The following is a 55,252-nucleotide window of genomic DNA, read 5'->3' on the forward strand; positions in this document are numbered from 1 at the left end:
GCACTGAATCAGAAGAGGTGTTCCAAGGATTGGCCGCCCCGGGACCGTCCACACAGAACGCGTGTCCGGTGCTCCCTGCCGAGCGACTAGAGAACACTACGCCCGTCCCGGGCATAAGGCAAACGCCGGGGCCCGCTCCGGGAAAACCGTTCGCTCGTTCGGCCCCACCGGTCGCATCCTGCTCGCCATGGACGAGCCGAAGCACCGCATCCGCGCCCTGCACACCGAGGAGACCGTCACCGTCTACCAGGCCTACCGCCCGGAGATCGGGCTGCCGGCTGCCCGGGACGGCCGCTTCCCCGCGGCCTGGAGCCGTACCCGGATGACCTGGATCAAGCCGTCCTTCCTCTGGATGATGTACCGCTGCGGCTGGGGGCGGAAGGAGGGACAGGAGACGGTGCTCGCCGTCGAGATCTCCCGGGACGGCTTCGAGTGGGCGTTGCGGCACGCCTACCTCTCCCACTACGAACGCGGCCTCCACTCCGACCGCGCCTCCTGGCAGCGGGAGCTCAAGCGGGCCCCGGCCCGGGTGCAGTGGGACCCGGAGCGGGACCTGCACCTCCGACCGCTGCCGTACCGCTCCCTCCAGCTCGGCCTGGCCGGGGAGGCGGCTCAGCGGTTCGCCGACGAGTGGACGGTGTCGATCTCGGATGTGACACCGCTCGCGCACCAGGTGCACGCGCTGGTCCGCGCCGGGGAGCTGGAGGCCGCGGCCGAGTTGCTGCCCCGGGAGCGGCCGTATCCGTCGCACCCCGAGCTGCTGGCGCACCTCGGGGCGTGACGGACGGTCAGCAGGGGCGCGTATGTGCCCGCTCCTGCTGGGCCTGCTCCGGGTCGAGTGCCCCGACCGGGATCTGCGGCGCAGGCACGCCAGGTGACCGCAGACCGGCTGGGGCCGCGCCGCAGGCGCCGCCCCAGCACGATCACTGCTCGATTCGCATGTTCCAGAGCACGGCCTCGGGCGCCTCGACGCTGACGTTGATGTCCTTGGGCGAGCTGAGGCGAAAGTTGTTCGTGGTGGGTGTGACGGCGTCTGCGGCACAGACGATGGTCGTGGTGGAGACGGGGTCCATCCGAAGGATCAGCGTCCCGCCGGTGCACAGGATCGTGACGAACAGGTCGCCTGGCCGCGCGGAGAACGACGCCACGCTGGTGCCACCGGAGCGGAGCGGTACCGACGTGAGTGTGGTGGCCCCCGGCTCGGCCGGCGGCAGGGCGGGGATGGAGACACTGGCCGACGGCGACGGCGGCGACGAGGGGACCGAATCGGCGGTCTGGGAGGTCGCCGGCGGGCTCATGGCAGGAGGTGCGGCGGAGCCGCTGGTGGACGTGCACCCGCCGGCGAGGACGCTGAGAGCCGCCAGTGCCGAAAGTGCATGGCGCGGTCGGACTGGCTTGATGGTCAACTGTGATCCGTCCCTGTGCTGGGTGGGTGCCCTGGGTCCGATGGCGCCGGACGCCGTCGGTGGCATGCGCGGTCTGCCCGGGGGCGGCGGTGGCGGTGGTGGAGCTGCCCAACAAGGCGGTCATGGAAACGGCCGGGCCGACCCCGACCGTCGCGCCGGCCTCCGCCGCGAGAGCGTCGATCTCGCCGGTGGAGCTGCTGCCGCAGGTAGCGGTGACGGTGCCGCTGATCCGGGCCGCACAGGTGGGCACCGGCCTCGCGCCGCGAGCCGTTCCGGCGGGCTGACCGGCCGTCAGGCGGTGACCAGGGCCAGGACGAAGCCGTCGTAGCCCTTGCTGCCGACGGTCTGGAGTGCGGTGGCGGTCAGCCGGGGGTGGGCGGCGATCAGTTCGGTGAAGGTGCGGACGCCCTGGACCCGGGGGTCGTCGGAGGCGGCGTCGGTGACGGCGCCGTCGCGGACCACGTTGTCGCCGATGATCAGACTGCCGGGGCGGGTGAGGCGCAGCGCCCACTCCAGGTACGCCGGGTTGGCGGGCTTGTCGGCGTCGATGAAGACCAGGTCGAAGGGGCCGTGGCCGTCGGCGGCGAGCGTCGGGAGGGTGTCGAGGGCGGGGCCCTCGCGCAGGTCGACCCGGTCGGCGATGCCGGCCCGGGTGAGGTTGGCGGTGGCGACCTCGGCGCAGCGGGGGTCGGCTTCCAGGGTGACCAGGCGGCCGTCGGCGGGGAGGGCCCGGGCCAGCCAGATGGTGCTGTAGCCACCGAGGGTGCCGATCTCCAGGATGCGCCGAGCCCCGCTGATGGTGGCCAGCAGGTGGAGGAGCTTGCCCTGGTTGGGGGCGACCTGGTGGGCGGGCAGGTCGGCTGCCTCGGTGGCGGCGACGGCGGCGCGCAGGGCCTCGTCCTCCTCCACCAGGAGGCCGTCGAAGTAGTCGTCGACGGCGGTCCAGGTCTGCTGAGCCGTCTGCTGCCAGGACTGAGTCATAGTGAGTTCCTTTTCGATACTTACTGTGTGCCCAGCCGGAATCTACTACACCCGGCCCCGCCCCGACAGGCCGGTCTACCCTGGGCGGCATGGCTGATCCCGTGACCTCGGCTCCCCCCTCCGCCGACCTCCGGCCCCTGGCCCGGCTGGTGGCCGGGCGGGGCGTGGTGGTGCTGAGCGGAGCGGGGCTGTCGACCGAGTCCGGCATCCCGGACTACCGGGGCGAGACCGGCAGCCGGCGGCGCGGTGCGCCGATGACCTACCAGGAGTTCACCGGCAGCGAGGCGGCCCGCCGCCGCTACTGGGCGCGCAGCCACGCCGGTTGGCGGACCATCGCCCGGGCCGAGCCGAACGCCGGGCACCGCGCGGTGGAGCGGCTGCGTCGCTCCGGCCACGTCTCCGCCGTCATCACCCAGAACGTGGACGGCCTGCACCGGGCGGCCGGCACCCGGGACGCGGTCGAGCTGCACGGCGGGCTGGACCGGGTGATCTGCCTGACCTGCCGTCACCTGAGCTCCCGGGCCGAGCTGGACCGGCGGCTGACCGAGCTGAACGGGGCATCCGCCGCCCCGGGTGCGGACAGCCAGGCCGACGGCGACGCCGTGCTCCCCGACGAGGCGGTGGCGGGCTTCCGGGTCGCGCCCTGCCTGGAGTGCGGCGGGGTGCTCAAGCCGGACGTGGTGTTCTTCGGCGAGAGCGTGCCGATGCCCCGGGTCGAGCGCTGCTTCGACCTGGTGGCGGCCGGACAGCTGCTGCTGGTCCTCGGTTCCTCCCTGACCGTCATGTCCGGGCTGCGGTTCGTCCGCCGGGCGGCCAAGGACGGCACCCCCGTGGTGATCGTCAATCAGGGGCCCACCCGGGGGGACGAGCTGGCCGCCGCCAGGATCGGGCTCCCGCTGGGCCCCGCACTCACCGAACTCGCCGATCTGGTGGGCGAGTCGGCGCCCCCGGCCTGACCGTCCGGTCCGGCCGTGGGGGGCCCCGGGGGGCCCCCCCCCCGGGGGGGCCGCGGCAGACCGGTACCGCGGGGGCCCCCCCCCGCCGCGCGGGGGCACCCCCCCCCCCCCCCCGCCGGCGGGCGGGGGGGGGGGGGCGGGCCGCCCGGCGCGCGCGGGGGGGGGGGGGGGGGGGCCCCCCCCCCCCCCCCCCACGGCCGGTCGGCCGATTCCTTCCGTTACCTGCGTCCTCCGCGCCACGTCGAGATGGGCAACACCGCCACCCGGCGGTCTGCATGGCCGGCATGCGACGACGATGACCACGGAAGGACCGACGGAGATGAACGACCTCCCGTCCGACAAGGCCCGTACCGAACTGCCGATGCTCGACCTCACCCCGCCCGTCACCGGTGCCGGCCCGACGGGCCGCTCCCGCCGGGCCGCACTGGTCGGCGGCGTGGTGTCCGGCACACTCGCGGTGGCCGCCCTCGCGGCGCTGCTCGGCGGCCGGCTCCAGCCGGCCGAGGCCACGACTGCCGCGGCCGAACCGGCGCAGCTCGCCCCGGCCGCCGCACCCAAGCCCAGCCCGAGCCCGAGCACCGATCCCGACGCCGGTCCGGTGAAGGTGACCGGCCGGGCGCTGCTCGGCCAGCTGCTGGACGCGCTGCCGCCCGGGACCCGCACCAGCGGCTACGCGGCCCAGACGGCGAACGTCGACCCGGGGGTCACGGAGACCGTCGCCCAGGTCTACGTGACCACGCCGAAGGGCACCGGGATGTTCCGGGTCTTCATCGGCTCGGCCAGCCCGGACAAGGTCTGCAACGAGCAGACCGCCTGCCGGGTCGACGAGCGGGGCAACAAGATCTCGGTGCGGCACCCCGCGGACAACTGCATCCAGGCGTCCGCGATCTTCGTGGTCCGGCCCGACGGCACCAGCGTCAACATCAACCTGGCCGACTGCCTGGCCTGGGACGGCACCGGCAACAAGCAGGGCGTGCTGCCGATGACCGAGGAGGAGGCGATCCGGCTGGCCGGTGACCCCGGCATCCGCCGGATGATCACCCCCGCCGCCCGGGACGCCGCGCAGGCCCGCTTCCCGGAGGTGCCGGTGCTCACCAGCTGACGGCGAGGGCGGGACGCCGCCGACGGCCGGCCGGGGTCACGGGCCCTGGCCGACCGTCGGTGCGCGGCTGCCGTCGGTGCGCGGCGGCTGTCAGTACGCAGCGGCTGTCAGTACGCGGCGACCCCCGGTACGCGGGCCGGCCGGGGGCACGGGCCGACGAGCCGTCAGCCCAGGAAGGCAGTCACCTGGCCGACGGTGCCACCGACCCCACCGGCCGGCGGCCGGTCCAGGTGGGCGATCCGCTGGTACCGGTCCGGCTCCTGGCGGTGCGCCTCCGGGTAGTCGTACTGACGGTCCCGCCGACGGCCCGTGACGAGCCGTCGGACACCGCCGGCCGCCGCGTGGAGAAGTCGCCTCACCGTGCACCCCCGTACACAACTGGCGGGGCCCGACCGGTTCGGGCCCCGCCACCACGGTACGGTCCCCGGCCCCGCTGCGGGCAGCCGTCGGGGGCGGAACTCTCCGGCGCACCGAACGACACCTGTGGCAGGCGGAGTTCAGCGAGTTCAGTGCCGGGCGGGGCCACCCGGGGCTGCCCACGGAGTGGAATGCGGCTGACCGATCGGGCCGCACTTGGCACACTGCTCAGCGACCCCCACACCACCCCCTCGCTGGAGCCTCCATGGCACTGCCCCAGGGCGCACTAGGCCACCGCTACCAGGGTGAGCACCCCCTCCGGACCCTGCTCTTCCTGATCCACCCCGACCGCGCCCGGGCCGCCCTGGCCGTGCTGGTCTTCCTCGCCAAGCACTCGCCGATCTGGCTGCTGCCGCTGGTCACCGCGAACGTCCTGGACGTGGTGGTGGACCACCGCCCGCTGTCCGAACTCTGGTGGAACACCGGCCTGTTGCTGGTGATCCTGGCACTCAACCTCCCCCTCCACCTGCTCTACGTGCACTGGATGCACGGCACCATCCGGCGGATGGGCACCCGGCTGCGCAGCGCGCTCTGCCACCGGATGCAGCAGCTGTCGATCGGCTTCCACGCCCGGGTCACCGCCGGGGCCCTCCAGTCCAAGGTGATCCGGGACGTGGAGAACATCGAGAACGCCGCCCAGCAGACCGCCGACAACGGGCTGGCCGCCTTCGCCACCCTGGTCGGCGCGCTCGCGGTGATCGGCTGGAAGGCACCGGCCTTCCTGCCGGTCTTCCTGGTGCTGGTGCCCGCCGCCGCCTACCTGGTGACCCGGCTGCGCACCCGGCTGCACGACCAGAACGAGTCCTTCCGCCGCGAGGTCGAGCAACTCGCGGGCCGGGTCGGCGAGATGACCACCCTGATCCCGGTCACCCGGGCACACGGGCTGGAGCGCACCGCGCTGCGCCGGATGGACCGCACGCTGGACCGGGTGCTGCACGCGGGCCTGCGCCTGGACCTGCTGAACGGCCGCTTCGGCGCGCTCTCCTGGATCCTGCTGAACGCGATCGGCGTCGGCTGCCTGGCCGGTGCGGCAGTGGCCGCGTACCAGGGCTGGTGGGGCGTCACGCCCGGCGCCGTGGTGATGCTCAGCGCCTACTTCTCCTCCCTCACCGGCTCGGTCACCAGCCTGCTGGCGCTGGCTCCGCAGCTCGGCAAGGGCTTCGCCTCGGTCCGCTCGGTCGGTGAGCTGCTGCAGGCTCCCGACCTGGAGGAGAACGCGGGCAAGGCCGAGGTGACGGCCGTCCGGGGCCGGATCGACTTCCAGGGCGTGACGCTGCGTCACCCGGGCGCGGACCGGCCGGCGGTGGAGGGCCTGGACCTGACCGTACGGGCCGGCGAGACCATCGCCCTGGTCGGCGGCTCCGGCGCGGGCAAGTCCACCGTCCTCAACCTGGTGATCGGCTTCCTCCGGCCGACCGAGGGCCGGATCCTGCTGGACGGCACCGACATGGAGGGCCTGGACCTGCGCAGCTACCGCCGCTTCCTCTCGGTGGTGCCGCAGGAGCCGGTGCTGTTCGACGGCACCATCCGGGAGAACGTCGCCTACGGCCTGCGGGACGTGCCCGAGGCGGTGCTCGACGCGGCGCTGCGGGACGCCAACGCGCAGGAGTTCGTCGACCGGCTGGCGCACGGCAAGGACACCCTGCTCGGCGAGCGCGGCATCCGGCTCTCCGGCGGGCAGAAGCAGCGCCTCGCGATCGCCCGGGCGCTGGTCCGCGACCCCCGGGTGCTGATCCTGGACGAGGCGACCTCGGCGCTGGATCCGCGCTCGGAGGCGCTGGTGCAGCAGGCGATGGCCGAGCTGGTGAAGGGCCGCACGGTCTTCGTGGTGGCCCACCGGCTCTCCACCATCCGGGCGGCCGACCGGATAGCGGTGCTGGAGCACGGCCGGCTGGTGGAGCTCGGCAGCCACGCCGAGCTGATCGCGGGCGGCGGCGCCTACGGGGCGCTGCACGAGGCCGCCGCGTCCTGACCGGGCGGCCCGCGCGGCCGACCCGGGCGGCGTCCCTCGGATCGTGGCCGCCGTGGGGACGGGACAGGGGCGGGAGCGGGGCCGGAACGGGGGGTGGGGTCACGGATTCCGCATCCGGTCCCGAGCCGGCTGCCGGGGACCTTCCCACCCACCCCCGTGGCCGCGAGTCGCCTGCGATCTCCGTCCGGCCCCGGGCGACAGACCCCAGCCCCGGCCACCGACAGCGTGGCCGTCGGCGTGGCGAGCACCCGCCGTCGGGACGGTGACGGCCCGTCAGCCCCGCCCGGACGGCCGCTCCGCCGAGCCGCGCGCGATCAGCCGGGTGGGGACCACGATGCGGCCGGGCGGGGTGGTGTCCCCGGCCAGGCGGGCGAAGAGGGTGCGGGCGGCGGCGGTGCCGAGGGCGGCCGGGTCCTGGGCCACCACCGAGAGGCCCGGGGTGAGCAGGGCGGCCAGCTCCAGATCGTCGAAGCCGAGCAGGGCCGGGGCCTCGGACGGGGCGGCCGGAAGGTGGTGCAGGGCGGCCAGGGTGATCCGGTTGTTGGCGGTGAACAGCGCGGTGACCGGCTCCGGCCCGGTGGTGAGCCGGGTGACGGCGGCGGCCACCCGGGCCGGGTCGCTCGGGCCGCTGTCGATCCAGCGCTGATCGACCGTCAGTCCGGCGGCGGCCATCGCCTCCCGGTAGCCGCGCAGCCGTTCGGCGGCGGTGTGCAGGTGGGGCTGGTCGCCGACGAAGCCGATCCGCCGGTGCCCGTGCCGGATCAGGTGCGCCACACCGTCCCGGGCGCCGCCCGCGTTGTCGCTGAGCACGGCGTCCGCGTCGATCCCGGCGGCGGGACGGTCCAGGAAGACCACCGGGGTGCCGGATTCGGTCTCGGGCAGCAGGTACCGGTGGTCGTCCCCGGCCGGGACCACGATCAGGCCGTCCACCCGGCGGGCGCAGAAGGCCAGCGCCAACTCCCGCTCCCGGGCCGGGTCCTCGCCGCTGGAGCCGGTGAACAGCAGGCAGCCCTCCGCCCAGACCACCTCCTCGACGGCCCGGGTCAGGGCCGAGGAGAACGGGTCCTTGATGTCCTCCAGCAGCAGGGCGACGGAGGCCGTCCGGCCGGTGCGCAGCAGGCGGGCGCTGTCGTTGCGGCGGAAGCCGAGCGCGGCGATCGCCTCCCGCACCCGGGCGGCGGTCTGCTCGGTCACGCCGCCCTCACCATTGACGACCCGTGAGACGGTCTTCAGCCCGACCCCGGCGGCGGCGGCCACGTCCTTCATGGTGGGCCGGGCGGTGACGGGGCGGCTGGTCATACCGGGGAGCATACGACCCCGCGTCGGACCGCCCCGGGGCAGTCGGCGCGGGAGCGTACGGCTCCGGACGCAGGCTCAACCGAGCACCAGAGCGGTCCAGGCGTCGGCCAGCAGGCGGTGCCCGAGCGGCGTGGGGTGGATGCCGTCGGCCGCGATCGCGCCGGGGTCGCCGGCCGTGCGGGCGGCCTGGTTGAGCAGCCCGTCGGCGGCCAGCAGCAGGGCGCCGTACTCCTCGGCGAGGCGGCGGACCACCTGGATCCTGGCGTCCAGGTCCGGGCGCCACTCCCACTGGGCGGGGGCGACCGGGAGCAGGAAGGGCTCCACCAGCACCAGGCGGGCGGCGGGGTGACGGTCCAGCAGTCCGTCCAGCAGGGCGCGGTAATGGCCCTCCCAGGGGTCGATCGGGGACTCGATGCCGCCCTCCTGCCACCGCCAGGTGTCATTCACCCCGATCAGCAGGGAGAGCAGGTCGGGGCGGTGGGCCAGGGCGTCGTCCGCCCAGCGCGCGCGGAGGTCGGCGACGCCGTCGCCGGATACGCCCCGGTTGAGCACGGTGGCGCCGGGGTGGGCCGCGCGCAGCGCCGGGGCGGCCAGCGCGGGGTAGCCGTGGCCGAGGTCGGAGGGGGCGGCGAGGTGGCGGCCGGCCCGGGTGATGCTGTCGCCCTGGAAGAGCACGGTCGGGTGTGGTGGCAGGTCGATCGGCATGCGGGCGGGCCCTCCTGACGGTCGGTCGGACGGGGCCAGCCTAGGAGACCGGGCGGCAGCGACGGGGCCGGCCCGGACGAGCGGGCGGCGGCAGGGACGGGGCCGGATCTGGACAACGTTGTCAGAGCGGGGCGAGAATCACGGGACCCCGCCCGCCGACCCGTCACGCTGGAGCGCCCCCGCCATGAACCACCGTCCCTCCGGCTCGCTGCTCGGCGCCATCGACCTCGGCGGCACGAAGATCGCCGGCGGGCTGGTGGACTCCACCGGCACGCTGCTCCACCGGGTGCAGCTGCCGACCCCGGCCACCGGCACCGCCGCCGAGATGGCCGGCGCCGTCGGCGCAGTCCTCGACCTGCTGGCCGCCGACCCCCGCTGGAGCGCGGTGCGGGCGGTCGGGATCGGCAGCGCGGGCCCGGTCGACATCGAGGCGGGCACCGTCAGCCCCGTCAACATCCCCTGCTGGCGCGCCTTCCCGCTGCGCGCCGAGGTCGCCGCCCACCCGGCGGTGGCCGGACTGCCGGTGGTGCTCGGCGGCGACGCGGTGGCGATGACCGCCGCCGAGCACTGGCGCGGCGCGGCCCGCCCGTACCGGGACGTGCTCTGCCTGGTGGTGTCCACCGGGGTCGGGGCCGGGCTGGTGATCGGCGGCCGGCTGCACACCGGGCGGACCGGCAACGCGGGCCACCTCGGTCACATCACCGTCGACGTCGACGGCCGCCCCTGCCCCTGCGGCTCCCGGGGCTGCCTGGAGGGCCTGGCCAGCGGTACCGCGATCGCCCGCACCGCCACCGAGGCCGGCTGGCGCCCGCCCACCGGCGACACCTCCGCCACCGCCGTCGCCACCGCCGCCCGGGCCGGCGACCCGTTCGCCCTGGCCGCCTTCGACTCCGCCGCCCGCGCCCTGGCCGCCGGCATCGCCGCCACCGCCACCCTGGTCGACCTGGACGCCGCCGTCATCGGCGGCGGGGTCGCCCAGGCGGGCGAGCTGCTCTTCACCCCGCTCCGCCGGCACTTCGCCGCCTACGCCGCCCTCCCCTTCGCGGCCCGCACGGTGCTGCTCCCCGCCGAGCTCGGCACCGACGCGGGCCTGATCGGCGCGGCGGCCCTGGCCCGCACCGAGCACTGAGGCCGGGCCGGGGGCGGGGCCCACGCCCTGGGAGCGCAGCAGCGGCGGTCGGCTGACGGCGGCTCAGCCGAGGACTTCGACCAGGAAGTCCGGAGCGGCGCCCCGGACCCCGGGCGCGGCCTCCCACTCCGTCGCGGGGCGACGACGGCACCTCCGGCGGCCTCTCCGAGCGCCCCTCACGCTGTCCCGGGAGCGGACCGGCGTCGGGAGTTCGCCCGCCGTTCGTGTCCGGTACCGGGACGGGCACGATGATGGCCGCCGGCCGTATGCGTCGCAGGACCGATCCGCAGGAGAGCCGAGCATGACCGTCCCGTCGCCGGACCCCTTCTACAAGGTCGCCGAGGTCTACTCCCCCTCGGAAGACGCCTGGCAGCTCGAACTCCGGGGCCCGCAGAACCAGTTGCTCATGGTGGCACTGATCCCCGACGAGGACCCGTCGGAAGAGCCCACGCTGCACTACGCATCGCCCGGTCCGCACACGGTGGTGCCGTACGACGTCGTGCGGTGGTACGTGGACCGGGTGGACGAGGCGATCCGGGAGATCCGGGCCTGGATGCGGCTGCGGCCCGAGCTGGTCGCCACCGTGCACCGGCTCCAACAGGAGCACTACGGGGGGTGGATCGACGACGCCGGGTTCCCCGCCCTGCTCGCCGGGCTCCGCACCGCCGTTCCCGAGGCCGACCTCGCGGTCGTGCTGGCGGCCGGGCTCGGCCGCGCCCCCGACGGGACCGAGCTGAGCCCCGCCGAGGTGCTCGCCCTGGTCCTCGCCGTCACCGGGGACTGACGGCGAACGCCCCCGGTGCCAGGACGGCACGGCGGGGGCGTTCGGCGGCGGGGTGAGGGCGCGTCAGGCGCGGGCCATCTCCTCGGCGATGGCGGCGGCGAAGGCGTCGATGTCGGCCTCGGTGGTGTCGAAGGCGGCCATCCAGCGGACCTCGCCGGTGTGCTCGTCCCAGAAGTAGAAGCGGTAGCGCTTCTGCAGGCGCTCGCTGACCTCGCGCGGGAGGATGGCGAAGACCGCGTTGGCCTGGACCGGGCGGACCAGGGTGACGCCGTCGATGCCGGCCACCGCCGCCTCCAGGCGCTTGGCCATGGCGTTGGCGTGCGAGGCGTTGCGCAGCCAGAGGTCACCGCTCAGCAGGGCCTCGAACTGCACCGAGACGAAGCGCATCTTCGAGGCGAGCTGCATCGACATCTTGCGCAGGTACTTGAGGTTCTGCACCCGCTCCGGGTTGAGCACCACCACGGCCTCGCCGAGCAGCAGGCCGTTCTTGGTGCCGCCGAAGGAGAGCACGTCGACGCCGGCGTCCGTCGTGAAGGCCCGCAGCGGCAGGCCGAGCGCGGCGGCGGCGTTGGCGATCCGGGAGCCGTCCAGGTGCACCAGCATGCCGTGCTGGTGGGCGTGGTCGCAGATCGCCCTGATCTCCTCGGCGGTGTACAGGGTGCCGAGTTCGGTGCTCTGGGTAATCGAGACCGCGAGCGGCTGCGCGCGGTGCTCGTCGCCCCAGCCCCAGGCCTGACGGTCGATCAGCTCGGGGGTGAGCTTGCCGTCGGGGGTGGGGACGGTGAGCAGCTTGATGCCCGCGATCTTCTCGGGGGCGCCGCACTCGTCCACGTTGATGTGGGCGGACTCGGCGGCGATCACCGCCCCCCAGCGCGGCAGCAGGGCCTGGAGCGAGACCACGTTGGCACCGGTGCCGTTGAAGACCGGGTACGCCTCGGCGGACGGGCCGAAGTGCTTGCGGAACACGTCCTGGAGGTGCTCGGTGTACTGGTCCTCGCCGTACGCGACCTGGTGGCCGTCGTTGGCCAGTGCGATGGCGGCCAGGATCTCCGGGTGCACGCCCGCGTAGTTGTCGCTGGCGAAGCCGCGCACGGCCGGGTCGTGGCGGCGGACGGCGTCCGTCACGTGCTCGTTCATCGGGCTGTCAGCCACAGGTGCTGTCCGTTCAGTTCGGCTGCGGGGCGGTCCCAGAGGGCCGCCAGGGCGTCGGCCAGGTCGGCGGTGTCGGTGAAGCCGGCGAACTTCGCGTCCGGCTTCTCCGCGCGCATCTCCGGGGTGACCAGGGCCTTGATCACCAGGATGGCAGCCGCCGCCGTCGGGACGCCGTCCGGGGCGGTGGTCTCCTTGACGAAGGAGTCGGCCATGGCCAGCGTCCACGCCTCGGTGGCCGCCTTGGCGGCGGCGTACGCGGCTCCGCCCGCGGTCGGCTTGTGGGCGGCGGCGGCGGAGATCATCGCGTACCGGCCGGCCTCGCTGCGGACCAGCGCGGGCTGGAAGGCCAGCGAGGTGTGCTGGAGGGTACGGACCACCCGGTCGTGCAGGAAGTCCCAGTCGTCGATCCGGCTGTCGAAGAAGGTCTTGCTGCCGCGCCAGCCGCCGACCAGGTGGAACAGGCCGTCCACGTGGCCGTGCTCGCCCTCCAGGTGGTCGGCCCAGTCGTGCACCTCCTGCGGGTCCAGCAGGTCGATCACCTGGCTGGAGATCTTCGCCTCGGGGACGGTCAGCCGGATCGCTTCCAGCGCGTTGTCCAGCGCCCGGCCGTCAATGTCGGCGGCGATCACGGTGGCCCCGGCCGTGGTCAGGCGGCGCAGGGTGGCACGGCCGGCCGGGCCGGTGGCGCCGGCCACCGCGACGACCTTGCCGTCGAGGTGACGGTCATCGACCTGACGCTCGCTCATGCTGCGATCTCCTGACGGCCGGCCGAGGCGCCGGTGATGCCGGTGGTGGCGGCGATCACGCCGCCGAGCTTCTTGGACAGCGCCTCGAAGAACATCGAGAGCGGGAACTCGTCGGGCAGCACCGCGTCGCAGAGCGCCTTGCGCAGCGCCTTGTCCTCGGTGATGCCGAGCGGCAGCGCCTCCGGGCCCTTGGCCCAGGTGGAGGCCGGGTGCGGGGTGAGGTAGCGGGAGACCAGCTCGTAGGCGGCGATCCAGTGCGCGGTCTTCGGGCGGTCGATGCCGTCCCGGTAGAGGGTCTCGATCTCGGCGCAGAGCCCGTTGGTGACCTCGGCGACCCGGCTCCAGTCGATCGAGAGCCGGTTGTCGCGCCAGCGCAGCGCGTCGTGCTTGTGCAGGTAGGCGAAGAGCAGCTGGCCGCCCATGCCGTCGTAGTTGCGCACCCGGTCGCCGGAGACGGTGAAGCGGAACATCCGGTCGAACAGGATCGCGTACTGGACGTCGCGGCCCTGCGGGTAGCCCTCGGCCTCCAGCCGGACGGCCTCCTTGAAGGCGGTCAGGTCGCAGCGCAGCTCCTCCAGGCCGTACATCCAGAACGGCGAGCGCTGCTTGATCATGAAGGGGTCGAACGGCAGGTCGCCGTGGCTGTGGGTGCGGTCGTGCACCAGGTCCCAGAGCACGAAGGTCTGCTGGGCGCGCTGCTGGTCGGCGAGCAGGCCGACGGCGTCCTCGGGGATCTCCAGACCGAGCTGGCGCACCGCGCTGGTGGAGACGGCGCGGAAGCGGGCCGCCTCGCGGTCGCAGAAGATGCCGCCCCAGGTGAAGCGCTCGGGGGCCTGACGGACCGCCACGGTCTCCGGGAAGAGCACCGCGGAGTTGGTGTCGTAGCCGGCCGTGAAGTCGGTGAAGGTGATCGGCACGAACATCGGGTTGTCGAAGCGCTCGCGCTCCAGCTCGGCCAGCCACTCGGGCCAGACCACGGTGAGCAGCACGGCCTCGAGGTTGCGGTTCGGGTTGCCGTTCTGGGTGTACATCGGGAACACCACCAGGTGCTCCAGGCCGTCGGTGCGCTGCTCGGCGGGCTGGAAGGCCAGCAGCGAGTCCAGGAAGTCGGGCTCGCGGTAGCCGGTGTCGGCCCACTTGCGCAGGTCGGCCAGGACGGCGGTCAGGTAGTCGGCGTCGTGCGGGAAGAGCGGGGCGAGCTCCTCGACCGCGCCGAGCACCGTCTCGACCAGCGGGTCGACGGTGGAGCGCTGGACGGCCGACAGGTCGATGGAGCCGTCCTTGGCCTGCAGCGGGCGCAGGGCCTCGACGGCCTCCTTCAGCCGGAGCCAGGCGGGGTGCGTCGCGTGGCCGGCCGGGGTTACTCCGGAGAGTTCGGCCGCCTCGACAAGCTTGGGCGAAAGATTCTGCATCAGAGACCCACTTAGACAGGAGTTATTTCGACAGGGACACCATAGATTCGAAAGGTTCTCCTGTTCAAGGGGGGCTCCACCGACACTGCCGGGGCCGGTGCGCTGCCAGGGTCGCGTCCACCATGCGGACAGTCGGATGGACGTGGTGGACAGTGGGGCCGATGGGGTGCGAACCTCCCGCCATGCTCCCGGCGGTGATCCACGTGGCCCGTTGCCACCCCGACCTGACCCGGGTGCCTTCCTGTTGTCGCGGCGCCTGCTGACCTCCCGCCGCTGACACCCCGTCGGGAGGCACCGCGGCGGCCGTGCCGTACGCCGACCATGCCCGCCGCCCCCGCGCCCCGCCACCGCTGCTGATCCGGTTGGCCGCGCCCGCCCGACGGGCAGTCCTCTTCCTGGCACGTCCTCACCCCCTGCCCCCTGGAGCCCGCCATGACCCCGGCCGTCCGCCCCGCCCGCCTCGTCCTGCCGGCCGCCCTGCTCGCGGCCGGTCTGCTGCTCACCGCCTGCGCCCCCCAGGAGGAGGCCAAGTCGCCCACCGCCTCCGGGACTTGCGAGGCCGGCAAGCTGGCCACCAAGAAGTCCGGCATCCTGACGGTGGGCACCGACAAGCCCGCGTACGACCCGTGGTTCTCCGAGGACGACCCGTCGAACGGCAAGGGCTTCGAGTCGGCGGTGGCCCACGCGGTGGCGGAGAAGCTCGGCTACCCGAAGGACAAGGTCAGCTGGGTGGTCAGCCCGTTCAACAAGGCCTTCGCCCCCGGCGCCAAGGACTTCGACTTCGACATCAACCAGGTCTCGGTGAACGCCGAGCGCAAGCAGTCGGTGGACTTCTCCCCCGGCTACTACGACGTCCGGCAGGCGGTGATCGCGCTCAAGGGCTCGAAGGCGGCGAACGCGGCCTCGCTGGCCGACCTCAAGGGCGCCAAGCTGGGCGCCCAGGTCGGCACCACCAGCCTGTCCGCGATCACCGGGCAGATCAAGCCGGCCGCCCAGCCCGCCGTCTTCGACGACAACGACCTGGCGAAGACCGCCCTGAAGAACGGTCAGATCGACGCCCTGGTGGTGGACCTGCCGACCGCCTTCTACATCACCGGCGCCGAGGTGACCGAGGCCAAGGTGATCGGCCAGCTGGAGGGGACCGGCGGCGCGGACGGCGAGCAGTTCGGCCTGGTGCTGGACAAGGGCAGCGCGCTGACCGGCTGCGTCAGCCAGGCCGTGGACGCCCTGCGGGCCGACGGCACGCTGGCGAAGCTGGAGAAGCAGTGGCTCTCCGACGCGGTCTCGGCACCGGTGCTCAAGTGACCACCACCGCTGACCTGACCAAGACCGGGGACGACTACCGCCCGTCCGAACGGCGGCTGGCCCGGGAGGCGCACAGGCGCCGCCGGGCCCGCCGCTCGGCGCTGATCGCCACCGCCAGCACCGCGCTCACCGCGCTGGTGCTGGCCCTGGTGGTGGTCAACTCCCCCGGCTGGGACCGGACCCGGCAGACCTTCTTCAACGCGCACTACGCCCGGCAGGCGCTGCCCGAGGTGCTCGGCGGCCTCAAGGTGAACCTCGTCCTGATGCTGGTCTGCGGTGCGCTGATCCTGGTGTTCGGCCTGCTGCTGGCGGTGCTGCGGACGCTCCGCGGTCCGGTCTTCCTGCCGGTGCGGCTGCTGGCCACCGCCTACGTGGACTTCTTCCTCGGCCTGCCGATGATCATCTGCCTGCTCATCATGATCACCGGTGTGCCCGCGCTCCGGCTCACCGGCGTGACCACCGATCCGCTGGTGCTCGGCGGTGCGGCGCTGGTGCTGACCTACTCGGCGTACGTCTCCGAGGTGTTCCGGGCCGGCATCCAGTCGGTGCACCCCAGCCAGCGCGCGGCGGCCCGCTCACTGGGGCTGACCAACGCCCAGGCGATGCGGTTCGTCATCCTGCCGCAGGCGGTGCGGCGGGTGGTGCCGCCGCTGCTGAACAACCTGGTCTCGCTCCAGAAGGACACCGGCCTGGTCTCGATCGGCGGCGTGATCGACGCGGTCTTCGCCGCGAAGATCATCACCTCCCGGACCTTCAACTACACGCCGTACCTGGTCTCGGCGCTGGTCTTCATCCTGCTCACCATCCCGATGACCCGGTTCACCGACTGGATCACCCAGCGGATGAACGGCCGTCAGCTGCAAGGGGGTGCGGTGTGACCGGGCAGCCGGTGCTCCGCTTCGAGTCCGTCCGCAAGTCCTACGCGGGCCAACCGGTGCTGCGGGACGTCTCCCTGGACGTCCCCGCGCACTCCGTCACGGCACTGATCGGGGCCTCCGGCTCCGGCAAGTCCACCCTGCTGCGGTGCGCCAACCTGCTGGAGGAGGTGGACGACGGCGCGGTCTTCCTGGACGGTGAGGAGATCACCGACCCGGCGGTGGACCAGGACGCCGTCCGCCGGCGGATCGGCGTGGTCTTCCAGTCCTACAACCTCTTCCCGCACCTGACGGTGCTGCAGAACGTCACGCTCGCCCCGCGCCGGGTGCACCGGCGCGAACGCGCCGAGGCCGAGGCGCAGGCACTGGACCTGCTCGGCCGGCTCGGCCTGGCCGACAAGGCCCGCGCGTACCCGGACCGGCTCTCCGGCGGCCAGCAGCAGCGGGTGGCGATCGTCCGGGCACTGGCCACCGGGCCCCGGCTGCTCCTGCTGGACGAGGTGACCGCCGCGCTCGACCCCGAGCTGGTCGGCGAAGTCCTGGGCGTGGTACGGGACTTGAAGGAGCAGGGGATGACCATGGTGCTCTCCACCCACGAGATGGGCTTCGCCCGCGAGGTGGCCGACCAGGTCTGCTTCCTGGACTCCGGCGTGGTGCTCGAACAGGGCCCGCCCGAGCAGGTCCTCGGCGACCCGCAGCAGGAGCGGACCCGGCAGTTCCTCCGGCGGATCATCGCCTCCGGACGGCTCGCGCCCGGGAGTTGACCACCGGTCACACCTCAGTGCGCCCCCTTTCGCGCCCTGCTCCGCCCTCGCCCGATCGGTGATCGTGGACCGGACGGAGCGTGAGCGGCGGCGGAGGGGGGCGCTTCGGTGCACGGACCGGTACTGGTGAGCGCGCTGCTGGCCGCCGTCACGGGCGGCACGGCCGGGTACTGCCTGCACCGCCTGCGACGCGGCGGGTGGCGGGAGGCCGACGCCGCCGAGGCCGCGATGGGCCTCGGGATGGCCGGCATGGCCCTGTGGCCGGCCCCGCTCTGGGGCTGGCTGTTCGCCGCCCTCGCCCTCGCCCTGCTGGCCGCCACCGCGCTCCACCGCCGGCATCACGGCCACCGCCTCCACCACGCCCTCGGCTCGGCCGCGATGGCCTACCTGGCGCTCGCCCCGGGCGGCCACCACGGCACGGCCGGCCTCCCCGCACTCACCGGGCTGCTCCTGCTCTACTACGGCGGCTACACCGTCTGGACCGGCACCCGCCTGCTCGCCACCCCGGCCGGCCCCGTCCTCACCGCCACCACCCACCTCCCGGGCGCCTGCCGGGCGGCGATGGGCGTCGGCATGTTCGCGATGCTGCTGACCATGTGACGCAGGAGCGGCCATCCGCAGGCCGCCCGGCCCCGGCTTCCGGTCCCCGTGGGGAAATGCCGCGCACCGCTCCGACGCCGTCGGCATCAGCGGGATCCCGGTCACGGACCGGGGCACCGGACCGTACGACACCGCGCCCGGCCGGACGCCCGGCCGACGCCCGGCAGCGGCCCCTACGGCATCACCGCCGCACGAACGGGGGCCCGGTGAGCCGCCGCCGGGGCCAGAGGCTTGCGCGGCCGGACCACCAACCCCGGGTCCCGGTCGCCGATGGCCGGGCGGGGCGGGGTGTGCCGTGTGTCATGTTGGGCCGAAGCGGGTTCTCCCGGGGCGGTGGAGCGCGTAGGTTGCTGTCATGACGGCTCTGTTCGGCCTGCTGGTGCTCGGGGGGCTGCTGGCCACCGTCGCGCCACGGATGTTGGCGCGGGTGCGGTGGGCGGCCCGGGAGCCGGTGTTGGCCCTGTTGGCGTGGCAGTGCCTGGTCGTCGCGGTGCTGCTGTGCTGCGCGCTGGCGCTGGTGCTGGCCACCTCCGCCGCCCTGCCCCCGGTCCGGGACTTCGTCTTCACCGACGCACCGCACGGCGTGGAAGCCGCCTACGGCCTGGCCGACGCCGAGGGGTGGGGCCGGCTGACCGCCGCGCTGCTCGCGGCCGGCGGTCTCTGGACCGCCTACTCGCTCTCCCGGGAGGTCCGGGCCGCCCGCGCGCTGCGCGACCGCCGCTCGGCCGAACTGGCCCACCGCGCACCGGAGTTGCCCGCTGGCCTGACCACCGGGAAGGCGGCCGGCCGGGAGCGGCTGGTGGTGCTGGAGAACGTCCGCCCGGAGGCCTGGTCACTGCCGGGCCCGTCCTCCCGGCTGGTGGTCACCACCGGAGCACTCCAACAACTGACGGCCCGTGAGCTGGCAGCGGTGCTCAGCCACGAGCGCGGGCACGTCCGGGCCCGGCACCACTGGCTGGCGCAGTCCGCCCAGGCACTGGCCAGCGGCTTCCCCGGGGTCGGGGTGTTCTCCGCCTTCCGGGACCAGGTCGGCGCCCTGGTGGAGCTCGCCGCCGACGACCGGGCGGCGCGCCGCCACGGCCGGATCACCACCGCACTCGCCCTGGTCGAGATCAACTCCGGCCGGGGCGTCTTCGGCGGCGCCTGCGCCCCGCAGCACCTGGCCGAGACCCCGCAGCGGGTGGACCGCCTGCTGACCGGCGAGCCCCGCCTCCCGGTCCACCACCGCCTGCGCCTGACGGTGGCCGCGCTGGCCGCACCGGCCGCCGCCGTCCTGCTGGCCGCCGCCCCGGGCCTGGCCAGCCTGGTCTGAGCGGGCGTCAGAAGCCCGGAGCGCGGCCGACCCGACGCTCCCGACCGGCCGCCACGCACGGCGCACCTGATCGCAACCGGGGTACCCGCCGTGCCAAGGGCCGGCCGTGACGCGGCGCGGAGCCGACCGGTCCTCGATGGCGACCGACCCGGAGCGCAGGTCACGGCCGGGGGCCACCCGAACGTCCGACCTCCACTCCCCCGGCGGCGGGCACGCCGAGCCCGGGCACGAAGGTGTCGGCCGCACCGGCCGCCGCCGTCCTGCCGGCCACCGCCCCGGGCCCGGCCAGCCTGGTCTGAGCAGGCATCCGGAGCGCGGCCGACCTCCGCTGGTCCCCGCCGACCCGGAGCGCAGGTCACGGCCGGGGGCCACCCGAACGTCCGACCTCCACTCCCCCGGCGGCGGGCACGCCGAGCCCGGGCGCGAAGGTGTCGGCCGCGCTGGCCACACCGGCCGCCACCGTCCTGCCAGCCACCGCCCCGGGCCCGGCCAGCCTGGTCTGAGCAGGCATCCGGAGCGCGGCCGACCCCGACGCTCCCGACCGGCCGCCACGCACGGCACACCTTGGCCGCAGCCGGGGCACTCGGTGTGCCGAGGGCCAGTCGAGACGCAGTGCGGAGCCGACCGGCCCTCAATGGCGACCGACCCGGAGCGCGGGTCACGGCCGGGTGCCACCCGAACCTCCGACCTCCACTCCCCCGGCGGCGGGCACGCCGAGCCCGGGCACGAAGGTGTCGGCCACGCTGGCCGCTCTGCCGGGGTCGGCCGTTCCTCAGCGGGGCCCCGAGACGTAACCGTTCAACGGGGCGAGCACCTTCCAGCCGAGGGTCTCGTAGAGCGCCCGGCCCTGGACGGTGGCACCCAGCGCGCCGAGGCCGACCCCCGCCGCGAGCGCGGCATCGGTGAGGGCGGCCATCACCACCGTGCCCAACCCCCGCCGCTGGTGGGCGGGTTCGGTGGAGATCTGGTCGGGGACGCAGACCGTCGCGGTCAGTCCGGCCTGACCGGCGGCAGCCGGTGAGCCGTCCGGGCCGAGGACCCGGACGGTGACGACCCCGTCGGTGGTCGAGGTGGTGACGGTGTAGCCCTCCGGCGTCCGGGCCGCCGAGGGACGCAGATCGACGGCCATCAGGAAGCAGGGCTCCAAGGGCCGCCAGGCGGCGGCCGGGAACCACGGCTCCATCTCCTCGACCGGGAGGAATCCCTTGACGCAGACGGCGGGCTCGTCGATCGAGGCGACCAGGGCGCGGGCCGCCTCGGCCGGGGCGTCGATCAGCAGGTGACGGACCGTCTCGTGCGGCCGGCCGACCGCGATCCGCAGTCCCCAGCCGACCTCCACCGGCGCGGGCACCCGTCGCGACACTGCCCACCCTGCGGCCCAGACACGTGCGGTCTCCGACATGCGATCCCCCGGTGCGCTCATCCGGGGACCGTACCGCCCCGGGTTCCTCCGGCCTCGAACCGTACCGGACGAACGATCACCGGCCGTCCCGCCCTACGACTTCGGCGTGATGTCACCGTCCGGGCAGCACTGGTCCACGCTCGACGACCTGGTGCGCTGGGCGGCATTCCTGACCGGAGGTCAGGACGGCGTGCTGAGCGCGGCGACCCTGGCCGAGATGCGCCTTCCGGCCGTGCCGGACGGCTGCTACGGCCTGGGCCTGGAGCTCTGGCCCGGCGGCCCGGCGAGCATGCCTGCGGGCGGCCCGGTGGCCGAGGCCAGAGCCGGAGCCGGAGCCGAGGCCGGAGGCCGCCGCACCGGACTACGCGGGGCACACGGGCTCGGTGCCGGGCTTCCGCTCCGCCCTGCTGGTCGCACCGGCCGCCGGCCTGGCCGGCATCCTGCCGGCGAACGGCTCGACCGCCCTCCCCGGGGGGACGGCCGGGCTGGTTCAAGGCGCTGATCCGGCTGGGCACGGCAGCCTGACGGAGTACCACCGGGACCCGACGGACCGTCAGCCCTCCTGCGCCGCGCCGCCGCCCAGGGTGCGCGCCAGGACCTCCCGGTGGACCGGCCGGGCCTGCTCGTAGCGCTCGTGGCCGTCCTCGGTGAGGGTGACGTAGATGCCGCGCCGGTCGGAGGAGCACATCGCCCGCTCGACCAGCCCGGCCTTCTCCAGCCGGCCGATCAGCCGGGACAGCGCGCTCTGGCTCAGGTGCACCTGGGCGGACAGGTCCTGGACCCGGAGCCGCTTCTCGTGCTCGGGCCGCCGGGCGTCCTCGTAGAGGCGCTCCAGCACCTCGAACTCGCTCATGCCCAGCCCGTGCCGCTCCCCCAGCTCACGGTCGAGCGCACAGGCGGTGGCCGCCTGGCGGGCCAGCAGATCGCGCCAGTCGGAGACCAGGTTCGTCCCGTCGACCGGGACCTCGGGTTCGGACACGCGGCCACCGTACCACATGCGCATGAACTTATTGCGTACACATTAAATCGACTTGCATTGAATGCACGTGCATGGAAGTCTCCTCGCCATGACCACCGCACGAGAGCCATCGGCAACCGCCGCTCCCGCCACCACCTCTGATGCCCCGTCCGTCCACGGCGACGAAGCCTGGAGCCCCCGCCTCTGGGGCACCCTGATCGTGCTCTGCGCCGCCCTCTTCCTCGACGCCCTCGACGTCTCGATGGTCGGCGTCGCGCTGCCCTCGATCGGCTCCGACCTCCAGCTCTCCACCTCCACCCTCCAGTGGGTGGTCAGCGGCTACGTGCTCGGCTACGGCGGCCTGCTGCTGCTCGGCGGCCGGGCGGCCGACCTGCTGGGGCGCCGTCAGGTCTTCCTGGTCGCGCTCGCCGTCTTCGCCGCCGCCTCCCTGCTCGGCGGCGTCGTGGACGACGGCGGCCTGCTGATCGCGGCCCGCTTCATCAAGGGCGTGGCGGCGGCCTTCACCGCCCCGGCCGGCCTGTCGATCATCACCACCACCTTCGCCGAGGGCCCGGCCCGCAACCGCGCGCTCAGCATCTACACCGTGACCGGCGCCAGCGGCTTCTCGCTCGGCCTGGTGCTCAGCGGGCTGCTCACCTCGGCCGGCTGGCGCTGGACCTTCCTCAGCCCGGTGCCCGTCGCCCTGATCGCGCTGGCCTTCGCCGTCAAGCTGCTGCCCCGTCAGCCCCGGCCGCCGCGCGGCTCGGGCGGCTACGACATCGCCGGGGCGATCACCGGCACCGGCTCGCTGCTGCTGCTGGTCTTCACCGTGACGGAGGCTCAGAGCGCCGGCTGGGCCAGCCTGCGCACCATCGGCTCGCTGGCCGTGGTGGTGGCCCTGGCGGCGGCCTTCCTGGCCGTCGAGCAGCGCACCGCGCACCCGCTGGTCCGCCTCGGCATCTTCCGCAACGGCGGGGTGGCCCGGGCGAATCTGACCGCACTGGCGCTCTTCGGCTCCTACGCGGGCTTCCAGTTCATCGCCACCCTCTACCTGCAGCGGCTGCTCGGCTGGTCTGCCCTGGAGATGGCGCTGGCCTTCCTGCCGGCCGGCGCACTGGTCGCCCTCTCGGCCACCAAGATGGGCGCGATCGTCGACCGCTTCGGCACCGGCCGCCTGATGCTGCTCGGGGTGCTCTCGCTGACCCTCGGCTACGCGCTCTTCCTCCGCCTCGACGAGCACAGCAGCTTCACCGGCCTGGTGCTGCCCAGCATGGTGCTGCTCGGCATCGGCTTCGCGCTCGGCTTCCCGTCCGTCAACATCGCCGCCACCAACGGCGTGGACGACGAGGAGCAGGGCCTGGCCTCGGGCCTGGTGAACACCGCCTTCCAGGTCGGCAGCGCCCTGGTGCTGGCCGCCGTCACCGCCGTGATCACCGCGGGCAGCGGCGGGGCGGAGAGCCCGGCCGCCCAGCTGGACGGCTACCGCCCGGCCCTGCTGCTGGTCACCGGGATCGCCCTGGTCGGCTTCGTGGTGGCGGCCACCGGCGTGGCACTGGAGCGGCGGAAGTCCCCGGCCGCCGTGCCGGACTACGACTACCGCCGGTCGGCCCCGACCGCCGCCCCCGCCACCGAGGCCCCGGCGGAGGCCCTGACCAAGGGCTGAGCAGGGACTCGGCAGCGGCCGGGCCGACGAACCACCGGCACTCGTGACGGAGGCCGGGTCCACCAAACCCCCGTGTTGGTGGACCCGGCCCCGTCGCCGTACGCGGAGCCCGAAGGGGCCCGGCGAGCGGCTCCCGCACAGTATATTGGCTGGGAGCCAATCAACGTACGGAGCAGACACGATGGCACCTCGCGGGGAATCGGTCAACGAGGAAATGCGCCACCGTTCCCGGCTCCGCATCATGCAGGCGACCGTCGAGCTGGTGGACCTGCACGGGTACGCCGGGACCACCCTGGGCGACATCGCCGAACGGGCGGGGCTGGCCCGGGGGCTGCTCACGTACTACTTCGACAGCAAGCGGCTGCTGATGCAGGCGGCCACCCACCGGATGATGCACCGGACGGTCTCGGCCGCACTGGCCGGCCTGCCCGCGGACGCCGGCCCGGAGGCCCGGCTGGCCCGGGCGATCGACGCGGTGCTCGGGCTGGCGCTGGACCACCCCAAGGTGATGCGCTCGCACCTGGCGCTGATCCTGGACCCGGACACCGGCGCGTTCGTGAAGGACCCCGAGCAGCGCACCCTGGGCGGCATCCTCCAAGGGCTGCTGGGCGACTGGGGCGCGGCCGATCCGGTGGCCGAACACGCGGTGCTGCGCAGCGCGTTGATGGGCGGGGTGATCGGCCTGCTGCTGCCCGGCGCGGCGGTCTCGCTGCCGCCGATCCGCGCGGACCTGTTCTACCGCTACGGCCTGGCCTGGGACTCGGGCGTGCCGCCGCAGCCCGAGGCGCCGCCGCGCTCCCAGCCGCCGACCCGGGTCTGAGCCACCGGGAAGCTGACGGTCTGTCAGGAATGCGTCAGGCCAACGGACATGGGGGTGCCACGGAACGGACCGACGGCGGGCGTCAGTTGCCGGAGAGTATCCGGGTCAGCAGGTCCTTGGTCTGGTCCGGCGTCAGGCTGTCCACGCACAGGCGCTCCATCACCTGGACGTAGGCGTCCACGTCGTCGCGCTTGTCGAGGTAGAGCGCGCTGGTGAGCTGCTCCAGGTAGACCACGTCGGCCAGGTCCTGCTCGGGGAAGCGCAGGATGGAGAAGGCGCCGCTCTCGCCGGCGTGCGCGCCGAAGCGGAACGGCATCACCTGGATCACCACGTTGGCCTGCTCCGAGACGTCCAGCAGGTACTGGACCTGAGCCCGCATCACCTTCGGGCCGCCGACCGGGCGGCGCAGCGCGGCCTCGTCGATCACCGCCCACAGGCGCGGCCCCGGCCCGTCGCTGAGCAGCTTCTGACGGCGCATCCGGAGGCTGAGCCGGCGCTCCAGCTCCTCCTCGGTGATCACCGGACGGGTCTGCGAGAAGACCGCGCGGGCGTACTCCTCGGACTGCAGCAGGCCGGGGATGAACTGCACCTCGTAGGTGCGGATCTGGGCCGCCGCCTCCTCCAGGCCGACGTAGGTCTGGAACCAGCCGGGCAGCACGTCGTTGAAGCTGTGCCACCAGCCGGACTTGTTCGCCTCCCGGACCAGGCCGAGCAGGGCCTCGCGCTCGGCGCCGTCGTCCACCCCGTAGAGACTGAGCAGGTCGGCCACGTCGCGCTCCTTGAACGAGACCCGGCCGAGCTCCATCCGACTGATCTTCGACTCGGAGGCACGGATCTGGTAGCCGGCGTCCTCGCGCGTGATGCCCCGGGACTCCCGGAGTCGGCGGAGCTGCGAGCCGAGCAGGATCCGGCGCACCATCGAACCGCCACCGGGCTGGACTGTGGTCATTGCCGTCAAAACCTCCGCCGTGAGCAAACAGCGCACAGTCTGCCATCAAGTGAGCGCTCTGGGTGCCGGTACTGACTGATCAATCTGCCAGTTCTGCCCCGGCCGTCCCAGAATGCACGTGCATCCGGCGCTTGCATATGCCAAAGGTGCGACTGCACGTGAATCGACTCTTGCATCCGCAGTGTGCGCACGGGACCATGGTGCACGTGCACCTGCACACCCCTGGCACCCCTGCGGGCACCGTGTCGACGTCCCCACGCGCGATTCCGCACACGCCTCCGGCCGCGCCCCCGCGTGGCCGGATCGACGTGTGCGGACGTGGCTCGTCGGCCCGGTGTCCGCGCGGCCGAGCGAGTCGGAGGTGACCGGCATGACCCCGGTGGGTCCCGCCGTGTCCGCCCCCTTATGGGAGGAGCTCTTCATGAGCACCGGTACGGCCATCGCGGCCGACCCGCACGTGGTCAGCTGCACCCTCGCTCCCCGCTTCGAAGCCGTACGCACGGCCCGGGAGTTCGCCCGGGAGACGCTGCACGGCTGGGGGCTGTCCCCACTCTTCGACGACATCGCCCTGGTCGCCTCGGAGTTGGTCACCAACGCGCTCCGGCACGCCCTGCTGCACCGGCCCGACGCCGGGTCGGCCGAGGTGCGCCGCCACCCGGAGGGGCTCCGCCTGCCGGTGCAGGCCGGCCCGGACCGGCTGGTCGAGTCGCGGACCCCGGAGGCCCGGCTGCTGCCGATCCGAATAAGCCTGGTGCACCGCTCGCCGCAGGTGGTCTGCGCGGTGAGCGACCCGAGCAGCCAGGGGCCGATCGCCCGGGAGCCCGACTTCGTCGCCGAGTCCGGCCGGGGCCTGCACCTGGTCGACTCCTTCAGCCGCTCCTGGGGCTGGCACCCGCTGGCCGGAGCCGGGAAGGTGGTGTGGGCCGTGTTCGAGTCCGAGACCGCCGCCCAGCCCGCCGCCGCCAACGGCCGTCACCGGCGCTCCGCCTGACGCCCCGTCCGCACCCGACGCCCCGTCCGGGCCCGGCCCTCCACGGGCCGCCCGCCGACGGGGCAGGGCCGGTTCCGGTGACCACGCCCCGGCCGGCCGCGCCGCAGGCGACCACGCCCCGGACCGTCACCCCCCGGGCCGGCGCCGCCCCGGACACGACGAAGGCCGCCGCGATCCCCTCGCGACGGCCGGTGCGGTCCCCCTCCGACGGACGGTCAGCCCGCCAGGTGGTCGAACTCCCCGTCCTTGGCGCCGAGCAGCAGCGCCGTGATCTCCGCGCGGGTGTAGACCAGGGCCGGCCCGTCCGGGAAACGGGAGTTGCGCATCGCGACGTCACCGCCGGGCAGGGCCGCGAACTCCACGCAGTTCCCCTGGGAGTTGCTGTGCCGGCTCTTCTGCCAGACCACGCCTTCGAGGTCCGCGGCCGGCATGCCGTTGTACGTGGTGTTCTGCATGGTGATCTCCCCGACGTGCCAGGCGTTCGCCTCACTTGACGTGATGATAGCTCCAGTGCACGTGCATCAGCACGGGTGTTTGCGCGTGCACCGGACGGGCATAACTCCCCCAGCAACCGCACACGTCAGGTCAGTTGACGCCCCGTATCAGGACAAACGCGGGCCAATCGTGGACATACCGATGACTGCGCGTACTCGAACTCCTGCTGGTTGTCGATCTTCGGAGGTGTTCGGACATGACTCACGGTCCGTCACCTCTGTCGGATTGTGATGCCGATCACTGTCCGGACTGCGGCCCGGCTGTGGCCGGTGGGGGGAGATGTCCTACGATCTCCGCCATGAGCACAGCAGCCATCCCGGGCCCGCCACTGCCCGTCCGCACTCCAGGCTCCCGTGCGCGGGGGCGCCACCGCCGTCCCGAGCGGCCGGAGATCCCGGTGGGTTCGCCGACGCTGGTGCTGGCCGTCCCGGCCACCGCCGGGCCGGAGGCCCGCCCCGTGGTCGAGGAGTTGCTCTCGATCGTGCGCGGCGAGCAGCCGGGCATCGAGGCCACCGCCGCCTACCTGGGCGGCGCCCAGGACGACTCCCCCACCGTCGCCGGCCTGCTGGCCCGGGCCGCCGAGGCCGGGCTGCCGGCTCCGGTGCTGGTGCCCCTCCTGCCGGGCCCGCACGGCTTCCTGACCGAGCTTCACCAGCTGGCCGACGAGGCCGGTGCCACCGTCACCGACGTGCTGGGCCCGCACCCGCTGCTGGCCGAGGCCGTCCACGTCCGGCTCTCCGAGGCCGGGCTGGCCCGCGCCGACCGGGCCCGGCTGTTCGCCATCGCGACCGCCGCCGACGGCATCGTGCTCACCACCGCCGGCGGCGAGGAGGCGGCCCAGGCCGCCGAGATCACCGGCGTGCTGCTGGCCGCCCGGCTCGCCGTCCCGGTGGTCGGCGCCGCCCTGGACGTGCCCGGCTCGGTGCTGGCCGCCGTCAACCACCTGCGGGCCACCGGGTCGCAGCGTCCGGCCCTGGCCCCGCTGGTGGTCGGCCCGGAGGCCGACCCGGAGCTGCTGGCCACCGCCGCCGAGGAGGCGGGCTGCCCGAGTGCCGCCCCGCTCGGCGCCTACCCGGCCCTCGGCCAGCTGATCGCCTCCGCCTACCTGGCGGCGCTCCCGGAGGCCGCCCCGGTGGCCGAGGAGGAGGCCGGGGTCTGACGGCCCCACCACCACCTGACGACGCGCCAGGGCCCCGTACGGTGTGCAACCGTACGGGGCCCTGGCGCGTCTCCGTCTCCGTGAACGAACGGAACCGGACGAGGACTCAGCTGACCGGTGCCACGTCCCGCAGGCCGATCCGGGGCGTGACCACCGCGCGCGGCGCGGCGAGCCCGGGGGCCGGGGTGGACGCGCCCGACAGGTGGATCTCCTGCGCCTCGCCGCCCGCCCTGCGCAGCACCACGCGCTTCGGGGTGGGCAGCTTCGGGTCCAGCCAGAGCGCCTCGCCGCTGAACTCGCAGTCCAGGACGGCGATGTCCTCCGGCGCCCCGCCGTCCACCGCGCGCAGCGCGACCCCGGCCTTCCGATAGCCCGTCAGCTTGCTCCGCGTCACCTGCACCGTCTCGCCCGGGAGTTGGTGCAGGGCGGTGGAGACCGCGTAGTCGGACTGCCCGGCGGCGTCGATCAGCAGGCCGTCGAAGACGGTGCCCTTGTCCCGGCCGAGCGCATGGATGGCCACTCCCCCGGCCGCGTTGCCGTACAGCACAGTGGAGTTGTACTCGAAGTCGTTCAGGTAGGCGCCGTGCTCGATGCCCCATCCGCCGTTGTGGTAGGCGACGAACTGGCCGACGGTGTGGTGGAATTCGGCGTTCAGCCAGACGAAGATGCCGTTCTCCAGGTTGTTGTGGGCCAGGCAGCGCTCGAAGGTCCACACCCCCTCGCTGGTCTCCGGCCACTCGTAGCCCGACGCCCCGTTGGCCCCTTGGACGCCGACCGCGACGCAGTCCCGGGCGATCCCGCCCTTGCCCGCGCCGAGGCTGAAACCGGTCAGCCGGTAACCGCGCGGGTTGGGGTCGAACTGGGTGCGGGAGGCCACGCAGCTGTCGTAGGTGATGTCGTGCGAGGGGCCCTGCGGGGTGCGGGTGTCCAGCGGGCCGTCCCACCAGTAGGCGTCCTCCAGGGTCTGGTGGGCGATGCAGGAGCGGAAGGTGATGCCGTGGCAGTTGTGCGGCACGAAGGCGTGGCTGCCGGTGTCCCGGACCACCACGCCCTCCACCACGGTGCCCCGGGTGGTGTCGCCGAGCATGTGGAAGTGCAGCCCGTACCGGCCGAGCACCGGCTCGGTGACGGGCTTGCCGGCCCACTTCTCCTTGCCGGCGCTGCGCGGGCCGAGCCAGCGCAGCGCGGCGTACCGGACCTCGGCGCGCTGGTTGCTGGTGATGTGGACGTGGGCCCGGCCCTTCTCGGTGCCCTCGATCCGGACGTTGCGGGTCAGGTTGAGCACCTCGGCGCCGACGCTGACCCCGCCGCCCGCGGTGACCTTGGGGTGGGCGTACTTCAGCGGGCCGTCCAGGCTGACGGTGGCTCCGCTGACGGCGGTGACGGTGCGGTAGTCGTAGTGCTCGGAGAAGCCGTCGGCGTCGGGGGCGCCGGTCGGGGTGACGGCGAGCTCGTCGCCGACCTGCCAGCCGGCCGGGGCTGCGGCCAGCTTGATGCTGGTGTCGCCGGCCTTCAGCGCGCCGGCCGCGCGGACCCAGGCCGTCCGGCCCGAGCCGGCCAGCTTGAGCCGGCCGGAGCCAGTGACCCAGAGGCCGGTGTCGCTCTCCACCAGACCCATCCCGCCGCCCTGGAAGCGGCCCTCGTTGACGCTCGGGAAGCGCACCGCGTGGACGGTGGCGGCCCCCTGCGGGGCGAGGGTGAGCGCGCCCCGGACCTCGACGTTGCCGTTGGCGGTGAGCGAAACGGGACGATCCGGGGCAAAGGTGAGCGAACCTGACGCTTCGACCAGCAGCGAACCCACCGTCACGTCCCGGTCCAGCAGCACGTGGTCGGTGATCCGCACCGCCGCACCCGGGCCGGGCGCGGCCCCGCCGCTCCAGCCCGCCTGGTCGGACCAGGCGCGCGGGCGCACCGGCGCGGCGGTCGAGGGGGCGACCCCGGGCACCGGCTCGCCGGAGGTGGCGGCGGTCGACGGGGAGGCCGACGGGGAGACGGAGGACTCGGCGGACGGACTGTCAGAGGCACTGGGAGAACCACCGTGCGCATGCGAATGATCGGGCGGCGGCGGAGGCTGGGCTCCCGAGAGGACGTCAGGACCACTGCCGCTGCGCCGGATCACCTCCTCCACGCCGACCGCCGCGAGGGCGGTGCCGATCGCCAGGCCGATGAGGAGCTTCCGGCGACTGACCCTTGCCGATCCGTTGTCCGACGGGCCCGGCTGGGGCCCTCTCGCGTGCCGCATGACCCGAAGCATAGGCAAATCCCTTGAGCCGCAAGGAATTTGAACAGAATCGATCGGAATCGACATCCGGATCGACAGCTTCCGATTCATGAAGAGTCGGTAAAGAAACCATGATCAGCGTCACAGGGGTTTGCGGTTTCAACTTAACTCTGCCTAACGTGACGCCCTGTTCGTGACCACACGGACCCAGCCCCTCCGGAACGCCGAATCCTGCCGCCGGACGGGTCGGCAGCTCATCAGCACCGCGGCAGGGGCGGGGGAACCACAGGTAAGTCGCCTGGTACCGGTCACACATGACCGTTCTCAGGCTTGGGGTGAAGCCGTGCTCAGGCACGGCCGGGCAACTCCAGCCCGAATCCGACAGCTCACCTCGCAGGCGTGGGAGAGGAACGCGTCTTCGTGCTGTCCAGCACCACTTCCAAGCGTGCCCGCCGACTCATCGCCGCCACCGGCGTCGTGGGCATCGGCCTCACCATCCCGACCCTCACCGCCGGCACCGCCTCGGCCGCCTCCGTCTCCACCTGGGACAAGGTCGCCGCCTGCGAGTCGACCAACGACTGGTCGATCAACACCGGCAACGGCTTCTACGGCGGCCTGCAGTTCACCTCCAGCACCTGGGCCGAGTTCGGCGGCAAGCAGTACGCGCCGCAGGCGAACCAGGCCACCAAGGCCCAGCAGATCGCGATCGCCGAGAAGGTGCTCGCGGTCCAGGGCCCCGGTGCCTGGCCGGTCTGCTCGGTCCAGGCGGGCCTGACCAAGGGCGGCGCCCCCGCCCAGGTCGACACCTCCGCCGCCAAGGCCGAGACCCCGAAGGCGGCCCCGCAGGCCGCCGCCCCCAAGGCCGCCGAGCAGACCGCGCAGACCGCGCAGACCGCCGCTGCCAAGAGCTACACCGTGGTGGCCGGCGACTGGCTCTCCACCATCGCCCGCGACCAGAACGTCGAGGGCGGCTGGGAGAAGCTCTACGAGCTCAACAAGGCCCAGCTCCCCGAGGGCCCGCACGTGATCTACCCGGGCCAGCAGCTCACCCTGGGCACGGTCGCGGTGGCCGCCCCGGCCCCCAAGCCGGCCGCGCCGCAGTCGGGTTCGTCCTCGAAGAGCACCGGGAACGGCGCCGCCACGGGCACCTCCGCCACCACCAAGGCGAAGAAGGCCGCCACCGAGACCACCACCGTGGCCACCGGTTCCAAGGCCGCCGCGATCAACTTCGCGCTCTCCAAGGTCGGCCAGGCGTACGTCTACGGCGGCAGCAGCAACGGCGGCTGGGACTGCTCCGGCCTGACCCAGGCCGCCTTCCGCCAGGCCGGCGTCTCGCTGCCGCGGGTCGCCAACGACCAGGCGGACGCGGCCACCCGGGTTTCGCTGGACAACCTCCAGGCGGGCGACCTGCTGTTCTGGTCCAACAACGGCGCGAACTCCGGCGTCTACCACGTCGCCATCTACCTGGGCGGCGGCAAGTACGTCGAGGCGGCCAACCCCCGCGCCGGCGTGAAGACCGAGACCATCGCCAACTGGGCCCCCGACTTCGCGGGCCGCGTCTGACGACGGTGTGAAGCGCTGCCCCCGGAGCTCTGGTCGGCTCCGGGGGCAGCGCCGTATCCTGCCGCCATGGCCAAGGTCACCGTCTCCCTGGAAGCCGACTTCGCGATCGAGCTGATGCTCCTCGCCGGCACCCGGAACCCGCAGGACGCCGTCGAACTGATCCTCCGTGACTACCTCGCGCGCAGCCGCCGCACCGAGGCACGGACCGGCGATGCCGCCGACGAGAGTCGGCTGGTGAAGCCGGACACCGCCGTCCAGGAGGGCTAGGGGCTGTCTCCTTGATGGGGGCGGCTGTGACACCGTGCGGCTCCGCCGGCCGCTTGGGCGGGCGTCGTTGAAGGGTCCCTACCTACCCGTTGGCGGGCAAGGAGCGCGCGTGGCTCGGCGGCGCCGGGGCACCTCCCGGCCGGAGGCTGGGATGCCGAAGGCGGGGCGGGGGCCACCCCCGGCCGGAGGCTGGGATGCCGAAGGCAGGGCAGGGGCCACCCCCGGCCGGAGGCTGGGGGAGAGTCCATGCGAACATCGGCGACCGACGAGAAGCCGGCGAAGGCCCCCTGCCCGATGCCGGGCAAGGAGGGCGCGTGCTCCGGCGGCGCCCGCTCGGCGGGGCCGGGCGGCACGGGTCGGCGCCTCAGCCCGGTGGCTGTCGACCCGGCCACGGGCATCGGGCGGGTGGAGCCGCCGGTCGGTGGCGTCGCCGCGCGCGGGACCGACAACGCCGGAGGCGGTAGCGGGTGCCCAGGCGGCGTGGACGAGGAGCGCGGCTCCGGGCCGGCGGCACCGGTGTGCCGGTTCGGGCCGTCGCAGCCGAGCGGCACGGCGACCACGGGGCCGGTACGTCCGAGCCACCGTTCGGGGCGACGCCGGTCCGTCCGGCAGCCGCAGCACTCCAGGGCCTTGCCCCCGCGACGCGGCGGTCGGCTGACGGGCCGTCCGCTCCCGCGCCCAGCGTCGGCCTCCTGCCCGCACGACGTACACCCGGCCCCGGCTCCCTCGCCGTGCCCCGCGACGGGGCGGTCGGCTGACGGACCGTCGGCTCCCGGGCCCACCGTCGGCCTCCTGCCCGCACAACGTGCACCCGGCCCCGTGCCCCTCGCCGTGCCCCGCGACGGGGCGGCAGGCGTGCGGAAGGGCCCGGGACCGCGTGGTCCCGGGCCCTTCCGTCCCCTCCGGTCCTACTGCTCCGACCGGCGCGGGCCGGTGGAGCCGCGCATCACCAGCTCGGTCTGGAACATGAACTCGTCCCGCTGCGAGCCGCTGCCGTTGACCTCCTCCAGCAGGGCGTCGACGGCGGCGGTGGCCATCGCCTCGACCGGCTGGCGGATGGTGGTCAGCGGCGGCTCGGTGAAGGCGATCAGCGGCGAGTCGTCGAAGCCGACCACCGAGACGTCCCGGGGCACCGCCATGCCGCGCTGGCGGACCGCCCGAATCGCGCCGAGCGCCATCAGGTCGCTGCCGCAGACGATCGCCGTGCAGCCCTTGTCCAGCAGGGCGTTGGCCGCCGCGTGCCCGCCCTCCACGCTGAACAGCGTGTGGTGCACGTACTCGGCGGCCTGCTCCGGGGTGTACCCGAGGTACTCGCCGAGCGCGGCGGTGAAGCCCTCGATCTTGCGCAGCACCGGCACGTACCGGCGCTGGCCGACCGCCAGGCCGACCTTCCGGTGGCCGAGTCCGACCAGGTGCTGGACGGCCATCCACATCGCGGCCCGGTCGTCCGGCGAGATGAACGGGGCGGCGATCTTCTCGCTGTACCCGTTGATCAGCACGAACGGGACCTGACGGCCGGTCAGCTTGGCGTACCGGTCGTGGTCGGCGGTGGAGTCGGCGTGCAGGCCGGAGACGAAGACGATGCCCGCCACGCCCCGGTCGACCAGCATCTCCACCAGTTCGTCCTCGGTGGAGCCGCCCGGCGTCTGGGTGCAGAGCACCGGCGTGAAGCCGTGCCGGCTGAGCACCTGCTCGATCACCTGGGCCAGCGCCGGGAAGATCGGGTTGCTCAGCTCCGGGGTGATCAGGCCGATCAGACCGGCGCTGCGCTGGCGCAGCCGGGTCGGGCGCTCGTAGCCGAGCACGTCGAGGGCGGCCAGCACCGTCTGACGGGTCGTCGCGGAGACGCCCGCCTTTCCGTTGAGGACGCGGCTGACGGTGGCCTCGCTGACCCCCGCCTGCGCCGCGATGTCCGAGAGTCGCGCCGTAGTCACGATCCCAGAGCCTATTGCAACCACGTCAGACCGCCCACCAGATGGTGCTGTCCGCCGGGAGGACCGTCTCGCCGTCCACCGCGACGGCCTCGGCGGAGGAGAGCAGGATCCGGCCCGGGGCGGCGATCCGGACCGGCTCGGCGCCGGTGTTGACGGTGCAGACGAACGAGCCCCGGCGGAAGGAGAGCAGGTGCTCGCCGGTCTCCAGCCACTCCACCGACCCGCCCGCGCCGAGGTCGGCCTGCTCCCGACGGATCGTCAGGGCGGAGCGGTAGAGCTCCAGGGTGGAGGTCGGGTCACCGGTCTGCACCTCGACGCTGAGCTCCGCCCACTCGGCGGGCTGCGGCAGCCAGCTGGGGCCGCCGGCGGTCGGGCCGAAGCCGTAGGGGGCCTCGGTGCCGGACCACGGGATCGGCACCCGGCAGCCGTCCCGGAAGCCGTCCTGGCCCTCGGCCCGGAAGAAGGACGGGTCCTGGCGGACCTCGTCGGGCAGGTCGGTGACGTCGGGGAGGCCGAGCTCCTCGCCCTGGTAGACGTAGGCGGAGCCGGGCAGCGCCAGCATCAGCAGGGTGGCGGCCCGGGCCCGGCGCAGGCCGAGCTCGCGGTCGCCCGGGGTGCGGATCTGGGTGCCCAGGCCGGGCTCGTTGGCGAACCGGGTGGCGTGCCGGGTGACGTCGTGGTTGGAGAGCACCCAGGTGGTCGGGGCGTCCACCGGGCGCATCGAGTCCAGCGAGAGGTCGATCACCTCGCGCAGCTCGGCGGCGTCCCAGGAGGTGCCCAGGTACTGGAAGTTGAAGGCCTGGTGCAGCTCGTCCGGGCGGACGTAGTTGGCGGTGCGCTGGACGGTCGGGGTCCACGCCTCGGCGACGCCGATCCGCTGGCCCGGGTACTCGTCCAGGATCTCCCGCCAGGCGCGGTAGATGGCGTGCACGCCGTCCTGGTCGAAGAACGGCATCACGTCGTTGCCGAGCAGCTTGAGCTGGTCGTGGCCGCCGATGTCGGGCAGGCCGGGGGCCTTCACCATGCCGTGCGCGACGTCGATCCGGAAGCCGTCCACGCCCATGTCCAGCCAGAACCGCAGGATCGAGCGGAACTCGTCGGCGACCGCCGGGTTCTCCCAGTTGAAGTCCGGCTGCTCGGGGGCGAACAGGTGCAGGTACCAGTCGCCGGGGGTGCCGTCCGGGTCCTCGGTGCGGGTCCAGGCCGGGCCGCCGAAGATGGACTCCCAGTCGTTGGGCGGGAGTTCGCCGTCCTCACCCTTGCCGGGCCGGAAGTGGTAGCGCTCGCGCAGCGGGGAGCCGGGGCCCTCGCGCAGGGCGCGCTGGAACCACTCGTGCTGGTCCGAGGAGTGGTTGGGCACCAGGTCGACGATGATCCGCAGGCCCAGCTCGTGGGCGTCCCGGATCAGGCCGTCGGCGTCCAGCAGGGTGCCGAACATCGGGTCCACCGCGCGGTAGTCGGCCACGTCGTAGCCGGCGTCGGCCTGCGGGGAGGCGTAGAACGGGGAGAGCCAGACCGCGTCCACCCCGAGGTCGCGCAGGTACGGGAGCCGGCTGCGCACGCCGGGCAGGTCACCCATGCCGTCGCCGTTGGAGTCGGCGAAGCTGCGGGGGTAGACCTGGTAGATGACCGCGTCCCGCCACCAGCCTCTGCCGGCCGCACCGTTCGCAGCGGAGGACTCGGTCGAGGTCTCGGCGGAAGGGGTGGCGGCGGGCCGGGAGGTGTCGGCCAGGTTCTGGGTCATGGACAGTCATCCCTTGGGGACTCGGTGGCGGTCCGGCCGCCCGGTCGGGGCGGCCGGCTCGCGGCAACAGGCAGGTGCGGGGGCGGTGTTGACGGTACGGGAGCCGTCAGGACTTGGCGGCGCCGGCGGTCAGACCGGTCACGAGGTGACGCTGTACCAGGTAGAAGACCAGAGCTGCGGGGAGCGCGATCAGCACCGAGGTGGCGGCCATCAGGTTCCACTGGCTCTCGTACTGGCTGATGAAGGTCTGCAGACCCACGGCCAGCGTGTACTTGCCGGAGCTGAGCATGAAGGTCGAGGCGAAGGCCACCTCGGCCCAGGCGGTCAGGAAGGAGTAGAAGGCGGCGACCGCCAGGCCCGGCCGGGCCAGCGGGATGACCAGGCGCCAGAAGGTGCCGAACGGGCTCAGCCCGTCCACCCGCCCGGCCTCGTCGATCTCGACCGGGATGGTGTCGAAGTAACCCTTCAGCAGCCAGGCGCAGTAGGGGACGGTGGTGGCGGAGTAGACCATGATCAGGCCAAGGTAGCCGTCCAGCAGCTTCAACTCGGAGAGGATGGTGTACATCGGCACAATGAGGACCGCGATCGGGAACATCTGGGTCACCAGCAGGGTCCACATCAGCTGCCGGTGGCCGGCGAAGCGCATCCGGGAGACCGCGTAGCCGGTGGTGGCGGCGACCAGCACGCCGAAGACGGTGGTACCGCCCGCCACGATCACCGAGTTGAGGAACCAGGTGCCGAAGTCGGTGTCGAACAGCACCGTGGTGTAGTTCGAGAAGGTGATCTTGTCGAGGATCCGCCCGGGGTGCAGGTAGTCCATCTTGTCCGGGCCGAGCGAGATGAAGGCGATGTAGAGCACCGGGAACAGCGCGATCAGGCTGGCCAGCACCAGGGCGGCGTGCGAGAGCGCCTTCACCAGCGGGGAGCTCTCGCCCCGGCGGCGGACCTTCTTCGGACGGGCGGGCGAAGTCGCCTGCGCGGCCGGGGTGTTCACGGTGTCTTCGATGGTGGTGGTCATCGGGACGCCTCCTCGTTCCGGGCCAGCCAGCGGCGGTAGAAGCTGGTGAAGACGATCAGGATGGAGAGCAGCAGCACGCCGTAGGTGGCCGACTGGGCGTAGTCGCGCGGCTGTTGGCCGAAGCCGAGCCGGTAGGCCCAGGTGACCAGGATCTGCGCGTCCGGTGCTCCGTTGCCGAACAGCAGGAAGATGACGGTGAACTGGTTGAAGGTCCAGATCACGCCGAGCAGCACCACGGTGGAGGAGACGGTGCGCAGGCCCGGCAGGGTGATGTGGCGGAAGCGCTGCCAGGGCGAGGCGCCGTCCATCTCGGCGGCCTCGTAGAGCTCGCCGGGGATCGACTGCAGACCGCCGAGCAGCGAGACCATCATGAACGGCACGCCGACCCAGGTGTTCACCACGATGGCGGCCGTCTTCTGGGCCAACGGGTCGGAGAGCCACGAGGGTTCGGGCAGTCCGACGCTGCCCAGCAGTCCGTTGATCACTCCCCCGTCGGCCAGCATCAGCCGCCAGGAGAAGACCGTCACGAAGGTCGGCACCGCCCACGGCAGGATCAGCATCAGCCGGTAGAGGCTGCGACCGCGCAGGTGCTGGTTCATCAGCATGGCCAACGCCAGACCGGTCGCGTAGGTGACGGTGACGCAGATGACCGTCCAGGCGATGGTCCAGACGAAGTGCGACCAGAACCGGTCGTACGAGCCGGGCCCCCAGAGGATGTCGGCGTAGTTGTGCAGGCCGATGAACTCGTGGGTGGCCGGGATGTGCTTGACGCCGATGGTGCGGGCCGAGTTGAGGCTGTTGGCGTCGGTCAGGGTCAGGTAGAGGCCCTGGACCAGCGGGTAGCCGACCAACACCCCGAGCACGATGACGACCGGGGCGACCATCGCGTACGCGTACCAGTACTTGCTGTACGAGAGCTTGACGCGGGCCACCAGGCCGGGACGGGGGCGCCGTCCGTCCTCGGTGGGCGCGTCCTGCACGGCGCTTGCCATGAGTTGACACCTTCTCGGAAGAGCTGGGGGTGAGGGAGGCCGGGGCCGCGCGGGCCGGAGCCGGGGGCCGGAGCCGAGGGGGTACGACCGCCCGGGCCACCTCCGTCAGGTGGGCGGCCCGGGCGGCGGGCTGGTGCGGTCCGCCCTACTTGGCGAAGCCGGGGAGCAGCTTGGCGTAGTCCGTGACGGTGGCGTCCAGGCCGGCCTTGGTCTCGCTCTGGCCCTGGACGACCTTGCCCAGGTTGGTGCCGAGCGAGGCGAACAGCGAGGAGTACTCCGGCAGTTCGGGGCGCGGCTGGGCGGCGGTCAGGATCGCCTGGAAGCCGGCGATGCCCGGGTCGGCCTTGACCTCGGGGGTGAAGGCGTCGCTGCGGGTCGGCAGGGTGGAGTTCTTCTGGGCCAGGAAGGCCTGGCTCTCGGCCGAGGTCAGGAAGCCGGCCAGCTTGGCGGCGGCGTCCTTGTGGGCCTTGTCGGCACCGGCGTAGACCGAGACGTTGTGACCACCCGTCGGGGCACCGGCCTTGCCGGCCGAGCCGGCCGGGACGGCCGCGATGCCGAGGTTCTTCTTGTCGGCGAAGGCGGAGCCCTTGTAGATGTTGGTGACCTCCCACGGGCCCTGGATGATCGCCGCGACCTTGCCGCTGGTGAAGGCGTCCATCATGTGCGCGTAGGAGTCGGTGGTGACGTCGGCCTTGACGGTGCCCGGCGCGGTGAACATCGACTTGTAGGTCTCGATACCCTTGACCGCCTCGGCCGAGTTCACGGTGATCTTCTTGCCCTTGGCGTCCACCGTGTCGGTGCCCTCGCCGTAGAGGTAGGGCATCGCGTAGTAGCCGTCACCGGCGCGCTGGAAGAAGCCGTCGGCGCCGGTCTTCTCCTTGACCTGGGCCGCGGCGGTCTTCAGCTCGTCCCAGGTGGCGGGCGCCTTGGTGATGCCGGCCTTGGCGAACAGCTCCTTGTTGTAGAGCAGGCCCAGGGTGTCGGTGACCAGCGGGGCGCCGTAGACCTTGCCCTCGAAGGTGGCCTGCTGGATCAGGCTGGGCTGGAAGGCGGCCTTGTCGGTCAGCGCCGGGGTGCCGTCCAGCGGCTCCAGGTAGCCGGCCTTGGCGAAGGCGGAGGTCCAGCCGACCTCGGCGCGGAAGGCGTCCGGGGCACCGGTGGCGCCCATCGCGGTCTGCAGCTTGTTCTGCGCCTGGTCGAACGGGACGTTCTCGAACTTGACCTTGATGTTCGGGTTGGCGGCCTCGAACTTCTTGACCAGGGCCTCGTAGTTCGGCGCCTCGTTGGTGGCGTTGGAGGTGTCCCAGTAGGTGATGGTGACCGGGCCGCCGGCGGCCTTGTCATCGGATCCGGAGCCGCTGCTGCCACAGGCCGCCATGGTGACCGCGAGGGCCGCAACGAGGGCAGAGGCCGCGATGCCACGCCGCATGAGAACTCCTTGGGGAAAGGTGGGGGTGCCCGAAGTGGAGGGGACCGCGCATAATGGCCGTCCCGTTGCCGACTGCGCCGTTGCTCGTGGCCGTCGGGCTCGGGAAGGAACGTAACAGCGGCGCGAGCGACCTCGAAAGGTCTTGCAGCAAGTTTCTGCAAGAACCGGGGATCGTTACGTCCGCGTGTCCTGCGCGTTGCCGGACGGTGCCGCACCGAGGCTCGGCACGATGGGGACCTTCGGCCCAGGTTTCACCTGGTGATCACCATTTAGGTTGAGCACGCAGTCGCCACCTGACCCAGGAGGACCCGTGCTCTCCCCGCAGTCGACCGAGACCGTCCGCGCCACTCTGCCCGCCGTCGGCGGCGCCATCGGGGAGATCACCCCGTTGTTCTACGCGAAGCTCTTCGCCGCCCACCCCGAGCTGCTCCGCGACCTCTTCAACCGGGGCAACCAGGCCAGCGGCGAGCAGCAGCAGGCCCTGGCCGGCTCGATCGCCGCCTACGCCACCCTGCTGGTCGAGCACCCCGAGGTGCGGCCCGGCGCGATGCTGGCCCGGATCGCCCACAAGCACGCCTCGCTCGGCGTCACCGAGGCCCAGTACCAGGTGGTGCACACCCACCTGTTCGCCGCCATCGCGGAGGTGCTCGGCGAGGCCGTCACCCCCGAGGTGGCCGCCGCCTGGAGCGAGGTCTACTGGCTGATGGCCGGTGAACTCGTCGCCCTGGAAGCCAAGTTGTACCAGGAGGCCGGGCTGGAGCCGGGCGACGTCTGGCAGTCCCTCACCGTCACCGGCCGGCAGGCCGAGACCGCCGACGCGGTCTCCTTCACCCTGCGCCGCACCGACGGCGCCCCGGTCGGCGCCTTCCGGCCCGGCCAGTACGTCAGCGTCGGCGTGCGGCTGGCCGACGGCGCGCGGCAGATCCGGCAGTACAGCCTCTCGGCCGCACCCGGGCGGCCGGAGTGGCGGATCACCGTGAAGCGTGACGGCGAGGTCTCCACCTGGCTGCACGAGCACCTGGCCGTCGGCGACGAGCTCGCCGTCACCCACCCGTTCGGCGACCTGGTGCTGCACGACGGGGACGCCCCGCTGCTGCTGGCCTCCGCCGGGATCGGCTGCACCCCGATGACCGGCATGCTCGACCACCTGGTGCGCACCGGATCGAAGCGGCCGGTGGTGGCCGTGCACGGCGACCGCTCCCCCGGGACGCACGCCCACGCCGCCGAGCTCGCGGCGCTGACCGACGCCCTCCCCGACGCCGAGCTGCACCGCTGGTACGAGGAGACCGACGGTCTGGTCGACCTCTCGGCCGTCCCGCTCCCGCCCGGCGTCCAGGCCTACCTCTGCGGCCCGCTCCCGTTCATGCGGGCCGTGCGAGGGCAGCTGCTGGAGCGCGGCGTCCCGGCCGAGGCGGTGCACTACGAGGTCTTCGGCCCGGACCTCTGGCTGGCCGCGCAGTAGCTCACGGGCCCCGGCCGGGGCGACCGGCCGCAAGGGCTTGCAGCAGGACGGCACCGGCCCCGGCCGGGACGCCGGGCACCGGACGCCCGGCGGCGGCTGTCGGGTCGTCAGGAGGCGCCGGCCGTCAGGAGGTACCGGTCGTCAGGAGGTGCCGAGGCGGAAGACCGTGACGGAGCGGAACTCCTCGCCCGGACGCAGCACCGTGCTCGGGTACTCCGGCCGGTGCGGGGAGTCCGGGTGGTGCTGGGTCTCCAGGGCGATCCCGGAGTACCGGCCGTACGGCACCCCGCGCGGGCCGGTCACCGCGCCGTCGAAGCCGTTCGCCGTGTAGACCTGGATGCCCGGCTCGGTGGTGAGCACCTCCAGGGTGCGACCGCTGCCCGGGTCCTCCAGGTACGCGGCCGGGGTGGGCTCCACGCCGGCCGCGTTGCCGTACTGCCGGAGCACCCAGTTGTGGTCGTAGCCGCCGGCCTCCTCGATCGCCTCGCCGACCGCGCGCGGCGCGGTGAAGTCGAACGGCGTGCCCTTCACCGGCTCGTACGGGCCGAGCGGGATCTGCCGCTCGTCCACCGGGGTGTAGTGGTCGGCCGCCAGGGTGAGCAGGTGGCCGAGGACGTCGCCGGAGCCCTCCCCCGCGAGGTTGAAGTAGGCGTGGTTGGTCAGGTTGACCACGGTGGGGCGGGTGGTGACGGCGTGGTAGGTGACGGTGAGGTCCGATCCGGCCAGCACGTAGTCCACCGTGACGTCCAGCGCACCGGGGAAGCCCTGGTCGCCGTCCCGGCTGTGCAGCGTCAGGCGGACGCCGGCGCCCGGCAGTTCGGTGGCCTGCCAGAGCCGGTTGGCGAAGCCGTCGGGGCCGCCGTGCAGGGTCACCCCGTTGCCGGTCGGGGCCAGCCGGTGCTCCTCGCCGTCGATGGTGATCCGGCTGTCGGCGATCCGGTTGGCGTACCGGCCGACCGTCGCCCCGTAGTGCCGGGCCGGGCCCAGCACCGCGGCCAGTTCCTCGGAGCCGAGCAGCACCTGGCCCGGGCGGCCGTCCCGGTCCGGGGCGGTCAGCCCGTGCAGGGTCGCGCCGAGCGAGAGCACCGTCGCCTCGACCTGACCACTGCTCAGGGTCCAGCGCTCGATAGCGGCTCCGGCGCCGGTGCGGTCGAACGGCGCGCGGCGCACCTCGGTCTGCGGCATGTGGACGGACCCCTTCGCCTGTTCGAACATGTGCGAGTTTGTCGGAGTTTACTGGACGGCCGCCCCGGCGACGCGACGGCCCGCGCCGCGCCCGGTCCGCGGTGAGTCCCCGTCAGTGGTCGTCGGGACGCTCCAGGCCGAGCGCCTCCGCCAGACCCTCCGGGCCGGTACCGATCTTGCGGTGGACGGCCGCCAGCCGGCGGTGCACCAGGCTGATCGCGACGTTCAGCTGCTCGGCGATCCGCTGCGGGGGTACGCCTTTGGCGGCCAGCTCGGCCACGCTCCGCTCGTTCTCGCTGAGCGAATCCTTGCTGAGGGTCCGCAGCCGGTTGGGGCGCAGGCCCGCCCTGGCCAGCTCGCGGCGGGCCTGGGCGACCAGCCCGTCCGCACCGCAGTTCTGGGCCAGTTCGATGCCCTGGTAGCAGTACTCGGCGGCGTCGTGCAGCCGGCCGGTGCGGATCAGGGCGCCGCCCAGCTCGACCAGCGAGCAGGCGAGCTCGTAGCTGACCGGGGACTGGGTGAGGAGGTTGACGGACTCCTCCAGCCGGTCGACCGCGTACTGCCCGTCCCAGACCGAGGCCTGCAGCCGCAGGGCCGCGCCGCGTGCCGAGGCGGTGCCGAACTTCTCCGCCCGGGCGACCGCCTCGGCGGCCAGCTCGCGCGCCTCCTCCGGCCGTTCGGGCGCGATCGCCCGCGCCAGGTGGCCGGCCCACGGGGCCCAGACCGTGTTGTGCCAGCCGCGCCGGTCCAGCTGCTCGCCGACGGCGCGGAAGACCTGGGCCGCGCCGTGCCGGTCACCCCGGGCCAGCAGCAGCTTGCCGTAGAGGGTGGGCGCGTCCGGCAGCACCATGGCGGTCGGGTGGTAGGGCGGTTCGAAGCGGTACTTGCGGGCCAGCTCCCACGCCTCGGCGACCCGGCCCCGGGCGAGCAGGGTGTCGGCCAGCACGCCGACGGTGTCCCACTGCAGCGGGATGTCCGGGGCGATCCGCTCGGACAGCCGCAGGCCGCGCCGGAGGAAGTCCTCGGCCTCGGCCAGCAGACCCCGGCGGAACCGCACCAGGCCCATCAGGAAGTAGGAGAAGCCCCGGTGGCCGCCGCTCCAACCGGCCACCTCGTACTCGGTGATGGCGTCGGCGAACAGCCGCTCGGCGGTCGCCAGCTGGTCGGTGTACGTGTAGGTCAGGCCGACGATCGCGGGGAGCTCGAAGCCCCAGGTGTTGTTCCGCCAGCCGAGGCCCTCGGGCAGCCGCTGACCGTCCATCACCTGGCCGATCAGGCCGAGGGCCCGACCGGCGGGCTCGCCCCGGAGGGCGAGGTCCCAGGCCCGCATGGTCTGCACGGCGCGCTCCGAGCTGCCCCGGCCGCTGACGACCGTACTGCCCAGCTCGGCCAGCCGGCGGGATCGGGCCCGGCCGTCCTCCTCGTCGCGCTGCCAGGCGATCCACATGAAGTGCAGCGCCTCCAGCCGCATCCGGCCGGGGCCGGGCGCGGTGCGCTCGGCCTCGGCCCGGCAGACCTCGGCGGCCTCGACCAGCTGACCGGCGTGCGCCAGCACCTCGGAGAGCCGGAAGGTGGCGTCCACCCGCAGGGCGGCGGACAGGCCGGGCTCCAGCGCCAGGGCCTGGCGGAGCTGGTGGACGGTGGTCAGAGGATCCGTCAGCAGGGCGGCGCAGCCGGTCTCGTAGAGCACCTCGGCGCGGATCGCCTCCTCCGGCGGCTCGTACAGCGCGCGCTGGAGACAGCGCAGCGCGGCCTCGGGCGCACCGATCGCCAGGTGCTCGGTGGCGGCCTGGCGGAGCTTGGTCACCATGGCGTCGTCACCCTCGGGGTGGGTCTCCAGCAGGTGCCGGGAGGCGTCCAGCAGCGAGCCGCCGGAGTGCTCGATCGCGGTGGCGGCCATGCCGTGCATGCCGGTCCGGGTGCTGGGCGGCATGGTCTGGTAGATCGAGGTGCCGATCACCGGGTGGACGAAGTCCAGCCGCCCGGTGGGGCCGGTGGTCAGCACGTGCTGACGGCGCAGCTGGCGGACGGACTCCTCGGCCTCGGCCGGGCTCTGCGCGCAGATGGTGGCGGCCAGGTCCTGCTTGATGTCGGTGCCGAGCAGGGCGCAGGCCCAGGCGAACCGCAGGACGTTGCTGCCGAGCTTGTCCAGCCAGTACTGGAGCGTCATGCCCTTGGCGGCGGCGGCCAGGTCGCGCAGCTGCTTGACGTTCTCCTCGAACGGGTCGAGCTGCTGGTCGCGGACCTCGCGCAGCAGCACCGCGACGTCGTACGGGTTCCCCTTGGTGACGGCCCAGACCTCGTGGCAGAACAGGTCCTCGGTCTCCGGGCCGAGCTCGGCCCGGACCAGCTGGCCGACCGAGTTCGGATTGAGCGGGCGCAGCGCGTGCCGCCGGGTGGCCTGGCTCTCGATCTGCTGCTGGAGCTCGCGGCTCTCCTCGAACTCGTTGCGGTAGGCGAAGACCAGCAGCACCGGGAGCAGCCGGGCCCGGGCGGCGAACGAGGCCAGCCAGGTGAGCGACTCCTGGTCGGCCCAGTGCAGGTCGTCCACCATCATCACCAGCGGGGCACGCCGGGGCGCGAGCTGGGTGAGGACGTAGTCGAGGCCGTCCCGGACGCCCTGCGGGTCCATCTGCTCGACCTCGCCGGAGGGCGGCAGCAGGCCGATGGCCGGGCCGACGATGGAGTACCAGCCGCCGAACACCTCGGCCCGCTCGGCCTCGGAGAGTCCGCCCAGCACCGGGAGCAGCAGCTGCTTGAGGACGTGGAACGGCTCCTTGGTCTGCCGTTCGCCACCCCGGCCGGAGAGCACGGTGCAGGACTTCCGCAGCTTGGCCAGCCGACGGATCTGGTCCATCACGGCGGTCTTGCCGACGCCGGCCGGGGACGCGTAGACCAGCAGCTCGCCGATCTCGGTGCCACCGGCCTCGAAGTCCTCGCAGAGCCGGTCCAACGCCTGTTCGGCGGTGTGCAGTTCCTCCTCGCGCTCGTGCAGCCGGGCGTGGCCTCCGTGGCCACCGTGCCCGTGACCGTCCCTCGGCCCGCCCTGCTGTTCGACCACGTCCCGCCTCCGCTTCGCACCCGTCCCTCAGGTCCTGGTGGTGAGCGTAGTACCGTGGCCGCCCCCGTGGCGCGCGTTCACGCAGGCCGGAGTGCACCTTCAGGATTCAGGCCCCTCCCCGGGGGCAAATGCCTTGGTACCCCTGCCGTCTGATGATCAGATCGGATAATCTTCGCCCGTTACGGGCGCCGTTGATCAGTCAGACGTACACGGCGCAAGAGGCCCGACACAGAGCCGTGGAGAGCGCCAGAACTACGCACAGCCCGAGCGCCTGGAGTCCTATGTCCGACGACAGTTCAATTGAGCTTCCCTTCCCGCATCGACGCAATCCGCACCAGACGGAAGCCGCCCGGCTGCACGCCGAGTGGCTGCACCGCCACCGCGAACTCGCCTCCCCCACCGGGGAGGTGGGCTACCAGGGGTGGGACGTGCCGGAGCTGGCGGCGCTGACCTACCCGGAGTGCTCAGCCGAGGACCTGGGGCTGGCCGCCGACCTGATGGGCTTCTACTTCCTCTTCGACGACCAGTTCGACGACGGGCTGGGACGCCGGCCGGAGGACGTGGCCGAGATCTGCGAGCGGCTGGCCGCCCTGGTGTACAGCCCCAGACCGGTCGGCAGCACGCCGACCGAACGGGCCTTCGCCGACCTCTGGCGCCGCAGCACCGAGGGCATGTCCCCCCGCTGGCGGGCCAGGGCCGCGTACAACTGGGAGCTGTACTTCGGCTCCCACCCCGCCGAGGCGGCCGGCCGAATAGCCAGCCGTCCTCCCGACCGGGAGGGCTACCTGACGCTCCGTCGGGGCACCGCGGCCATGGAGACCATCTTCGACATGATCGAGCGGCTCGGCCGCTTCGAAGTGCCGCAGGCCGTGCTGCACCACCCGGTGCTCCGTCAACTCCGGCAGTTGGCCGCCGACATCCCCTCCCTCACCAACGACGTCCGCTCCTACGCCCAGGAGTTGGCCCGGGGCGACGTGGCCAACCTGGTGATGATCGTGCAACGGGAGCGCGGCTGCTCCACCGATGAGGCCGCGTCCGTGGTGTTGGCGGAGGCCCAGGGCATGGCCGACAGGGTCGGTGAGCTGATGACCGAACTGCCGGAAGTCTACCGCCTGTTGCGCCTGACTGTGGCCGACCGCCACGCTGCCCACCGGTACGCCGACGGGCTGGCTGCATGGACGGCCGGGTACCTCCGGTGGGAGCTCAGGACCGGACGGTACGTGGCGGGCTGATAATTCGTCAACATCTTTCCCCGGCATCGCCGTTCCCACGCACCCACAATCCTGCCAACCGCTGTCCGAATCCCTCCCCCGACCTCTCCCCCGGCCTCTCCACGGTGCCTCCCCGACGGCTCCCCGGTGTCTCCTCGACGGCACACCGGCGTCCCGGAGGCACCGTGGCGGCCCGGCTGCTTCACGGCTAGGGTCTCGCCCCGGGGTCACTACCCTGCGTGTCCGGACGGTGACCCCGGAGCCGGCCTGCCCACCGGTACGGCTCGCCCTGCCCACGTGGTCGTTCCCGCAGCTCCACCCTCAGCAGCGAGGAGAGGTACCGCCCATGACGGTCTACCAGCCCCCCGGTCGACCCGGCAGCATCGTCGAGTTCCGCCCCCGCTACGAGCACTGGATCAACGGCACCTTCACGCCCCCGGTGCGCGGCGGCTACTTCGAGAACCCCACCCCCGTCACCGGCCGGCCCTTCTGCGAGGTGGCCCGGGGCACCGCCGAGGACATCGAGGCGGCCCTGGACGCCGCCCACGCCGCGGCCCCCGCCTGGGGCCGCACCTCGCCCGCCGACCGGGCGCAGGTCCTGCACCGGATCTCCGACCGGATCGAGGCCAACCTCGAACGCCTCGCGGTCGCCGAGAGCTGGGAGAACGGCAAGCCGGTCCGCGAGACGCTGGCCGCCGACCTCCCGCTCGCCGTCGACCACCTGCGCTACTTCGCCGGCGCGCTGCGCGCCCAGGAGGGCGGCCTCTCCCAGCTGGACGAGGACACCGTCGCCTACCACTTCCACGAGCCGCTGGGCGTGGTCGGCCAGATCATCCCGTGGAACTTCCCGATCCTGATGGCGGTCTGGAAGCTCGCACCGGCCCTGGCGGCCGGCAACGCGGTGGTGCTCAAGCCCGCCGAGCAGACCCCGGCCTCCGTCCTGCTGCTGATGGAGCTGATCGCCGACCTGCTGCCGCCCGGCGTGGTCAACGTGGTCACCGGCTACGGCGAGGAGGCCGGCAAGCCGCTCGCCTCGTCCCCCCGCATCCGGAAGATCTCCTTCACCGGCGAGACCTCCACCGGCCGGCTGATCAGCTCCTACGCCGGCCCCAACCTGATCCCGGTCTCGCTGGAGCTCGGCGGCAAGAGCCCGAACCTGTTCTTCGCCGACGTGGCCGCCGCCCAGGACTCCTTCTACGACAAGGCGTTGGAGGGCTTCGCGCTCTTCGCCCTCAACCAGGGCGAGGTCTGCACCTGCCCCAGCCGGGCCCTGGTCCAAGCCTCGATCTACGACCGCTTCCTCGGCGACGGCCTCCAGCGGGTGCGGACGATGCGCCAGGGCGATCCGCTCGACACCGAGACCCAGATCGGCGCCCAGGCCAGCGCCGAGCAGCTGGCCAAGATCCTCGCCTACCTGGAGATCGGCCAGGCGGAGGGCGCCAAGCTGCTGACCGGCGGCGAACGAGCCGACCTGGGAGGCGAGTTGGCGGGCGGCTACTACGTCACCCCGACCGTCTTCGAGGGCGACAACTCGATGCGGATCTTCCAGGAGGAGATCTTCGGCCCGGTGGTCGCGGTCACCCGCTTCGAGGACTTCGAGGACGGCGTCGCCCTCGCCAACGACACCTCCTACGGCCTCGGCGCCGGCGTCTGGTCCCGCGACGGCGCCACCGCCTACCGGGCCGGCCGCGCCATCCAGGCCGGGCGGGTCTGGACCAACTGCTACCACGCCTACCCCGCCCACGCGGCCTTCGGCGGCTACAAGAACTCCGGCTTCGGCCGCGAGACCCACAAGATGCTCCTGGAGCACTACCAGCAGACCAAGAACCTCCTGGTCTCCTACTCCCCCGACGCCCTCGGCTTCTTCTAGCCCCGGGCGCACCACCCCTGAGACCCCGTCAGGCCCGGGTCACTCCGACCACCCGGGCCTGACGGCCTCAGGCCGTGCCGACCGCGCTGACCCAGACCGGGAAGGGGGCCGGCTCCTCCTCGGGCTCCGTCCCGTCCCACTCCTCCGGCTCCGTGAACGGGATCACCCCGGGGTCGTCGTCCGCCAGGAAGTCGGCGACCACCTCGGCCAGGTCGGTGGTGGGGCGGTAGGCGCCGCCGAACGGGAGGTCGGTGGCGGGCACCGTTCCGGTGGAGCAGCGGAGTTGGCCCGCCCGGTCGTCGTGCCAGACGTAGAAGGTCGCCGGACCGGTGTACCCGGCGGCACGGACCCGGGCGCGGAGTGCCACCGCCGTCCGGTCGAAGGCGGCCGCCAGATCCGTGACGGAGAGCGAGCGGCGGTCCTCGACCTCGGCGTTCAGGTGCCAGGTGTTGGTCTCCCACTCGACCGGCCGGTCGGCCGGCTCCAGGGCGAGGGGTTCGTCGGCCAGTTCGGCGATCCAGGTCAGCAGCACCACGTCAGTCTGGCACCCGCGCCCTGCGCTACAGTCCGGAGGGTGAGCGAACTGCGCGCCCCGTTCGGGGATTTCGGGTCCGTCCGGCCGGCCTTGGAGGTCCTCGGGGAGCTGGCGCCGCCGGTGGCGGCGGCATTGGCGGAGTGGGACGCGGCCGGGACGGTGCTGTACGTGGACACCGATCCGGAGAAGGCGGACACCGCCGTCTTCTGCGAAACGTACGCGGTGGCCCCGGAGCTGTCCGCGAACTGCGTGGTGGTGGCCGCCAAGCGCGGCGGCGAGGTGAGCCACGCGGCCTGCCTGGTGCGGGCGGACCGGCGGGTGGACGTCAACACCGTGGTGCGCAAGCACCTCGGGGCCCGGAAGGCGTCCTTCGCGCCGATGGCGGAGGCCGTCGACGGGACGGGCATGGAGTACGGCGGGATCACGGTGGTCGGGCTGCCGAAGGAGTGGCCGCTGCTGCTGGACGAGGCGGTGGTGGCACTGCCGTACGTGCTGATCGGCAGCGGGCGCCGGCGCGGCAAGCTGATCCTCCCCGGCGAGGCGGTGGCCCGGCTGCCGCAGGCCGAGGTGGTACCGGGGCTGGCCGGTTGAGCGCCGGGGAGGGGACCGGCCGGTGCGGCTGACCCGTGCGGACGGTCTGCTGCTGGACACCGACCCGGCCCGGATCGACCTCGACCTGGTGCACCACTGGCTCTCCACCGACGCCTTCTGGGCGCTCGGCCGGGAGCGGGAGACCACCGCACGGGCGGTGGCGAACTCGCTGGTGATCGGCGTCTACTCGGCCGGCCACGCCGAACAGCTGGCCTTCGCCCGGGTGGTGACGGACCGGGCCACCTTCGGCTGGCTCTGCGACGTGTACGTGGACCGGCCGGCCCGGGGGCGCGGCATCGGCACCTGGATCGCCGAGTCGGCGGTGGACCTGCTCGCGCCGTACGGGCTCAGCCGGCTGCTGCTCTCCACCAAGGACGCCCACCAGGTGTACGCCCGGGCCGGCTTCGAGCCGGTCCGGGAACCGCAGAAGCTGATGATGGTCGTACCGCGACCCCGACCCTGACGGGCCCTCAGCGCACGGGCGGGCGGTCGGAGGCGCGCAGCGCGGCCGCGGCGACCAGCACCTCGTTTTCCCGGGCCGCGTTCTCCCCGGGGTGCCGGGAGCGTACCCCCGGCGCCCGGTTCAGCCCGCGAGCACCTTGGCCTTGGCGGCGGCGAACTCCTCCGGGGTGAGCAGCCCCTGCTGCACCAGCTCCGCCAGCGAGGCCAGCTTGCCCGCGACGTCCGCCGGAGCCTGAGCAGGAGCGGGAGCGGGAGCAGGTGCCTGGTACGACGACGGTGCGGCGGCGGCCTGCTGGGCCTGGAGATCGGCGATGGCGGCGTTCTGGTCCTGCTCGTCCCGGGCCGAGCGGGCCGCACTGCGGCCGGCGGCGTAGGCGGCGCCGCCGACCACCAGCCCGCGCACCAGCGGGGCCCCGACGGGGCGGACGACACGGACCGGGCGGATCGGACGCATGGGTCGGAACACGGGTCCTCCTCTCACTGTCCGGCCGCGACGCGACGCGCCTCGGCGGCCCGGACGGCCTGTTCGATGTTCTCGGGCGGGATCCGGACGCCGGTCGCGATCCGGCCGCCGATCGCCCGCAGCGCCTCGGCGGCAGCCGCCGCCCAGACGTGCTCGACCAGCACCAGCAGGGCGACCGTGCCGGGCTCCAGGAGCTCGGCGGCCTCCTGGGCGTCCTCCGGCCCGATCAGCTGGAGCTCCTCACGGTCCGGATCGACCACCGCCCGCAGGTGTTCGAAGTCCTCCAGCTCCCCGTACGTCGCCTCGCCGTCGGCCGGCCGGGTGACCACCAGGGTGTCGATCACCCGGACCTCCCCGGCGGCCCGGAGGTGACCGAGGGCCTTCACCGCCTCGACGGTGATGTCCTCCTGCGGGAAGGTCAGGACGAGCAGTTCGGCCGGCCCCATCCAGGGCTCCCTTCGGTGCGCGGACCCCCCGGACGCTCCCCCACCCAACGGATCCAAGCACACCCCGGTCCCTGCGGCCGGTCGACACGGGAGGGCCGCAGGAGTGACGGCGGGCAGGTGGCCGGGGTGTCGGCGAGCGGGGCACCGGCCGGACGGCGCGCGGCGTTGACGGTGGGTCAGAGCCGCCGGGCGCCGACGCCCTCCTCGGCCAGCTCGTCGCCGGGGTTCAGCAGCGCGCACGCCTTCATCGACAGGCAGCCGCAGCCGATGCACCCGGTCAGCTCGGCCTCCAGCCGCTCGATGGTCTGCCGGCGCTCCTCCAACCGGAGCTTCCAGCCGCGCGAGGCCCGCTGCCACTCCTGATGACTCGGCGGCCGGTCCAGCGGCACGTCGGCGAACGCCTCCTTGAGGTCCTGGAGCGGGATGCCGATCCGCTTGGCGACCGAGATCAGGGCGATCCGGCGGAGCATGTGGCGCGGGTAGTGCCGCCGGCCGCGCCCGTCCCGCTCGGAGGCGATCAGGCCGAGCTCCTCGTAGAACCGCAGCGCCGAGACGGCGGCGCCGGTCCGGGCGCTCACCTCACCGATCGCCAGCCAGTCGTCCGGAGTGGGCCGGGGCCCGTCGGGCCGACGGTCCGTCATGTCGCTGCGGGTCATCCGGGCCTCCTCCACTTGTGCTCAAGTTTACTTGAGGTCCTACGGTCGGCTCCGTCCGGACAGCGCGTCAGATCAGCCAGCAGCAACGAACCGTGAGGACGGCAGCCCGATGACCTTTGTGATCGCTTTGCCCTGCGTGGACGTCAAGGACAAGGCGTGCATCGACGAGTGCCCGATCGACTGCATCTACGAGGGCGAGCGGATGCTCTACATCCAGACCGAGGAGTGCATCGACTGCGGGGCCTGCGAGCCGGCCTGCCCGGTCGAGGCGATCTACTTCGAGGACGACACCCCGGAGGAGTGGCAGCACTTCCACGAGATCAACACCGAGTTCTTCGACGGGATCGGCAGCCCGGGCGGCAGTGCCCGCCTCGGCCTGATCCCGAAGGACCACCCGGCGGTGGCGGCCCTGCCGCCGCAGGCCGGCTGACCACCCGGGGGCGTCCCTCCGGCGGGAGGGACGCCCCCGGGCCCCGCCGGCCACTCGCGGGCGGCCGACTATTCGGGGGCGGGCGGCTGCTCGGGGGCGGGCAGCGCGATCCACTCCGCCCAACTGAGGTCCCGTCCGATCAGGCGCGGGCGGCCGAACGGCCAGCGCTCGGCGATCCAGCGCGGCACGAAGGCGTCCAGGGCGGCCTCCAGGCCGGTGCCCACCCGCTCGTTCACCACCCACCAGGAGACCTCCGCGTCCGCACCGGCCCGCTCCGGCGGGTCGATGTAGACGCAGCCGAACAGCGCGGTCTCGGCGCTGTCCAACAGGGCGTAGTTGAACGACTGGTGAGCCTCGGCCTCGCGCTCGTGGCGGGCCAGGTCGGCCCGGTCCGCCTCGATCGTCATGGTGGCGGCGGGCCAGCCCCAGGCCGGGCCGAAGATCTCGAACAGCCGCTCGCGGGAGCCCATCACGGCGGGGTAGTCGATCTCGGTGTCCTCGGCCCGGATCGGACGCAGGTGGAAGCCCTCGACCAGGGGCTCGTGCAGGGGGTGGACGAAGTCCTCGGGAAGCCAACTCATGCGGCGCAGGCTAACCGGCCCGCCCGCCACCACTCACTCCTTTTCGCCGACGCCCCGTCACGGCACCGGGCCGGGCGGCACGCCACGGACGGCCCAAGGTCACCCGGCCCCGGGCCGGCGGCGTGTTCGCTGGGGACGACCACCGTCCCCCGGTCCGAGGAGGCCCGATGTCCGTCCCGATCGCCCAGCTCACCGACCCCGCCGTGCGCGCGCTGCTCACCGCGCTCAACGCCAACGACCGGGCGGCCTTCCGGGCCGCCCTGACGCCGGACGCCACCATGTCCGACGACGGCACCGAGCGCGACCTCGACGACTGGACGGAGCGGGAGGTGTTCTCGTCCAACGGCCACATCGACGTCGAGAGCGAGGCGGACGGCGGTCGCGCCCTGGTCGCGGACTACCGCAACGACACCTGGGGCGGGATGCGGACCGCCTGGCGCTTCACGGTCACCGGCGGGAAGGTCAGCCGCTTCGAGACCGGCCAGGCCTGACGGGCGCGGCAGCCGCGGACGGGCGGGGCCGAAGAGTTCGGGCGTAAACTATTACTTGCCCTACCGAACCAACTCGCCCCGCCCGGCACCGCACGGCACTGCCCAGCGCCACACCGCACTGACCGGCGCCGCCCAGCACCACCCGAAGGATGACGCAGCGTTGACCAGCAAGGCCGCCACCAGCACCCCCGTCGCCCGGACCGGGCCCGCTCCGGGCAGGGCCGACGACCTCGACGGCCTCGACCCGAAGCGGTGGAAGGCGCTCTGGGTCTGCCTGCTGGTCGGCTTCATGTCCTTCCTGGACGTCTCGATCGTCAACGTCGCCCTCCCCTCCATCCAGACCGGTCTGCACACCTCGGAGGCCGGGCTCTCCTGGGTGCTCTCCGGCTACGTGCTCGCCTTCGGCCTGACCCTCGTCCCGGCCGGCCGCCTCGGTGACACCTACGGGCGGCGCACCTTCTTCCTGGCCGGGCTCGCCCTGTTCACCGCCGCCTCGGTGCTCTGCGGCCTGGCCGGCAGCGAGGGCTGGCTGATCGCCGCCCGGCTCGGCCAGGGCGTCGCCGCCGGGCTGCTCACCCCGCAGATCTCCGGGCTGATCCAGCAGCTGTTCCGGGGCGCGGAGCGCGGCAAGGCGTTCGGCCTGCTCGGCTCCACCATCGGGATCGCCACCGCCGTCGGCCCGGTGCTCGGCGGCCTGCTGATCGAGGCCCTCGGCACCGAGCACGGCTGGCGCTGGGTGTTCTTCGTCAACCTGCCGATCGGTCTGCTCGCCTACCCGCTGGCCCGGCGGCTGCTGCCGGCCGGCGAGCGGCGGGCCCGGACCGGGCTCGACCCGGTCGGGGTGCTGCTGCTCGGCGGGGCGGTCCTCGCCCTGCTGCTGCCGCTGATCGAGCAGCAGAGCTGGCAGGGCGCGGCGAAGTGGCTGCTGCTCGGGGTGGGCGCGGTGCTGCTGGCCGGCTTCCTCGGGTGGGAGCACCGCTACCGGCGGACCGGGCGGGCGCCGCTGGTCGACCTCGGGGTGTTCCGCTTCGGCTCGTACTCGCTGGGCGCGCTGCTCGGGGCGGTCTACTTCGCCGGGTTCACCAGCATCTTCTTCATCTTCACGCTCTACCTGCAGAACGGGCTCGGGTACTCGGCACTGGCCGCCGGGCTCGCCATCACGCCGTTCGCGATCGGCACCGCCGCCAGCTCGGTGCTCGCCGGGCGGAACGTCCACCGCTTCGGGCGGCGCATGATCACCATCGGCCTGGTGCTGGTCGTGCTCGGCCTCACCGGCACCTGGCTGGCCGTCAGCCTGGCCTCCGGCCCCTCGGCGGGCTGGGCCACCGCGCTGCCCCTGCTGGTGGCCGGGCTCGGCTCCGGCGCCGTGATCAGCCCCAACTCCACCCTCACCCTCCAGGACGTGCCGGTCGCCCAGGCTGGGACCGCCAGCGGCATGCTGCAGACCGGCCAGCGGGTCAGTTCGGCGGCGGGCATCGCGATCGTCAGCTCGGTCTTCTTCGCCCGGATCGGCGACGGCTGGGACGCGGCCTTCGAGGCGGGCATCCTCACCTCCGCGGCGATCGTCGGCCTCGCCCTGGTGATCGCCCTCGCCGACCTCCTCCGCCCCGGAAGGCGCTGACGCCCCGTCACCGGGCCGGGCCGGACGGCCCAGCGGTAGAGGGACCGGGGACGGGGCGGACAGGAGCGGGAGACCGAGCAGCCGAGGCGGGCAGCGGTGTCCCGGTAGGGGGTGGACCGCAACGGTGTGCGCCGTGGGTGGGTCCGTCCGGGTGGTGGCTCACCGACGGGCCGAGCGCCGTCCCGGCGGTCCGCCGGGCGGGTGCGGACGACGACGATCGGAGGGCAGGAGCGGATGCTGCCCGTCACCCCCGGCACCATGCGATCGACCAGGCAGCCGACGGCAGCGGCGGCGGACCGCCGGGTAGCGCTCAGCCGCCCTGACGATCCGCCAGGCAGCCGCGGAGGGCGGCACCCCAGGTGCGGGAGCGGATGTCGCCCGTCACCCCCGGCGTCATGCCCTGATGAGACAGCAGAGGCACTGGCGGTGCCGGACCACCGGCACCGTGCTCAGCCGCCCTGACGGTCCGCCAGGCAGCTGCGGACTGCGGCGATCAAAGTGCGGGAGCGGATGTCGCCCGTCACCCCCGGCATCATGCCGTTGGTGACGTAGCCGAAGCCGATGCCCAGCTCCGGGTCGGCGAAGCCCAGCGAGCCGCCCCGGCCCGGGTGGCCGAAGGAGGCCGGGGAGGCCATCGGGGAGCTCGGGCCGTGGCGGAAGAAGCCGAGGCCGAAGGTGGTGTTGACGATCAGGACCTTGTCGGGGCCGCTCACCTCGGGGCCCATCGCCTCGGCCAGCAGCTCCGGCCCGAGCAGCGCCGGTAGCCGTTCGCCCGCCGGGCCGCCGTGCCGGTCCGCCGCGCCGATCAGCGCCGCGAACAGCCGGGCCACCGACCGGGCCGTGCCGATCGCGCCCGCGCCGGGGATCTCGGCGGCCTGGATCGCCGGGTCGTTCAGGTCCACCGCCGAGCGGACCGAGGCGAACGAACGGGCCGTCAGCGACGTCCGGTCCTGGTAGGCGGCCGTCACCGAGGCCTTGGGGCGCAGCCGCAGGCCGCCGGGTGCGCTCTGGGTGGCGGCGGCCGGGGCGGGCAGGTCGACCAGCCGGCCGACCCGGGGGCCGGCGCCGGCGGGCAGGCCGATCCACAGGTCGAGGCCGAGCGGGCGGGCGATCTCCTCGGCGAAGTAGCGGCCGACGCTGCGCCCGTCGGCCCGCCGGATCACCTCGCCGACCAGCCAGCCGAAGGTGTAGGGGTGGTAGCCGTGGGCCGTGCCGGGCTCCCAGAACGGCGCCTGGGCGGCCACCGCCGCGACGGCCGGCTCCCAGGCGATCACGTCCTCGACCCGCAGCGGCACGTCCAGCGCGGGGATGCCGGTCTGGTGCGAGAACAGCCAGCGGACCGGCACCCGCTCCTTGCCCCCGGCCTTGAACTCCGGCCAGTACGAGGCGACCGGCGCGTCCAGGTCGAGCCGGCCCTGCCCCACCAGGTGGAGCGCGGCGGCGGCCGTCAGCCCCTTGGTGACCGAGCGCAGCACCTGCGCGGTGTCGGCCGTCCAGGCCACCGCCGGGGCCGGTCGGCCGCCGACCTCGGCCCGGGCGTCGCCGCCCCAGAGGTCGGCCACCTTCCGGCCGTCGTGGTAGAGCGCGAAGGCCGCGCCGAGCTCGCCGTGGTCGCGGAAGTTCCGTTCGAACGCCTCCCGTACCGGCTCGAAGCCCTCGGCCACC

The 55,252-nt window shown here is 73.4% G+C and carries 53 protein-coding genes and 1 riboswitch (1 of these 54 cut by a window edge); of the genes, 26 read left to right on the forward strand and 27 right to left on the reverse strand.

The window, feature by feature from the left end; translation table 11 throughout:
• The first annotated feature begins 187 nt into the window (after positions 1 to 187).
• On the forward strand, positions 188 to 781 hold the full coding sequence (locus tag ACIRBX_RS37235) for a DUF4291 domain-containing protein (protein WP_402304651.1): 594 nt from the start codon (positions 188 to 190) through the stop codon (positions 779 to 781).
• A 142-nt stretch (positions 782 to 923) separates the two neighbouring features.
• Here the strand turns inward: ACIRBX_RS37235 and ACIRBX_RS37240 are convergent, their stop codons facing one another.
• Positions 924 to 1,406 (reverse strand): hypothetical protein, encoded by a 483-nt coding sequence (locus ACIRBX_RS37240; RefSeq protein ID WP_402304653.1) that lies wholly within the window; start codon positions 1,404 to 1,406, stop codon positions 924 to 926.
• 98 nt (positions 1,407 to 1,504) lie between these two features.
• Between ACIRBX_RS37240 and ACIRBX_RS37245 the strand changes: the two genes are divergently transcribed.
• Positions 1,505 to 1,690: a hypothetical protein gene (locus tag ACIRBX_RS37245; RefSeq protein ID WP_402304656.1), complete on the forward strand. Its 186-nt coding sequence runs from the start codon at positions 1,505 to 1,507 to the stop codon at positions 1,688 to 1,690.
• Positions 1,691 to 1,697: 7 nt separating this feature from the next.
• Here ACIRBX_RS37245 and ACIRBX_RS37250 read toward each other — a convergent pair whose 3' ends face one another.
• Complete coding sequence (locus ACIRBX_RS37250) at positions 1,698 to 2,387, reverse strand: O-methyltransferase (RefSeq protein WP_402304658.1); 690 nt, start codon at positions 2,385 to 2,387, stop codon at positions 1,698 to 1,700.
• 89 nt (positions 2,388 to 2,476) lie between these two features.
• On the opposite strand from ACIRBX_RS37250, the gene ACIRBX_RS37255 reads away from it, so the two are divergent.
• Positions 2,477 to 3,343 carry an NAD-dependent protein deacetylase gene (locus ACIRBX_RS37255; RefSeq protein ID WP_402304660.1) on the forward strand — a complete coding sequence of 289 codons (867 nt, stop codon included), beginning with the start codon at positions 2,477 to 2,479 and terminating at the stop codon, positions 3,341 to 3,343.
• Positions 3,344 to 3,662: 319 nt separating this feature from the next.
• Positions 3,663 to 4,445, forward strand: a complete 783-nt coding sequence (locus ACIRBX_RS37260) for a hypothetical protein (RefSeq protein ID WP_402304661.1) — start codon at positions 3,663 to 3,665, stop codon at positions 4,443 to 4,445.
• Positions 4,446 to 4,609: 164 nt separating this feature from the next.
• Here the strand turns inward: ACIRBX_RS37260 and ACIRBX_RS37265 are convergent, their stop codons facing one another.
• Positions 4,610 to 4,804, reverse strand: coding sequence for a hypothetical protein (locus ACIRBX_RS37265; RefSeq protein ID WP_402304662.1), 195 nt, complete (start codon positions 4,802 to 4,804; stop codon positions 4,610 to 4,612).
• A gap of 263 nt (positions 4,805 to 5,067) precedes the next feature.
• Here ACIRBX_RS37265 and ACIRBX_RS37270 point away from each other — a divergent pair, with 263 nt between their 5' ends.
• Positions 5,068 to 6,834, forward strand: a complete 1,767-nt coding sequence (locus ACIRBX_RS37270) for an ABC transporter ATP-binding protein (protein WP_402304663.1) — start codon at positions 5,068 to 5,070, stop codon at positions 6,832 to 6,834.
• A 273-nt stretch (positions 6,835 to 7,107) separates the two neighbouring features.
• On the opposite strand, the gene ACIRBX_RS37275 is transcribed toward ACIRBX_RS37270, so the two are convergent.
• Positions 7,108 to 8,133, reverse strand: a complete 1,026-nt coding sequence (locus ACIRBX_RS37275) for a LacI family DNA-binding transcriptional regulator (RefSeq protein ID WP_402304666.1) — start codon at positions 8,131 to 8,133, stop codon at positions 7,108 to 7,110.
• Positions 8,134 to 8,208: 75 nt separating this feature from the next.
• Positions 8,209 to 8,838 carry a GDSL-type esterase/lipase family protein gene (locus ACIRBX_RS37280; protein WP_402304669.1) on the reverse strand — a complete coding sequence of 210 codons (630 nt, stop codon included), beginning with the start codon at positions 8,836 to 8,838 and terminating at the stop codon, positions 8,209 to 8,211.
• A gap of 184 nt (positions 8,839 to 9,022) precedes the next feature.
• Here ACIRBX_RS37280 and ACIRBX_RS37285 point away from each other — a divergent pair, with 184 nt between their 5' ends.
• A complete protein-coding gene (locus ACIRBX_RS37285) occupies positions 9,023 to 9,967 on the forward strand; it encodes an ROK family protein (protein WP_402304671.1) in 945 nt (314 codons plus the stop codon).
• A gap of 301 nt (positions 9,968 to 10,268) precedes the next feature.
• Positions 10,269 to 10,751, forward strand: a complete 483-nt coding sequence (locus ACIRBX_RS37290) for a hypothetical protein (protein ID WP_402304673.1) — start codon at positions 10,269 to 10,271, stop codon at positions 10,749 to 10,751.
• Between the two features lie 63 nt (positions 10,752 to 10,814).
• Here the strand turns inward: ACIRBX_RS37290 and ACIRBX_RS37295 are convergent, their stop codons facing one another.
• From ACIRBX_RS37295 to ACIRBX_RS37305, 3 genes are read right to left on the reverse strand one after another with little or no spacing between them, the layout of a single operon-like run.
• Positions 10,815 to 11,888, reverse strand: coding sequence for a threonine aldolase family protein (locus tag ACIRBX_RS37295; RefSeq protein WP_402304830.1), 1,074 nt, complete (start codon positions 11,886 to 11,888; stop codon positions 10,815 to 10,817).
• Positions 11,885 to 12,649 carry an SDR family NAD(P)-dependent oxidoreductase gene (locus tag ACIRBX_RS37300; protein WP_402304676.1) on the reverse strand — a complete coding sequence of 255 codons (765 nt, stop codon included), beginning with the start codon at positions 12,647 to 12,649 and terminating at the stop codon, positions 11,885 to 11,887. The genes ACIRBX_RS37295 and ACIRBX_RS37300 overlap by 4 nt, the downstream gene beginning before the upstream one ends.
• Positions 12,646 to 14,061 (reverse strand): DUF6421 family protein, encoded by a 1,416-nt coding sequence (locus ACIRBX_RS37305; RefSeq protein ID WP_402304679.1) that lies wholly within the window; start codon positions 14,059 to 14,061, stop codon positions 12,646 to 12,648. Before ACIRBX_RS37305 ends, ACIRBX_RS37300 begins: the two co-directional genes overlap by 4 nt.
• 432 nt (positions 14,062 to 14,493) lie before the next feature.
• Between ACIRBX_RS37305 and ACIRBX_RS37310 the strand changes: the two genes are divergently transcribed.
• From ACIRBX_RS37310 to ACIRBX_RS37330, 5 genes are all read left to right on the forward strand, one after another.
• Complete coding sequence (locus ACIRBX_RS37310; RefSeq protein WP_402304682.1) at positions 14,494 to 15,366, forward strand: ABC transporter substrate-binding protein; 873 nt, start codon at positions 14,494 to 14,496, stop codon at positions 15,364 to 15,366.
• Entirely contained in the window at positions 15,363 to 16,244 is an 882-nt protein-coding gene (locus ACIRBX_RS37315) for an amino acid ABC transporter permease (protein ID WP_402304684.1), read from the forward strand. The genes ACIRBX_RS37310 and ACIRBX_RS37315 overlap by 4 nt, the downstream gene beginning before the upstream one ends.
• Entirely contained in the window at positions 16,241 to 17,005 is a 765-nt protein-coding gene (locus tag ACIRBX_RS37320; protein WP_402304687.1) for an amino acid ABC transporter ATP-binding protein, read from the forward strand. The genes ACIRBX_RS37315 and ACIRBX_RS37320 overlap by 4 nt, the downstream gene beginning before the upstream one ends.
• Positions 17,006 to 17,113: 108 nt before the next feature.
• Positions 17,114 to 17,605 carry a DUF5134 domain-containing protein gene (locus tag ACIRBX_RS37325; RefSeq protein WP_402304688.1) on the forward strand — a complete coding sequence of 164 codons (492 nt, stop codon included), beginning with the start codon at positions 17,114 to 17,116 and terminating at the stop codon, positions 17,603 to 17,605.
• Positions 17,606 to 17,960: 355 nt separating this feature from the next.
• On the forward strand, positions 17,961 to 18,917 hold the full coding sequence (locus ACIRBX_RS37330; protein WP_402304690.1) for a M56 family metallopeptidase: 957 nt from the start codon (positions 17,961 to 17,963) through the stop codon (positions 18,915 to 18,917).
• A gap of 160 nt (positions 18,918 to 19,077) precedes the next feature.
• Here ACIRBX_RS37330 and ACIRBX_RS37335 read toward each other — a convergent pair whose 3' ends face one another.
• The 3 genes from ACIRBX_RS37335 to ACIRBX_RS37345 form a co-directional block, all read right to left on the reverse strand.
• The gene (locus ACIRBX_RS37335; RefSeq protein WP_402304693.1) at positions 19,078 to 19,224 is read right to left on the reverse strand and encodes a hypothetical protein; all 147 of its coding nucleotides are present in this window, start codon (positions 19,222 to 19,224) and stop codon (positions 19,078 to 19,080) included.
• A gap of 465 nt (positions 19,225 to 19,689) precedes the next feature.
• Positions 19,690 to 20,268, reverse strand: coding sequence for a GNAT family N-acetyltransferase (locus ACIRBX_RS37340; RefSeq protein ID WP_402304696.1), 579 nt, complete (start codon positions 20,266 to 20,268; stop codon positions 19,690 to 19,692).
• 604 nt (positions 20,269 to 20,872) lie between these two features.
• On the reverse strand, positions 20,873 to 21,298 hold the full coding sequence (locus ACIRBX_RS37345) for a MarR family winged helix-turn-helix transcriptional regulator (RefSeq protein ID WP_402304698.1): 426 nt from the start codon (positions 21,296 to 21,298) through the stop codon (positions 20,873 to 20,875).
• An 88-nt stretch (positions 21,299 to 21,386) separates the two neighbouring features.
• Between ACIRBX_RS37345 and ACIRBX_RS37350 the strand changes: the two genes are divergently transcribed.
• Positions 21,387 to 22,940, forward strand: coding sequence for an MFS transporter (locus ACIRBX_RS37350; RefSeq protein ID WP_402304699.1), 1,554 nt, complete (start codon positions 21,387 to 21,389; stop codon positions 22,938 to 22,940).
• A 214-nt stretch (positions 22,941 to 23,154) separates the two neighbouring features.
• Entirely contained in the window at positions 23,155 to 23,760 is a 606-nt protein-coding gene (locus ACIRBX_RS37355) for a TetR/AcrR family transcriptional regulator (protein WP_402304700.1), read from the forward strand.
• An 82-nt stretch (positions 23,761 to 23,842) separates the two neighbouring features.
• Here the strand turns inward: ACIRBX_RS37355 and ACIRBX_RS37360 are convergent, their stop codons facing one another.
• Positions 23,843 to 24,709, reverse strand: a complete 867-nt coding sequence (locus ACIRBX_RS37360) for a helix-turn-helix domain-containing protein (protein WP_402304702.1) — start codon at positions 24,707 to 24,709, stop codon at positions 23,843 to 23,845.
• Between the two features lie 421 nt (positions 24,710 to 25,130).
• Between ACIRBX_RS37360 and ACIRBX_RS37365 the strand changes: the two genes are divergently transcribed.
• Complete coding sequence (locus ACIRBX_RS37365) at positions 25,131 to 25,700, forward strand: ATP-binding protein (RefSeq protein WP_402304704.1); 570 nt, start codon at positions 25,131 to 25,133, stop codon at positions 25,698 to 25,700.
• 215 nt (positions 25,701 to 25,915) lie between these two features.
• On the opposite strand, the gene ACIRBX_RS37370 is transcribed toward ACIRBX_RS37365, so the two are convergent.
• The gene (locus ACIRBX_RS37370; protein ID WP_402304705.1) at positions 25,916 to 26,155 is read right to left on the reverse strand and encodes a DUF397 domain-containing protein; all 240 of its coding nucleotides are present in this window, start codon (positions 26,153 to 26,155) and stop codon (positions 25,916 to 25,918) included.
• 338 nt (positions 26,156 to 26,493) lie between these two features.
• Here ACIRBX_RS37370 and ACIRBX_RS37375 point away from each other — a divergent pair, with 338 nt between their 5' ends.
• Positions 26,494 to 27,354, forward strand: a complete 861-nt coding sequence (locus tag ACIRBX_RS37375) for a sirohydrochlorin chelatase (RefSeq protein ID WP_402304707.1) — start codon at positions 26,494 to 26,496, stop codon at positions 27,352 to 27,354.
• Positions 27,355 to 27,460: 106 nt separating this feature from the next.
• Here ACIRBX_RS37375 and ACIRBX_RS37380 read toward each other — a convergent pair whose 3' ends face one another.
• Complete coding sequence (locus ACIRBX_RS37380; protein WP_402304708.1) at positions 27,461 to 29,596, reverse strand: hypothetical protein; 2,136 nt, start codon at positions 29,594 to 29,596, stop codon at positions 27,461 to 27,463.
• A gap of 191 nt (positions 29,597 to 29,787) precedes the next feature.
• Positions 29,788 to 29,988: riboswitch (cyclic di-AMP (ydaO/yuaA leader) on the forward strand.
• Between ACIRBX_RS37380 and ACIRBX_RS37385 the strand changes: the two genes are divergently transcribed.
• Positions 29,975 to 31,138: a transglycosylase family protein gene (locus tag ACIRBX_RS37385; RefSeq protein ID WP_402304710.1), complete on the forward strand. Its 1,164-nt coding sequence runs from the start codon at positions 29,975 to 29,977 to the stop codon at positions 31,136 to 31,138. It overlaps the preceding riboswitch by 14 nt.
• 66 nt (positions 31,139 to 31,204) lie before the next feature.
• Entirely contained in the window at positions 31,205 to 31,405 is a 201-nt protein-coding gene (locus ACIRBX_RS37390; protein ID WP_402304712.1) for a hypothetical protein, read from the forward strand.
• A gap of 908 nt (positions 31,406 to 32,313) precedes the next feature.
• Here ACIRBX_RS37390 and ACIRBX_RS37395 read toward each other — a convergent pair.
• The 5 genes from ACIRBX_RS37395 to ACIRBX_RS37415 form a co-directional block, all read right to left on the reverse strand.
• Positions 32,314 to 33,339, reverse strand: a complete 1,026-nt coding sequence (locus ACIRBX_RS37395; RefSeq protein WP_402304715.1) for a LacI family DNA-binding transcriptional regulator — start codon at positions 33,337 to 33,339, stop codon at positions 32,314 to 32,316.
• A 25-nt stretch (positions 33,340 to 33,364) separates the two neighbouring features.
• On the reverse strand, positions 33,365 to 35,083 hold the full coding sequence (locus ACIRBX_RS37400; protein WP_402304717.1) for a glycoside hydrolase family 13 protein: 1,719 nt from the start codon (positions 35,081 to 35,083) through the stop codon (positions 33,365 to 33,367).
• A gap of 106 nt (positions 35,084 to 35,189) precedes the next feature.
• A complete protein-coding gene (locus ACIRBX_RS37405; protein ID WP_402304720.1) occupies positions 35,190 to 36,101 on the reverse strand; it encodes a sugar ABC transporter permease in 912 nt (303 codons plus the stop codon).
• Positions 36,098 to 37,093 carry a carbohydrate ABC transporter permease gene (locus ACIRBX_RS37410; RefSeq protein ID WP_402304723.1) on the reverse strand — a complete coding sequence of 332 codons (996 nt, stop codon included), beginning with the start codon at positions 37,091 to 37,093 and terminating at the stop codon, positions 36,098 to 36,100. The genes ACIRBX_RS37405 and ACIRBX_RS37410 overlap by 4 nt, the downstream gene beginning before the upstream one ends.
• Before the next feature lie 145 nt (positions 37,094 to 37,238).
• On the reverse strand, positions 37,239 to 38,522 hold the full coding sequence (locus ACIRBX_RS37415) for an extracellular solute-binding protein (RefSeq protein WP_402304726.1): 1,284 nt from the start codon (positions 38,520 to 38,522) through the stop codon (positions 37,239 to 37,241).
• Positions 38,523 to 38,832: 310 nt separating this feature from the next.
• Here ACIRBX_RS37415 and ACIRBX_RS37420 point away from each other — a divergent pair, with 310 nt between their 5' ends.
• Entirely contained in the window at positions 38,833 to 39,984 is a 1,152-nt protein-coding gene (locus tag ACIRBX_RS37420) for a globin domain-containing protein (protein WP_402304727.1), read from the forward strand.
• A 141-nt stretch (positions 39,985 to 40,125) separates the two neighbouring features.
• Here the strand turns inward: ACIRBX_RS37420 and ACIRBX_RS37425 are convergent, their stop codons facing one another.
• Both ACIRBX_RS37425 and ACIRBX_RS37430 read right to left on the reverse strand, forming a co-directional pair.
• The gene (locus tag ACIRBX_RS37425) at positions 40,126 to 41,199 is read right to left on the reverse strand and encodes an aldose epimerase family protein (RefSeq protein WP_402304729.1); all 1,074 of its coding nucleotides are present in this window, start codon (positions 41,197 to 41,199) and stop codon (positions 40,126 to 40,128) included.
• An 82-nt stretch (positions 41,200 to 41,281) separates the two neighbouring features.
• Complete coding sequence (locus ACIRBX_RS37430) at positions 41,282 to 44,230, reverse strand: AAA family ATPase (protein ID WP_402304732.1); 2,949 nt, start codon at positions 44,228 to 44,230, stop codon at positions 41,282 to 41,284.
• Between the two features lie 281 nt (positions 44,231 to 44,511).
• Between ACIRBX_RS37430 and ACIRBX_RS37435 the strand changes: the two genes are divergently transcribed.
• Complete coding sequence (locus ACIRBX_RS37435) at positions 44,512 to 45,462, forward strand: hypothetical protein (protein WP_402304734.1); 951 nt, start codon at positions 44,512 to 44,514, stop codon at positions 45,460 to 45,462.
• A gap of 325 nt (positions 45,463 to 45,787) precedes the next feature.
• Positions 45,788 to 47,311 (forward strand): aldehyde dehydrogenase family protein, encoded by a 1,524-nt coding sequence (locus ACIRBX_RS37440; protein WP_402304735.1) that lies wholly within the window; start codon positions 45,788 to 45,790, stop codon positions 47,309 to 47,311.
• Between the two features lie 67 nt (positions 47,312 to 47,378).
• Here ACIRBX_RS37440 and ACIRBX_RS37445 read toward each other — a convergent pair whose 3' ends face one another.
• Positions 47,379 to 47,843 carry a hypothetical protein gene (locus ACIRBX_RS37445; RefSeq protein WP_402304736.1) on the reverse strand — a complete coding sequence of 155 codons (465 nt, stop codon included), beginning with the start codon at positions 47,841 to 47,843 and terminating at the stop codon, positions 47,379 to 47,381.
• Positions 47,844 to 47,894: 51 nt separating this feature from the next.
• On the opposite strand from ACIRBX_RS37445, the gene ACIRBX_RS37450 reads away from it, so the two are divergent.
• Together ACIRBX_RS37450 and ACIRBX_RS37455 are read left to right on the forward strand one after the other, a co-directional pair.
• Positions 47,895 to 48,437, forward strand: coding sequence for a YbaK/EbsC family protein (locus ACIRBX_RS37450; RefSeq protein ID WP_402304833.1), 543 nt, complete (start codon positions 47,895 to 47,897; stop codon positions 48,435 to 48,437).
• Positions 48,438 to 48,459: 22 nt separating this feature from the next.
• Positions 48,460 to 48,900 (forward strand): GNAT family N-acetyltransferase, encoded by a 441-nt coding sequence (locus ACIRBX_RS37455; protein ID WP_402304737.1) that lies wholly within the window; start codon positions 48,460 to 48,462, stop codon positions 48,898 to 48,900.
• A 120-nt stretch (positions 48,901 to 49,020) separates the two neighbouring features.
• Here ACIRBX_RS37455 and ACIRBX_RS37460 read toward each other — a convergent pair whose 3' ends face one another.
• From ACIRBX_RS37460 to soxR, 3 genes are all read right to left on the reverse strand, one after another.
• Positions 49,021 to 49,365 carry an SHOCT domain-containing protein gene (locus tag ACIRBX_RS37460; RefSeq protein WP_402304739.1) on the reverse strand — a complete coding sequence of 115 codons (345 nt, stop codon included), beginning with the start codon at positions 49,363 to 49,365 and terminating at the stop codon, positions 49,021 to 49,023.
• Positions 49,366 to 49,376: 11 nt separating this feature from the next.
• Entirely contained in the window at positions 49,377 to 49,808 is a 432-nt protein-coding gene (locus tag ACIRBX_RS37465) for a DUF6325 family protein (protein WP_402304741.1), read from the reverse strand.
• Between the two features lie 176 nt (positions 49,809 to 49,984).
• Entirely contained in the window at positions 49,985 to 50,464 is a 480-nt protein-coding gene (soxR, locus tag ACIRBX_RS37470) for a redox-sensitive transcriptional activator SoxR (protein WP_402304743.1), read from the reverse strand.
• A 109-nt stretch (positions 50,465 to 50,573) separates the two neighbouring features.
• Between soxR and fdxA the strand changes: the two genes are divergently transcribed.
• Entirely contained in the window at positions 50,574 to 50,894 is a 321-nt protein-coding gene (gene fdxA, locus ACIRBX_RS37475) for a ferredoxin (RefSeq protein ID WP_402304744.1), read from the forward strand.
• Between the two features lie 68 nt (positions 50,895 to 50,962).
• Here the strand turns inward: fdxA and ACIRBX_RS37480 are convergent, their stop codons facing one another.
• Positions 50,963 to 51,475 (reverse strand): GNAT family N-acetyltransferase, encoded by a 513-nt coding sequence (locus ACIRBX_RS37480; RefSeq protein ID WP_402304746.1) that lies wholly within the window; start codon positions 51,473 to 51,475, stop codon positions 50,963 to 50,965.
• Between the two features lie 167 nt (positions 51,476 to 51,642).
• Here ACIRBX_RS37480 and ACIRBX_RS37485 point away from each other — a divergent pair, with 167 nt between their 5' ends.
• Together ACIRBX_RS37485 and ACIRBX_RS37490 are read left to right on the forward strand one after the other, a co-directional pair.
• Positions 51,643 to 51,966, forward strand: coding sequence for a nuclear transport factor 2 family protein (locus ACIRBX_RS37485; protein WP_402304749.1), 324 nt, complete (start codon positions 51,643 to 51,645; stop codon positions 51,964 to 51,966).
• 160 nt (positions 51,967 to 52,126) lie between these two features.
• Positions 52,127 to 53,587, forward strand: coding sequence for an MFS transporter (locus tag ACIRBX_RS37490; protein ID WP_402304752.1), 1,461 nt, complete (start codon positions 52,127 to 52,129; stop codon positions 53,585 to 53,587).
• A gap of 449 nt (positions 53,588 to 54,036) precedes the next feature.
• Here the strand turns inward: ACIRBX_RS37490 and ACIRBX_RS37495 are convergent, their stop codons facing one another.
• On the reverse strand, positions 54,037 to 55,252 hold the 3' portion of the coding sequence (locus ACIRBX_RS37495) for a serine hydrolase domain-containing protein (RefSeq protein WP_402304753.1). Its footprint extends 20 nt past the window's final position; 1,216 of the gene's 1,236 nt are visible here — the last part of the coding sequence; its start codon lies beyond the right edge, outside the window — the gene reads right to left on this strand; its stop codon occupies positions 54,037 to 54,039.

Origin of the sequence: Kitasatospora sp. NPDC096147 (assembly GCF_044763225.1) — a bacterium.
In the GTDB taxonomy this organism is placed as follows: domain Bacteria; phylum Actinomycetota; class Actinomycetes; order Streptomycetales; family Streptomycetaceae; genus Kitasatospora.

Coding starts and splice junctions, on each gene's coding strand:
- ACIRBX_RS37235 (WP_402304651.1), top strand. CDS start 188: ATGGACGAGCCGAAGCACCGCATCCGCGCCCTGCACACCGAGGAGACC.
- ACIRBX_RS37250 (WP_402304658.1), bottom strand. CDS start 2,387: ATGACTCAGTCCTGGCAGCAGACGGCTCAGCAGACCTGGACCGCCGTC.
- ACIRBX_RS37255 (WP_402304660.1), top strand. CDS start 2,477: ATGGCTGATCCCGTGACCTCGGCTCCCCCCTCCGCCGACCTCCGGCCC.
- ACIRBX_RS37260 (WP_402304661.1), top strand. CDS start 3,663: ATGAACGACCTCCCGTCCGACAAGGCCCGTACCGAACTGCCGATGCTC.
- ACIRBX_RS37270 (WP_402304663.1), top strand. CDS start 5,068: ATGGCACTGCCCCAGGGCGCACTAGGCCACCGCTACCAGGGTGAGCAC.
- ACIRBX_RS37275 (WP_402304666.1), bottom strand. CDS start 8,133: ATGACCAGCCGCCCCGTCACCGCCCGGCCCACCATGAAGGACGTGGCC.
- ACIRBX_RS37280 (WP_402304669.1), bottom strand. CDS start 8,838: ATGCCGATCGACCTGCCACCACACCCGACCGTGCTCTTCCAGGGCGAC.
- ACIRBX_RS37285 (WP_402304671.1), top strand. CDS start 9,023: ATGAACCACCGTCCCTCCGGCTCGCTGCTCGGCGCCATCGACCTCGGC.
- ACIRBX_RS37290 (WP_402304673.1), top strand. CDS start 10,269: ATGACCGTCCCGTCGCCGGACCCCTTCTACAAGGTCGCCGAGGTCTAC.
- ACIRBX_RS37295 (WP_402304830.1), bottom strand. CDS start 11,888: ATGAACGAGCACGTGACGGACGCCGTCCGCCGCCACGACCCGGCCGTG.
- ACIRBX_RS37300 (WP_402304676.1), bottom strand. CDS start 12,649: ATGAGCGAGCGTCAGGTCGATGACCGTCACCTCGACGGCAAGGTCGTC.
- ACIRBX_RS37305 (WP_402304679.1), bottom strand. CDS start 14,061: ATGCAGAATCTTTCGCCCAAGCTTGTCGAGGCGGCCGAACTCTCCGGA.
- ACIRBX_RS37310 (WP_402304682.1), top strand. CDS start 14,494: ATGACCCCGGCCGTCCGCCCCGCCCGCCTCGTCCTGCCGGCCGCCCTG.
- ACIRBX_RS37330 (WP_402304690.1), top strand. CDS start 17,961: ATGACGGCTCTGTTCGGCCTGCTGGTGCTCGGGGGGCTGCTGGCCACC.
- ACIRBX_RS37335 (WP_402304693.1), bottom strand. CDS start 19,224: ATGCCTGCTCAGACCAGGCTGGCCGGGCCCGGGGCGGTGGCCGGCAGG.
- ACIRBX_RS37350 (WP_402304699.1), top strand. CDS start 21,387: ATGACCACCGCACGAGAGCCATCGGCAACCGCCGCTCCCGCCACCACC.
- ACIRBX_RS37355 (WP_402304700.1), top strand. CDS start 23,155: ATGCGCCACCGTTCCCGGCTCCGCATCATGCAGGCGACCGTCGAGCTG.
- ACIRBX_RS37360 (WP_402304702.1), bottom strand. CDS start 24,709: ATGACCACAGTCCAGCCCGGTGGCGGTTCGATGGTGCGCCGGATCCTG.
- ACIRBX_RS37365 (WP_402304704.1), top strand. CDS start 25,131: ATGAGCACCGGTACGGCCATCGCGGCCGACCCGCACGTGGTCAGCTGC.
- ACIRBX_RS37370 (WP_402304705.1), bottom strand. CDS start 26,155: ATGCAGAACACCACGTACAACGGCATGCCGGCCGCGGACCTCGAAGGC.
- ACIRBX_RS37375 (WP_402304707.1), top strand. CDS start 26,494: ATGAGCACAGCAGCCATCCCGGGCCCGCCACTGCCCGTCCGCACTCCA.
- ACIRBX_RS37380 (WP_402304708.1), bottom strand. CDS start 29,596: ATGCGGCACGCGAGAGGGCCCCAGCCGGGCCCGTCGGACAACGGATCG.
- ACIRBX_RS37390 (WP_402304712.1), top strand. CDS start 31,205: ATGGCCAAGGTCACCGTCTCCCTGGAAGCCGACTTCGCGATCGAGCTG.
- ACIRBX_RS37400 (WP_402304717.1), bottom strand. CDS start 35,083: ATGACCCAGAACCTGGCCGACACCTCCCGGCCCGCCGCCACCCCTTCC.
- ACIRBX_RS37405 (WP_402304720.1), bottom strand. CDS start 36,101: ATGACCACCACCATCGAAGACACCGTGAACACCCCGGCCGCGCAGGCG.
- ACIRBX_RS37410 (WP_402304723.1), bottom strand. CDS start 37,093: ATGGCAAGCGCCGTGCAGGACGCGCCCACCGAGGACGGACGGCGCCCC.
- ACIRBX_RS37415 (WP_402304726.1), bottom strand. CDS start 38,522: ATGCGGCGTGGCATCGCGGCCTCTGCCCTCGTTGCGGCCCTCGCGGTC.
- ACIRBX_RS37425 (WP_402304729.1), bottom strand. CDS start 41,199: ATGTTCGAACAGGCGAAGGGGTCCGTCCACATGCCGCAGACCGAGGTG.
- ACIRBX_RS37435 (WP_402304734.1), top strand. CDS start 44,512: ATGTCCGACGACAGTTCAATTGAGCTTCCCTTCCCGCATCGACGCAAT.
- ACIRBX_RS37440 (WP_402304735.1), top strand. CDS start 45,788: ATGACGGTCTACCAGCCCCCCGGTCGACCCGGCAGCATCGTCGAGTTC.
- ACIRBX_RS37465 (WP_402304741.1), bottom strand. CDS start 49,808: ATGGGGCCGGCCGAACTGCTCGTCCTGACCTTCCCGCAGGAGGACATC.
- soxR (WP_402304743.1), bottom strand. CDS start 50,464: ATGACCCGCAGCGACATGACGGACCGTCGGCCCGACGGGCCCCGGCCC.
- fdxA (WP_402304744.1), top strand. CDS start 50,574: ATGACCTTTGTGATCGCTTTGCCCTGCGTGGACGTCAAGGACAAGGCG.
- ACIRBX_RS37480 (WP_402304746.1), bottom strand. CDS start 51,475: ATGAGTTGGCTTCCCGAGGACTTCGTCCACCCCCTGCACGAGCCCCTG.
- ACIRBX_RS37485 (WP_402304749.1), top strand. CDS start 51,643: ATGTCCGTCCCGATCGCCCAGCTCACCGACCCCGCCGTGCGCGCGCTG.